Here is a 44,786-nt window from a genome sequence, read left to right as displayed (position 1 = left end):
AGTGCCTTCTCAGTTGATAAGAGATGAAGCGATAGCCTTTTTGAGTGTCATGGAAGATAGCTGTAATCTTTTGAGCTAAGTTCGCATCAAACTGTTTATAGACTGGTCTCCCCTTGCTCAACCAAAGATAATAGGAAGACCTGGGGAAGCCAAAATAGGAACATAAAGAGGAGACTGAGTAACGATCTTTCAACTGCTCCACGACTTGATAGAGGTGGACTCTTCTCACGGATTGAGGAGAGTCCTTAAGGTCTTTAAAATTGCATTCTCCATTCGTAGATAAGTATTCTGCTCCTCTAAGGTCATCTCCTCTAGATTCCTTGTTTTGGGACGACCAGTGGACTTCCTACCTCGTAGATCTTGGGCGAGTAAAGTAGGGTCTTCTCGGTATTTTCTTGTCCAATTCAAAACTTGGTTGTCTGATTTTAACCCATATTTTTTGACAATAGAAGGCATCCCTCCGCTCTTTCCGCTGAGGTAGTCTTCAACTACCTGTAGTTTGAACTCGGGTGAATATTTGGTGAACTTACTTCCTTTTTTAGCCATGAGAAAAGAACCTCCTTATATGAACAGTATATAACTTTTTTAACTGTCCATTATAAGCGGTTCTTTTCAATTTTTCTTACTCTTTTTAGTTATCTTCGGATTTTTTAGAAGATTTAATCATAATATGCCCATTGCTGGTCATCACGGCTTTAAGTTGTCTTTCACTCGGATTTTCAAGGTAGAAGTCAGTGATAGCATCTTCAATATGATCCTGAATGGTACGACGGAGTGGTCTTGCTCCCATTTTAGGATCATAGCCGAGATCAACTAGCTTTTCTTTTACTTTATCGGTTACCTCAAGATGAATATCATTAGCTGATAAGCGCTCATTGACATTAGCTAGCATAAGATCAACAATTTGCAGTAAATTGTTTTTGCTGAGAGGTTGGAATTCAATAATCCCATCAAAGCGGTTCATAAATTCTGGACTAAAGAAATCACCGAGTTGGTTCATCACAGAGCTAGTTCGTCCTTCGCGTGCAGCTCCAAAGCCAACAGATGCTTCAACTTTGCCTGTTCCAGCGTTTGAGGTCATAATAATAATGGTATCCTTGAAACTTACTGTTCGTCCTTGACCGTCTGTTAAACGGCCATCATCCAAGACTTGTAAAAACATGTGCATCACATCAGGATGTGCTTTTTCAACCTCGTCAAGTAGGATGAGAGAGTAAGGATTGCGGCGAACTTTTTCAGTTAATTGTCCTGCCTCATCATATCCAACATAACCAGGAGGAGCTCCAACCAGTTTGGCAACGGCATGTTTTTCCATATATTCACTCATATCAAAACGAATCATGCTATCAGCAGAACCAAATAGCTCAATTGCGAGCTGTTTGGAAAGCTCAGTTTTTCCAACTCCAGTTGGTCCTACAAAAAGGAAACTACCAATAGGACGATTAGGAGAACCTAGTCCAACACGATTACGACGGATGGCTTTTGCAATTTTATCAACGGCGGTATCTTGACCGATGACGTGAGCTTTTAAATCTTCTGCCAGATTGACCAACTGGGTTTGTTCTTTTTCTTTAAGATCACCAACAGGGATATTCGTTTTTTGCTCTACAATGGCTTCGATAGTTTTTTCTGTAATAATAGGAACATCTTGTTCGTCAATTTTAGCATTTTGTAGTTCTTTATACTTGGCAATTTGATCACGGAAGTAAGCTGCGCGCTCATAATCTTCATCACGTGTTGCTTGAGCTTTGAGATTTTCAGCTTCAATTAAACGTTGATCGATTTCTTTAGGGTCCACAAAATTAAGGGTCAAGTTTAATTTTGAGCCAGCTTCATCTAATAGGTCGATGGCTTTATCTGGTAAGAAGCGGTCTTGAATATAGCGATTTGAAAGGATAGCAGCAGCTTGAATGGCCTCGTCAGTATATTTAACATGATGATAATCTTCGTATTTTTTTTGAATGCCTTTTAAAATTGTAATAGTTTCTTCAACACTTGGTTCATCTACTTTTACAGGCTGCATACGTCGTTCCAGTGCAGCGTCTTTTTCAATGATGCGGTATTCATTGAGAGTAGTTGCTCCCACCATTTGAAGCTCACCACGAGCTAAAGCAGGTTTTAAAATGTTACCGGCATCCATATTACCTTCGCTTGTACCCCCTGCTCCAACAATTTCATGGATTTCATCAATAAAGAGGATAACATCTTGACGGCGACGAATCTCATCCATTAATTTTTGCATGCGCTCTTCAAATTGTCCACGAATACCTGTTCCTTGAACTAAACTAACGACATCCAAACGAATCACTTTTTTAGCTTGAAGTTTTTGAGGAACATCACCATCGATAATCTTTTGAGCTAATCCTTCAACAACAGCCGTCTTCCCAACACCAGGTTCTCCAATGAGAACGGGGTTATTTTTAGTCCGACGGTTTAAAATTTCAATGACACGAATAATCTCCTCGTCACGTCCGATAACAGGATCAATATTACCTTTACGAGCAATCTCTGTGACATCAATTCCAAATTCGTCTAGCAGGCCTTTTTCTTGAGGTTGTGAGTTAGAGCGGGGACCATTGGTAAAACCGCCATTCCCACCACCAGGTCCTCTTTGACCAGCTTGCGTGTCGGGAGTTTTAGGGCGATTAGGAGTATTAAAGGCTCTAAAATTATTTAAATCTCCAAAGAAATCATCAAAAAATGGATCCATACTATCTTGGGTTGTTTGTCCATTTAGTCCGCCTAAAATTGTTTGGCTAGGATCAGTCTTCATAATTTGATAACAATTTTGACAGAGGTCAATTTGTTTTTGTTGTCCGTTAATATTTGTATAGAGGTGAATGGTAGAATCATTCATTTTGCAATTTTGACACAGCATATCTTTTCCTCGGTTTCTATCTAGATTTCAGACCAGATGACTTTTTTGGTCAAACTTGGTCAAATATAAGTTCATTATAGCACTAAAGCTGTTAAAAGACAATTTTTGAGCATGATTTTATAAAATTATAAAAATAAAGTTTACATTTATGAATAAATATACTAAAATAGTATAAAAATACAAAAAGAGGTAAACCAATGGCACAGTCATTTTTAAAAGAGATTGATTTTACAAAAGAAGAATTATTGCATTTCATCAAAAAGTCTGAGGAATTTAAACAACTCAAAAAAAATAAGGTTCCTCATCGTTACCATGAGGGCTTGAACATTGCTTTGATTTTTGAAAAGGCTTCAACCCGTACACGCTCTGCCTTTACGGTGGCAGGTCAGGATTTGGGAATGGCTGTCACTTATTTAGGAGCAGGGGAGATTCAATTGGGGCAAAAGGAGTCTGTTGAAGATACGGCTAAGGTTTTAGGGTCTATGTTTGATGGGATTGAATATCGTGGGTTTAAACAAGAGGATGTTGAAACGCTGGCTCAATACTCAGGTGTACCTGTTTGGAATGGTCTGACAGATGAGTGGCATCCTACACAGATGATTGCTGATTTTTTAACCATTAAAGAAGTCTTTGGGCATTTGGAAGGTTTGCATTTGGCTTATTTGGGAGATGGACGTAATAATATGGCTAATTCGCTTTTGGTCACTGCAGCCAAGCTAGGTCTAGATATTTCTATCATTGCCCCTAAGAGTCTGCAGCCTGATAAGGAAGTTCTCGCTATTGCCAAACAACACCAAACAGGGGGACAGATCACGGTTACAGATGATGTTGAAGCGGTTAAGGGAGCTGATATTCTCTATACTGATGTCTGGGTATCCATGGGAGAAGAGGTGGACTTTAAGGAGCGTATTGATTTGCTGATGCCTTACCAGATCAACGCGGAGCTTTTAGAAAAAGTAGAGAATAAAGACGCCATTGTTTTACATTGTTTACCAGCTTTTCATGATACTAAGACGCAGATCGGTCAAGAACTTTATGACAAATATGGCTATGAGGCTTTAGAGATAACGGATGACGTTTTTAAAACTTACAGTCCATATATCTTCCAAGAAGCAGAAAATCGCATGCACTCAATTAAGGCTATTATGCATGAGACACTAAAAAATAGCTAAAAATAAGGGCTTTGCTTGTTAGAATCCCTAGTTTTATGATAAAATAGAGTTGTCTATAAAACGATTAGAGGAGAAAAGATAAGATGGAATCACATTTAGTGAGAATTATTAACCGCCTTGAATTAATGGCGACAGATGGCGGAAACTTGAAACGCAATTTTGAGCGTGATGGTGTTGTTGTCGCAGAGGTTGCATTTAACAATGATCCAGAAAATGGACCAGTGTTTACCCTTCGTGATATGGAAGCGCGTGAATCTTACACATTTGATAGCATTGATTTAATTGCTATGGAAATTTATGACCTACTTTATTAAGATATAGAAAAAGTCCCAGAGCTAGCTCTGGGACTTTTTCTATATCTTAATAGGATAAAGGCTTGGAAAATTCCAAGCCTTATGATTTTATTTAACAGAACCGCCTGTAATGCCTTCAACGTAGTATTTTTGCATGAACATAAATAGCAAGGTGATTGGAATAGCGATAAGAACAGATCCTGCAGTAAAGGACATAAACCAGTCATTGATGGTATCTTGTTGCAACATAGAGAAGAGTCCAATAGCAACGGTGTATTTATTAGTGGCGTCACCAAGAATAACTTTAGCAAAAATGAAGTCCATCCAAGGTGCGATAAAGGCCATCAAAGCAGTGTAAACAATAATTGGTTTTGAGAGTGGCAGTGTAATCTTGAAGAAAATGTCAAGACGTGTTGCCCCATCGATCATTGCTGACTCATCCAGTGAGTAGGGGATGGTGTCAAAGAAACCTTTTGCAATATAGAAGCCTAAAGCTGCTCCTGAAGAGTAAACAAGAACTAAGGCTGTTAAAGTTTGGTCAAGGTTAAGAGCTTTTAAAATATAATAAACAGCAATCATACTCATAAAGCCAGGGAACATATTAAGTACAAGAGCTAGCTTTAAAAAGCCATTTCTGTGTTTAAATTTGATTCGGCTAAGAGAGTAGGCCATAGCAACAGTAATAAATGTTGAAATAACACAACTAGCTAAGGCAACGATAAAGGTATTTAAGAACCAACGTCCAAAAGGAAAAGAGCTATTTGTAAAGAGTTGAACGTAATTATCTAAAGTAAAGGTTTTAGGGATGAAGTAAGGGACATAGGCTGTTCCTTCACCACGAAAACTGGTCAAAACTACCCATACAATCGGAAAAAGCCAAATGATGGATAAGACTGTTAGAAGTGTATAAACAAAAGCTAAATTTAATCGTTTTTTATTTTGCATTATTTGGCTACTCCTTCTTTGTAAGATGCTGTTCTAGTATAAGCTAAAAGACTGAAGATAGCAGATAGAACAAAGATGAGGATTCCGACAACTGAGGCGATGTTGTAATCAGCAGCAGTGACGGTCAGGTTATACAACCAAGTTACCAAAAGATCAGTTGAACCTGCTTGGTAGTATTCAGAGTTAGTTGGTCCACCTTGTGTAAGAAGGTAGATGACGTTGAAGTTGTTGATGTTTCCGATAAATTGTTGGATAAGGGTTGGTGTCATGATCAACAGAATTTGAGGGAAAGTGATGGATTTAAAGATTTGGAATTTGCTTGCCCCATCAATTTCAGCAGCTTCAATTTGTTCGCTAGGAAGGTTCATGATGATCCCCGTAGCAACTAACATAGTGACTGGGATTCCGACCCACATATTGACAAAAATTATAGAGAATTTAGCCCAGATTGGGTCTGAGAGAAACGGAAGCGCGTGTTTAATCAAGCCCATATTCATCAACAGTGCATTAAGTGGTCCTTCATCGTTAAGAAGGTGACGCATGATTAATAGTGAGATGAATTGGGGCACTGCCATGGTGATGACAAAAATGGTTCGCCATACTTTTTTCCCTTTGAGTCCCTTAGTGTTAATAAGGAGAGCTAAAACGATACCAAAAAAGAAGTTCGTAACGGTAGCAAATACTGCCCAAATTAAAGTCCAAGATAAAACTGGGAAGAAGGTTCCAGCCATACGACCAGTAAAGATATTTCCGAAATTGGTTAATCCGACCCAATCAAAAAGTGATTTAGGTGGGAGGTGATTGTGGTCATAATTGGTAAAGGCAAGAGTGACCATATAAATAAGAGGGAGGATGGTAAAGAGCAAGACCCCTAAAAGAGGAATAGCCATTAAGGTCATATGGAAACGTCCATTGGCTAACGTTTTAAAATCCTCTTTGAAGCTTGGTGCAGGCTCTCCTTCGCGTTTTAAAACATAGAGATTGCGCGCACTCTTTAAGTTACACCAGTAAATGTAAGCAAATACTGCACAAAAGATGAGTGATGCCAGTCCAAAAATGAGAAGGAGCATGGAGTTGTCACCTTCTACGGCAACTTGCATTTTAATCCCATCGATTTCTTTTGTGACCATTCCTTGAGATTTTGTACCAAGGGTGATCAGATCTTTGATACTTGGAATAATTTGGCTAAAGAAAGCGATAAGAAACAAGATTTGGCTAGATAAGAATAAACTTCCTTTCACAATTTGCTTATTAGCAAAGTTAGCAAATCCCATCACAAGAAAAGATAACTTGGTTTCTAGTCCACCTTTTTGAAAGGCTTCTTTGACAGAAACAGAATCAAATAGATAATTATTATTCATTTATGCCTCCAAATGATAATTAGTAGTTAATGTCTTCTAAAATCATCAAATAGTGAGAATCTTAGAAGACATTGGCTACTAACCAATAAATAAAATCGGTGAGGAGATCACTCCCCTCACCAACTTACAAGATTATTTTGTATTAGCAATATCTTCATCGAATTGTTTAAGTTTATCGAGGTAGTTGCTTTCTTTAATTTTACCATTGTAAGTATCGCTTAGGATAGCTGCACTTTCTGTCCAGAATGTTGACATTTGACTAAGTTTAGGCATAACAACTGTGTAGTCTGAAGATGATGCCATTTGTGTGACAGCTTGAGCTAGGATATTGTTTTGAACGTCACTTGATTCTTGTACTTCTTTGTTTGAAGGGACAATGTTACGTGTTTCAAACTGATTTTTTTGGCTTTCTGCATTTGTTAAGGCTGCGGCAAGTTTATAGCTAGCTGCGATACGTTTTGTGTCTGTTCCAGCAGGCGCTTGGTTAACGGCGTAGAGTTTCACACCAAGGAAGGCTTTTTGTTGGACTTCTTTATCACCGATAGTAACTTTTGGATAAACAGCAACACCGAGGTTTTCAGCGCCAACGGCTTTGACAGCAGCATCATAATCCCATGGACCTGATTCGATAGCAGCAACAGATCCATCGCCAAATTTAGACATCACGTTGTTAGCATCAAGGTTAACAAAACCAGAGTTGTCTTTTTGAGCAGCAATCCATTTGAGAACAGAAACACCTGCTTCATTACCCCAGTTTGTTCCTTTTGGATCTTCACCAGATTCACCAAATAGAGTGTCGCCTACAGACATGAAGAGTGGCCCTGTGGCATAGGCATTCATTTGTTTAAAGGTTGCACCAAATGTTGCTTTAGATGTAATGGTTTCGTATGACTTCACATCTTCTTCAGAAAGTTTTGTTTTGTTGTAGAAGAGAACTTGTGATTCAACACCAAATGGGAACGCATAAGTTTTTCCTTTGTATTGCGCACCAAGAAGGGCTTGTTCTGTATCATTTTTCTCGATAGCTTCAGCGTATTGTTCTGGGATTTCTTGGATAACACCAGATTCAACGAGTTGTCCAAGTTGATCGTGTGGTAGTGAGAAAACATCAGCAGCTTTAGAAGGATCTTTTTTCACGTTTTCTTGTGCTTTGGAATCATTTGATTCGATAATCTTAACTTTGATTCCTTTATTTTCTTTTTCAAACTGCTTAACAGTATCTTGATAAGATTTTTTAGCTCCAGTTGGAACCCAAAGTTTGATAGTAGTTGTATCTGCAGCCTCAGCTTTAGGAGCATTAGCAACAAGAGCTGCACCAGCAGCAAGTGAAAGAACAGCTGTGCTTACAAGCACTTTTTTCCAAGATTTCATACTTTTCTCCTCCAAAATGGGATATAATTTATTTACAAGACTATTATGCAACCGTTTGCAAAAAAAGTCAAGTACTTTTGCAATATTTTTTTATTTTTTTTTAAAATAGGGTTAATTCACCACTAAAATGTCTTACATAGTATGCAAACGAAGAACAAACGTTTGCATAAAATTCTTGATTTTTCATAAAAAAGGTGTAGAATGAAAAATGAATTGAAAGAATAAAGGAGAGATTTATGCAAAAGAAATGGTGGCATCAAGCTGTAATTTATCAAATCTATCCTAAGAGTTTTAGAGATACCAATGGCGATGGTATCGGAGATCTTCAAGGGATTATTAGTAAGTTAGATTATTTGGACTATTTAGGGATTACTGCTATCTGGTTATCCCCAGTTTATCAGAGTCCAATGGATGATAACGGCTATGATATTTCTGACTATGAAGCTATTGCACACGAATTTGGTTCTATGGCCGACATGGAGATGCTACTAACAGAAGCAAGACGTCGCGGTATTCGTATTATTATGGATTTAGTGGTCAACCATACCTCAGATGAGCATGCTTGGTTTATAGAAGCTAAGGCTAATCCGTCTAGTCCAGAAAGAGAATATTATATTTGGAGAGATGAGCCTAATGCTTTGGATTCTATCTTTGGAGGCTCTGCTTGGGAATATGATGATGCTTCGGGCCAATACTATCTTCATTTTTTTGGTAAAAAACAGCCTGATTTAAATTGGGAAAATCCAGTTCTTCGTCAAAAAATATATGATATGATGAATTTTTGGATTGATAAGGGAATTGCAGGTTTTCGGATGGATGTGATTGATATGATCGGTAAAATCCCTGACCGGTTGATAGCTAATAATGGTCCAAAACTTCATGATTACCTAAAGGAGATGCATTCACAGACGCTTTGTGGGAAAGATTTGTTAACTGTTGGTGAAACCTGGGGAGCGACACCTGATATCGCAAAACAATATTCTAGACAAGAAAATCATGAGTTGTCAATGGTCTTTCAATTTGAACATATTGGCTTACAACATGAAGAAGGCAAAGACAAGTGGTCGTACACAGATCTTGATGTTCCTCGTCTAAAATCTATTTTAAGCAAGTGGCAGACGGATTTAGGTGTGACAGAGGGTTGGAATTCACTTTTTTGGAATAACCATGATTTGCCTAGGGTGTTGTCTATTTGGGGCAATAGTGGCGTTTACCGAGAAAAGTCTGCGAAAGCCTTGGCTATCTTGTTACACTTGATGAGAGGGACGCCTTATATTTATCAAGGAGAAGAAATAGGGATGACCAATTATCCCTTTGAAAACTTAGATCAAATAAATGATTTAGAATCTCTTCATTTTGCCAAGGAAGCGAGCACAAAGGGAGTTAGCCAAGAAGCTATTTTGGATGCTATTCGAGTTGTAGGGCGAGACAATGCAAGGACCCCGATGCAGTGGGATAATACTGAGAATGCTGGTTTTTCAAATGGAAAACCTTGGTTAGCCGTTAACCCTAATTATAAAACTATCAATGTCGCCAAAGCTCTAGCGGATAAATCATCTATTTTTTATACCTATAAAGCTTTGGTTAATTTGAGAAAAACACAAGATTGGTTGGTAGAAGCAGATTATGAGATTCTGACAACAGCAGATAAAGTTTTTGCTTATTTAAGAAAAAATGAGGAGAAGACTTATTTGGTTGTGGTCAATCTATCAGATGAAAGCCAAAGCTTCTCATCTAGATATGATATGGTGTCAGAGGTGATTGCTAATAGACCTTACCCTAAAACCTTAAAAAAAGTTGATTTAGAACCTTGGGGTGCTTTTTGTGTAGAGGTAGAGTAGATGAAACAGGATTGGTACCAATCAGCAGTTGGATATGAAATTTATCCAAGAAGTTTTTGTGATAGTAATGGTGATGGAATCGGTGATATCAAGGGTATCATTTCAAAGCTAGCTTACTTAAAAGATCTAGGGATTGATTTTATATGGATAACACCGATGTATGCCTCCCCCAATGTCGATAATGGTTATGATATCTCGGATTACTATGCTATCAATCCTGAGTATGGAACTTTAGAAGATGTCAAGGACTTGATTCAACAAGCTCATGAAATGGGGATAAAGGTATTGTTTGATTTAGTGGTCAATCATACATCAGATCAACATCCTTGGTTTCGGGATGCTAAATCCTCAAAAACCAGTCCTTACCGAGATTTTTACCATTGGAAAAAGGGAAAAGACAATCGTCCTCCTAATGATTGGATAGGATTTTCAGGTTTATCGACTTGGACCTACGATGCGTTAACTGATGAATATTATTTTCATTTATTTGATCAGAAACAACCTGATTTGAATTGGAAAAATCCCAAACTAAGACAAGCAATTTATGATATGATACGATTTTGGTTGGAGTTAGGGATTGATGGCTTTAGAATAGATGCTATTAGCCATATTCAAAAGGCAGATTGGGATGTAAAACTTCAAGATTCAAAGGGAGATGGAGCTTATCAACCCTTTATGAATGTTTCAGGGATTGAAGCCTATCTCTCTGATATGAAGGCGATTTATGAAGAGTATGATGCCTTGACAGTTGGTGAGGCAAGTGGTGTCTCTAGTCAAGAGGCTCCTAAATGGACTGGTCGTAATGGTTATATGACCATGCTGTTTGAATGGGAGCATAATTACCGTTTTGAAACAGGTAAAGGAGATGTTGTCAAATTTATTGAGATTTTAGACCGTTGGCAAGTAGATATGCAAGAGCAGAGGTGGTTGGGCTTATACTTAGAAAATCATGATCTCCCTAGAATTATTGATACCTTTGGTGACGGGAGTGATTCTTCTGCAAAAGCCTTTGCGGTAGCTTACTTTTGTTTAAGGGGGACACCTTTTATCTACCAAGGACAAGAAATTGGCATGACAAATGGTGATTTTAAAACCTTGGAAGAGTTCAATGAACCTAAAATGAAGCGACGTTATGAAAGTTATCGTCAGCTTTTAGCAGATAAAGAGGCTTTTGAGCGAGCTAAAGCTTGGAGTAAGGACAATGCTAGAACACCGATGCAATGGGATGCTAGTTGCTATGCTGGTTTTTCTACAGTAAAACCGTGGCTAAGAGTGAATAGTCAATATAGAGAAAAAAATATCGCTTTAGCCCAAAAGGATGAGCAATCTGTATTTTATCTCTATAAGAATTTGATCAACCTACGTCATCATTCTCAGGCAATAGCAGTCGGAAACTATCAGCGTATCCTAGTAGGACATGAGGCTGTATTTGTCTATCAGCGGCAAAGTCAAACAGAATCATGTTTAATCTTAGTGAATTTAACAGCTGAGAAAGTCTCAATTTCTATGCCTAAAGTGATAAGAGATAAAAATTGGCGACTAGTATTGTCGTCTGAAAAAGAGGGGCTGAAACTTAAAAAAAGCCTGTCATTACCAGCATATTTTTATGCTGTTTATCAAATATGAAAAAATAAAGAGGTGAGTTATGGAACAATTGGAGAGATTAGACGAAATTATAGCAAATATCAAATCTATCAAGGGTGCACAAGCCCTTATTGGAATTGGAACCACAGGCAGTGATAGAGAGAGAATGGATGATTATTCCGATCTTGATTTTTTTGTCATAGCTGAGAAAGATGAAAAACCAGACTTGTTAGATCAGCTGGATTGGTTGGAGACCCCAACGGCTAGCTTGGTTTTTTCATTTAAAAATACGCCAGATGGCTATAAAGTTCTTTATTCAGATGGCATCTATGTTGAGTTTGCTATTTTTACTGAAAAAGAGTATCAGGAGGTTCCTCTGGCTTGTGATAAGGTCTTATGGAGTCGAGAAGAGATTAGTTTAAAAGGTAAGCATGACCCTGTGCGAACGAATCCTGACTGGTATTTTAATGAAGCAATTACCAATTTATATGTTGCAAAAATGCGTGTTCTTCGTGGTGAGGTGATTTCAGCTCACTATTACTTGGATCATGCTGTAGATGATATTATGACAGGGATTACCCTTAGTCAAGAAAGTCTGCATAAAGAGTCCATTGACTGGGCAAATCCTGCTCGTCGATTTGAAAAGCATTTTCCTGCAGAAGCTGCTGTGGTTGATGAGATTTTTGCCAATTCTACTAAAGTAGGCATTAAGTTAGCCTTCAAGCTTCTTGAAAATTATATTGAGATTAATAAAGAGTTGGAAAGTCTTATTAATGATTTTTAATAGAGTTTATCCTTGAACTTCTTAACTTGATATGTCAAAATATAACGAGATAAAATGAAAGGAGGATAGAAATGGTTACGATAAAAGATGTAGCAGAAAGAGCAGGAGTGAACCCCTCGACTGTCAGTCGTGCTTTAAAGGATAGCTCTGCCATCTCTCAAAAAACCAAAGATAGAGTGAAAAAAGCCATGGATGAACTTGGCTATGTTCCAAACGTGGCAGCCAAGATGTTAGCATCAGGCTTGACGCGCTCTGTTGGTGTGATTTTGCCTCCTCTAACAAAAGACCGTGTTGCTCAGCCTTTTTTCATGGAGATTTTAACGGTCATCAATAATGAAGCTAAAAAACGCTCCTTTACTGTTTCTATTGCCACTGCCAGCACAGTGGAAGAATTAACTGAGCATGTTGAGTTAATGTACAAGCAACGACGTGTTGATGGCTTCATTGTTTTATACTCTCAAAAAGATGATCCTGTTCGCGAGTATCTGACAGCGCAGAATATTCCGTTTGTTGTGGTGGGTGAGCCAGAAGAGCTGGGAAATGAAATCACTTATATTGATAATGATAACCAGTTAATGGGGAGAACAGCTGTTGATGTTTTGATAGAAAATGGACATGATAAGATTTTATTTGTCACAGATGATTTAAATAGTCAAGTCTTTTCAGAGCGTTATTTAGGTTATCAGATTGAAATGACTAAAAGAGGACTGGTAGCAGAATATCCGATCTTATTTGATAAGGAAGATGCTCTTAGCTTAGATGCCTTTAAGTCTCTATTAGATAAGACTGAGGCAACTGCTTTGGTGGTTGTCGATGATATGTTGTCTGTCCGTGTGATTCAATTTTTATCTTTTTATGATATTAACGTCCCACATGATGTGTCGATTGTTTCTTTTAACAATTCATCTTATGCAAAAATTATTCATCCTTACTTAACCACTTTTGATATCAATATTCCTCAACTGGGTAAGGCGAGTTTAGCACGTTTATTAGATAAACTAGATGTGAGTAAAGATGAGAATGAAAAGGTTATTGTTCCTTTTACACTGAAAAAAAGAGAGAGTGTTAGAAACTTAAAAAAATAGCAAAAACCTTGATTTTTCGGGGGGGGGGGTGCTATAATACTCCTATATCGGACGTGAGGGTATTCATCGTCTGATAGTACTTTGGGCTCCTTTTTCTGACAAGGTATTGCCCCTAAATAGTTTAATTTCCCATTGCAATACTTCTATTCCCCATAGTGAAAAAGGAATTCAAAAGGTTGAACAGGCTGTTCAGCCTTTTTATTTTAAGGGTTTTAGTTAGCTTGGGTTGTATTTTTATGCATTTTTTATTATAATAGATTCACACATTTTTAGAGGAGTTAGTAATTTAAATGGATTTTTCATTTTTGCCTAAGTATTGGGCTTATTTTAACTACGGCGTTGTCGTGACTATCTTGATTTCTGCCTTTGTGGTTTTCTTTGGAACCATCATTGGTGTCTTGGTGGCCCTTGCTAAACGTAGTAATATTAAAGTATTGGACTGGTTAGTGAGTTTTTATGTTTGGGTTTTTCGTGGCACACCGATGGTGGTCCAAATTATGATTTCTTTTGCTTGGATGAAATTTCATAATTTACCCACTATTCCGTTTGGTGTTTTAGATATGGATTTTTCTCGCTTATTACCTGGGATGATTATTTTATCACTCAATAGTGGAGCTTATATTTCAGAAACAGTTCGTGCGGGGATTGATGCTGTGCCCAAAGGACAGCTTGAAGCAGCTTATTCTTTGGGGATTCGCCCTAAAAATGCTATGCGCTATGTTATCTTGCCACAAGCTCTTAAAAATATCCTCCCAGCACTTGGTAATGAATTTGTGACAATTATTAAAGATAGTTCGCTTCTTCAAACCATTGGGGTCATGGAATTGTGGAATGGTGCTCAATCTGTTGTAACAGCAACCTATCTACCGATTGAACCGTTATTATTTGCAGCCTTCTACTATTTGATTGTAACGACTGTTATGTCTGCAATGATCAAGCGTTTTGAAAACCGTTTAGGGCAAGGAGAGAAAAAATAATGTCAGAAGCAATTATTAGCATCAAAGACCTTCATAAGTATTTTGGAAACAATGAAGTGTTAAAGGGAATTGACCTTGATATTTCAAAAGGGGAGGTTGTCGTCATCATCGGTCCGTCAGGATCTGGTAAATCTACTTTTCTGCGTACCATGAACCTTCTTGAAGTACCAACAAAAGGAACAGTAACCTTTGAAGGAGTTGATATCACTGACAAGTCAAATGATATCTTTAAGATGCGTGAAAAGATGGGAATGGTTTTCCAACAGTTTAACCTTTTCCCTAACATGACAGTACTTGACAACATCACCTTATCACCGATTAAAACGAAAGGCACATCAAAAGCTGAGGCAGAAGCTAAGGCTTATGAGTTGCTTGAAAAAGTTGGGCTAAGGGAAAAAGCTCAAGCCTATCCAGCGAGTCTATCAGGAGGGCAACAGCAGCGTATTGCGATTGCCCGTGGTCTAGCGATGGATCCAGATGTACTTTTGTTTGATGAGCCAACATCAGCTCTTGATCCTGAAATGGTAGGAGAAGTGTTGGGTGTCATGCAAGACTTGGCTAAGTCAGGGATGACGATGGTAATTGTCACTCACGAGATGGGCTTTGCGCGTGAAGTGGCAGATCGTGTGATCTTTATGGATGGCGGTTATATTGTTGAAGATGGGACACCAAAAGAAATCTTTGATGCTACTAAGGAAGCACGAACTAAGGATTTCCTAAGTAAAGTACTATAAATCAATAATAATTCCAATATGAAAAATATGACAGATAAGGATGTTTATCTGTCTTTTTATGTGCTATAATGATGAAAAATTACTACAAAGGAAGGGTGAAAGATAGTTGTTATTAATAGATGCCAAAGTTGATGTGGATTATCAAGTTCAGCATATTGATTTAAACGAGGAAAGTTGCAGGCATTTGGCGACTATGGGTTTAAAGCAGGGGACTCACTTGAAATTAGTCGCCAAAACCAAATCAAATGCTATTGTCATGGTTAAAGGAGCTAGGCTTGCTTTTGATAATGCTATCTTGGAGCGAGTAAGTGTTGTGCTTTACGAGGGAGAAGGGCAGCTGATATCGTTAGCTGACTTACCTGTTGGTCACTTTGCCTATGTCAAAGAGATCAATACTGTTGGAGAAGCGAAACGACGGTTGATGGATATGGGCTTGACCAAGCATACGAAGATCTGTCTTAGAAAGGTTGCCCCTTTAGGTGATCCGATTGAAATTAGTCTGCGAGGTTATGAATTAACGCTTCGTAAATCAGAAGCTCAGTTGATTACAGTGGTTGAGGAGGAATAAGAAAAATGGAAATCGCCTTGATTGGAAATCCGAACTGTGGGAAGACCTCTTTGTTTAACCTCATGACAGGAAATCGGCAGCGTGTGGGAAACTGGCCTGGTGTGACGGTTGAAAGAAAATCTGGTACTTACAAATCTGATAAGAGCTTAGCCATTCAAGATTTACCAGGAATCTATTCGATGTCGCCCTACTCACCAGAGGAATTAGTAGCTAGAGATTATCTGTTGAGCCATGAGGCAGACGCTATTTTAAATATTGTTGATAGCACAAACTTGGAGCGTAATCTTTATTTGACCACCCAGCTGTTGGAGGCGGGGCTACCTGTGACGATTGCTCTTAATATGAGCGATGTTTTAAAAAGTCAAGGGAAAACTATCGACGAAGAAAAGCTGAGCTATCATATGGGTGTGCCTGTAGTGTCAACCAGTGCCACTAAAAATATAGGTATTGAGAAAGCCATCAAGTTGGCTAAAAAATCAGCTCAAGTTGACAGTACTTTTGCCTATCCGACTTATGATAAAAGATTTGAGGTGGCTTTAGCTGAAATCATAGATGTTTTAGGGACAGCAGTTTTAGCAAGTGACGCACGATTTTATGCCATCAAGCTATTTGAAGGAGATCAGCAAGTTTGGGAACAGCTTTCCTTGTCTGATTTTCAGAAAAAAGAAATCAAAGATATCATCAAGATCACCGAGGAAATCTATACTGAAGATGCGGAATCCATTTTAATCAATGAGCGCTATGCTTTCATTGAAAAGGTGGCCAAGCTGGCACAGACCAAGGAAGATGATTTTGCCTTGACCTTGTCAGATAAGATTGACCAGATTGTGACCAATCGCTTTTTAGCCCTTCCGATTTTTGCTATGGTGATGTGGTTGGTTTACTACCTATCTATTCAAACGGTTGGGATTATGGGAACGGATTGGGCTAATGATGTTCTTTTTGGTGAATGGGTTCCAAATGCAGTAGGATCTGTTTTAGAAAGCTTAAAGGTTGATGCTTGGATGCAGGGCTTGATCCTAGATGGGATTGTAGCGGGCTGTGGGGCAGTTCTTGGTTTTGTTCCTCAAATTTTTGTCCTCTTTCTGTGTTTGGGGATTTTAGAAGATGTTGGTTATATGAGTCGTGTCGCCTTTGTGATGGATCGTATTTTTAGACGTTTTGGCATGTCGGGTAAGACCTTTATTCCTATGTTGATTGCGACAGGTTGTGGGGTTCCTGGTGTCATGGCTAGTCGGACCATTGAAAACGAACGAGATCGCAGAATCACCGTGATGACCACTACCTTTATGCCGTGTTCGGCTAAATTACCCATCATCGCCTTAGTAGCAGGTGCCTTTTTCCCTAAAAATCCTTGGATTGCCCCAAGTGCTTATTTTGTAGGAATTGGTGCCATTGTCCTATCTGGTATTGCTCTTAAGAAAATACGGCTACTTGGTGGGATGGCCAGTCCGTTTATCATGGAGTTGCCAAGTTATCACCTTCCAAAAACAAGTTCGGTTTTGCGTTATGCCTTTAATAAGGCCATGAGTTTTATTAAACGTGCCGGCTCTGTGATTTTTGTCATGAACATCTTGATTTGGTTCATGAGTACTTATAGCTTTACTTTAGAAGCTGTCGATACAGAAAATAGTATTTTGGTAAGTATTGGGCGGGCTTTCTCTGTTTTATTTGCTCCACTAGGTTTTGGCAACTGGCGTGCTACTGTTGCAACAGTAACAGGTTTGGTGGCTAAGGAAACCGTGGTTGCTACCTTTGGTATTCTTTATAATGTCAAGGATGCTTCAGAAAGCAGTCACGGCTTATGGTCTAATCTACAACTGGATTACACGGCCTTATCAGCTTATTCTTTCTTAGTCTTTAATCTTTTATGTGCACCTTGCTTTGCGGCGGTAGGAGCAATTAAGCGAGAGATGAATAGTTTAGGATGGACTTGGTTGGCGATTGCTTTTCAGACGGGACTAGCTTATAGCGTGAGCTTGATTATTTATCAACTTGGTTTATTGCTAACAGGGCATGCTGTGACTATTTGGACAGGCATAGCGGTGCTTCTTGTCTTGGTCTTTGCTTACTTAATTATGAGAAAACCAAAGTCTCAGGAAGTTAGGGTAATCAGTTTAGAAAACCTTGTTGGTCAAGGTTCTTAGGAGGTTATGATGTCATTAGCAACCTTAATTATTTTAATTGTTTTAGTTATCTTGTCAGTCTGGATTATTAAAAGTACCCTACAAAAAAAAGGAGCTTGTAGCGACTGTGACTGCTCTTGTGCTATTAAAGATGAGATAAAAAAGAATAATAATACTGAAATCAATAAATCATGATAATCATCTAACTTATCAAAAAATTCTGAAAAAAGGTGGGTCAAGGCCTACCTTTTTTGTTATAATAGTCTCAATACAATGTTCAAGGAGAGATTATGGCTCAGATAATTGATGGAAAAGCATTAGCTCAAAAAATGCAGAAAAAGTTAGCAGAAAAGGTCGCTCGTTTAAAGGCGGAAAAAGGTATCGTACCAGGGTTAGTGGTGATTTTAGTAGGGGAAAATCCAGCTAGCCAGGTCTATGTTCGTAATAAAGAGCATTCTGCCTTGGCTGCTGGTTTTAAAAGTCAGGTTGTTCGCCTGCCTGAATCAACTTCACAAGAGGAGTTGTTGGATGTGATTGCAATCTATAATGCGGATACTTCATTTCATGGGATTTTGGTACAATTACCCTTGCCTGATCATATCAATGAAGAAGCTGTGTTATTAGCGATTGATCCTAATAAAGATGTAGATGGTTTTCATCCGATGAATATGGGTCGTTTATGGAGTGGACATCCTGTTATGGTGCCTTGTACACCAGCTGGGATTATGGAGATGTTTAAAGACTATCATATCGATCTGGAAGGTAAACATGCCGTGGTGATTGGGCGTAGTAATATCGTCGGAAAACCAATGGCTCAACTCTTACTTAATAAAAATGCAACGGTGACCCTCACGCATTCTAGAACGCATCATTTAGCAGAGGTCGCTAAAAAGGCTGATATCTTAGTTGTGGCAATTGGCCGTGGGCATTTTGTGACAAAGAATTTTGTTAAAGAGGGCGCGGTAGTGATTGATGTCGGCATGAACCGTGATGAAAATGGAAAGCTGATTGGAGATGTTAAGTATGATGAGGTAGCTGAACTTGCCAGTTACATCACCCCTGTACCAGGTGGTGTAGGCCCTATGACCATTACCATGCTGATGGAACAAACCTATGAGTCAGCCCTTAGAAGTGTGAACAGATGAGAATAGAGGAAAGTTTAGCTAAAAAGGTTGTGGTAAAGCGTGAGCCAAATGCTTACAAATGGGCTTTTGGACGTGTTCTCTTAGTAGGTGGTCAAGCTCCTTTTGGTGGTGCTATTATTATATCAGCCCTAGCCTGTGTGAAAAGCGGAGCAGGCTTAGTGAGTGTGGCAACTGATAGGGAAAATCTGACTGCCCTTCACACTCACTTACCAGAAGCTATGGGATTTGATATGCGCGATCAAGATTTGTTGGCGCGTGAAGTGGATGCAGCAACTGTTATTTTGATTGGTCCAGGCTTAGCTGAAAATAGGCTGTCTGAAACTATTTTTAACCAAGTCTTAGAAAGAGTTAGAGCAGATCAAGTCTTAGTGATGGATGCCTCAGCCCTAAATTTATTGGCCAAAAAAGAACGTTCCATCTTACCTCATTCATCGCTTGTCTTAACACCTCATCAAAAAGAGTGGGAACGCTTGAGTGGCTTATCGCCTGATGCACAGGATGATCTCACCAATTTTAAAGCTTTGAAAGACTTTCCAGATCAGACAATTTTAGTACATAAACGCCATCAAACACGTGTCTATCAAGGAGATAAAGTGGGTCACATTACTGTTGGAGGTCCCTATCAAGCAACAGGTGGTATGGGAGATACTTTAGCAGGGATGATTGCAGGCTTTCTAGCCCAATTTAGGCAAGATCTTTGGGAAAGTGTTGCTGCTGCAGTTTATCTTCACTCAGCTATTGCAGACCACCTTTCACAAGATGCTTACATCGTCCTCCCAACGCAGATCAGCCAATACTTGCCAATAGCCATGCGGCAATTGTTAGAATAATGTTAAAGATTCTAGTCTGAACCGCACCCCAAAAGTTAGAATGAAAAAATCTAACTTATGGGGTGCTATTTTTATGAAATTAAGTTATGAAGACAAAGTCCAAATTTATGAGTTACGGCAAAATGGTAATTCCCTCAATTCCTTGTCAAAACAGTTCGGTATTGCTCAATCCGGCATTAAATATATGATTCGATTGATTGAGAGATATGGCTTAAGTATTGTTAAAAAAGAGAAAAATAACTACTATTCCCCAGAATTAAAGCAAGAAATGATTGACAAAGTACTTCTTAATAAGCAGTCAGCCTCTCCGTCTCACTTAACTATTCCTTGCCAAATCGAGGAACTCTCCCAAACTGGATAGCACAATACAAGAAAAACGGGGATATTATTGTTGAGAAAACAAGAGGGAGGCCACCAAAGATGGGGCGTAAACCAAAGAAAACCTGGGAAGAGATGACCGAGTTAAAGCGACTTCAGGAGGAAAATGAACGGCTTAGAACGGAGAATGCCTATCTAAAAAAGTTGAGAGCGCTTCGTTTAAGGGACGAAGCCAGAGAACAAGAAAGGCTCAAACAGTTAGAGAGATGGTCGCAGAAGGATTCCGACTAAATCTACTGCTGACGATTGCTCAATTAGTTCCTTCTACTTATCATTATCAAGTCAAACAACTGGACAAACCAGATAAAGATAAGGACTTAAAAGCTGAAATTCAAGCCATTTATGATGAACATAAGGGAAACTATGGCTACCGTCGCATTCACCTTGAGCTAAAAAATCGTGGATTTTCTGTCAACCACAAGAAAGTACAAGGGCTGATGAAAGAGTTAGGTTTGACTGCTCGTATTCGTCGACGCAAGAGATACAAGTCTTACAAGGGTGATGTGGCAAGAAAGCTCCTAATCTCATTGAGAGAGCCTTTGAAGGGGCTAAGCCTTTTGAGAAGTGCTATACAGATGTGACGGAGTTCGCTCTGCCAAATTGTGCTGAAAAACTCTATCTTTCTCCTGTTCTGGATGGCTATAATAGCGAAATTATTGATTTTACCTTGTCCCATTCTCCCAACCTCGTACAAGTCAAGACCATGCTTGAGAAGGTCTTCCCTGAGGAAACTTACCCAAATACCATTCTCCATAGTGACCAAGGTTGGCAATACCAACATGAAGTCTATCACCGTTTTCTTGCAAGTAAAGGCATACGTCCTTCCATGTCTCGCAAGGGAACCAGCACGGATAATGGTATGATGGAATCCTTCTTTGGCATCTTGAAAACAGAAATGTTTTACGGATTTGAGAAAAATTTCAAATCTCTGGATCAACTAGAGCAAGCTATCACTGATTATATTTTTTACTACAACAATAAACGCATTAAAGCAAAACTAAAAGGACTTAGTCCTGTTCAGTACAGAACTAAATCCTTTCACTAATATTTTTTGTCTAACTTTTTGGGGTCAGTACACTCTTAGGAGTTTTTATAGTGTTTCTATAATCTCAAAGAGACAACGAAAAACTAAGTAAGAATAAAATAATTGAATATATTAGAAAAGCACCATTATTTCTAGTTGTATATAGAGAATAAAAGAAACTACCTATCAAAAAAGTAACTATCCCTGATATAGAGAATTTAAAACTAAATACATTTATAATCTGGCATAAATAACCTAAAGCAATATACAAAAACAATGCGCATAGAACAGGTTTTATATTAAATTGTAGATTTTTCATAAAATATTCCTAAGGTACATTCACATTATAAGACAATGAAAAACCAGGGATTTGAGACCCAATTGGAACAGTTCTAACCCCATTTTCAACAGCCCATTTTACGGTGGCAGCTGCAGACGCCGTTATTAAGGCAGCTGCTCCAGCTCCCCAAGGTCCAGCTGCCGCCAATTGCTTAGCATACCAACCAACATAGCCACCTGCAAAAGCACCAGCAGCCCATCCATTCATCGCTCTTACTTTAGGTCCTAAATGAACATATACTCCTACAAATCCTCTATATTCCGTTGTCCTTACTCCTGATTCAGAAATACTCAACAAATCAAGTGCTTGACTTTCTGTAATATTTAAATCGGCAATTAATTGTTCTTTAGTTGCATTTAAAACAACATTTCCGTTTTTATCATACCCAAAATACTTTTGTAATTTTAAAGCATCTTCTGTTGTTTTTTCATCATAAGAATATTGACCATTTTCTGTGATAATATCAATTTCTTCTGCAGAAAAATTCAATCCATCTTGATTAATACTTTTTTCTGAAACATTATGTTGATATTCTTCTCCTAAAACATTACACACAGGAATAAAACTGCTACCAATACTCAAAGATAACATAACCACAGCAATAGGTTTTAAAATCTTTTTCATGATTACCTCCTTGTTTGATTCCAAAGATACAAAACAGTTTAATTGTTATATAAACCTTTGAGTAATATAGTTTCCGTTTTTTCCTTTCCAACCCAAGGATATATCTCATTTATAATGTAACACTTATATATAAAAAAACAAGACTGTTTTTACCCTCTCATTTGTGGTATAATGAAAGGGTTGAGACATAAATTATTAAAAGAATGGTTCAGAGTAATTAATCATATCGTTTTTGATAAAAAGAGATTAACTGAAGGTTATGAAGGCGTTTATCGCCAAGCTCTACAAGAATTAGTTGATAAAGATCTAGTGACTATAAAAGGAGATGTTCTAATTTTTATCAATAGGGATAAAAGATAGTAGAAGGAAAAAGATAGTTATTAATAGCATAAAGTACATACCCCATTGAAGTGCTAGAAGTCGCACCTCAAAAGTTAGAATTTTTCTGTCTAACTTTTGGGGTGTGTTTTATGTTGTTTCGCTCTTTTTATTTTCTTAGAGTGATTGCTGTTTTTCCTGTCTTTTGTCCCACCATTTTTAAGGGAAAAATGCTATAATGGGAGTAATTATGCATAAATGAAGGAGGGAGCATGTCGGATTATTTATCAGTGTCGAGTTTGACCAAGTATTTAAAATTAAAATTTGACCGCGACCCTTATTTAGAGCGGGTTTATTTGACAGGGCAGGTTTCTAACTTTAGAAAGCGTCCCAAGCATCAATATTTTTCGCTCAAAGATGAAAAGGCTGTCATACAGGCAACCATGTGGGCAGGAGCTTTTAAAAATCTAGGATTTGAATTAGAAGAGGGGATGAAGATCAATGTGATTGGTCGGATTCAACTTTATGAGCCTAGTGGGGCTTATTCCATTGTGATTGAAAAAGCAGAGCCGGATGGGATTGGTGCCTTAGCTATTCAGTTTGAGCAACTCAAAAAAAAGCTAACGGAAGCAGGTTATTTTGACTCTCGTCACAAGCAAGCTCTTCCTCGTTTTGTAAAAAAAATAGGAGTCATCACCAGCCCCAGTGGTGCGGTAATTCGTGACATTATCACAACGGTTTCAAGGCGTTTTCCAGGAGTTGATATTCTCTTGTTTCCTACCAAGGTTCAAGGAGATGGAGCCAGTCAAGAGATTGTAGAGAATATTCGTTTAGCTAATCAACGAAAAGATTTAGATCTTCTGATTGTAGGGAGAGGAGGAGGCTCTATTGAGGATCTCTGGGCATTTAATGAAGAAAATGTGGTTGAAGCCATCTTTGAATCCCACCTTCCAATTATCTCTAGTGTGGGGCATGAAACGGATACGACCTTGGCAGATTTTGTTGCTGATCAAAGAGCTGCAACACCAACAGCTGCAGCGGAATTGGCTACTCCAATCACTAAAAGTGATGTTCTTGCAAGCCTTCAAGATCGTCAAAATCGTCTCTACCAAGCAAGTAGGCAGTTGATTATCAGACGTCAAGAGCGGTTAGATAAGTTGATGTCATCGGTGATATTTAGGCAGCCCGAACGGCTCTATGATGGGCATTTACAAAAGTTAGATCGACTTAGTCAACGTTTAGAGCAATTGACAAGAGAGCGACTGACACAAAAGAAACAGGCAGAGCAACTCGTGTTTCAACGTCTCAAGTCATTTGATTTAAAAGGACAAGTCAGTTATTTTAAAGAGAAAGTAAGGCAACAAGAGCGCTTACTTCTTAGTCATATGTCTAATCACTATGACAATAAATTAGCGCGTTTTGAAAAAGCACAAGATGCCTTGTTATCACTTGATACGACGCGAATTGTGGCAAGAGGATATGCTATTGTTCGACAAGAAGATACGATTTTGGAAAGTGTTCAAACACTTACTAAAGGAGACCAGATTAGTATTCAGCTAAGAGATGGTCAAATAGATGCAGAGGTAAAAGATGTCAGAAAGTAAAAAAACATTTGAGGAAAATTTACAAGAATTGGAAATGATTGTCAGCAAGTTAGAAACTGGCGATGTGGCTCTTGAAGAAGCGATTACAGAATTTCAAAAAGGAATGCTCTTGTCTAAGGATCTCCAAAAGACCTTACAAGATGCTGAAAAGACCTTAGTCAAAGTGATGAAAGCTGATGGAACAGAAGAGGAAATGGACTAAGTGGTGGATAAAATCAAGAGCATTGACCAAGCAATGAGGTCTTATTATCAAGAGGCCTTGATTTCAAGTGATTTGGTAGAAAGTATTTTATATTCTATTGAGGCAGGCGGTAAGCGTATCCGCCCCTTAATTTTTTTAGATCTTTTAGAAGGATTTGGCGTGTCTTTGACAAGGGCGCATTTTCAAGTAGCTGCTGCACTTGAGATGATTCACACAGGAAGTCTTATTCATGACGATCTTCCAGCTATGGATGATGACGATTACCGTCGTGGGCGCTTAACCAACCATAAAAAATTTGATGAAGCCACTGCTATTTTAGCAGGAGATAGCCTTTTTTTAGATCCATTTGGTCTTTTGGCAAAGGCTGAGCTAAAAGCAGAAGTCGCACTAGCTTTGGTGCGAGAGTTGTCAGAGGCTTCAGGCAGTCATGGGATGGTTGCAGGACAGATGTTAGACATCAAGGGAGAAGAAAAAAGACTACCATTAGAGGAGCTGCAAAAAATCCATGCTCATAAAACAGGAAAGCTTTTGGCCTATCCTTTTGTTGCAGCAGGGATTCTTGCAGAAGTTGATGCCCATAATCTAGATCTTTTACGTCAAGCAGGAGAATTAGTTGGTCTAGCATTTCAGGTGAGAGATGATATTTTAGATGTTACCGCTGATTTTGACGAACTTGGTAAGACCCCCAAAAAAGATCTTCTGTCAGAAAAATCAACTTATCCTAGTCTGTTGGGTTTAGATGCCTCAAGAGCTATTTTAAATCAGTCTTTAGACGATGTGTTAGTCATTTTTAAAGAATTAGAAGCTAAACAAGGCTTTAACAAAGATGAAATTACGAAGATAATAGAGAGGTTACGACTACATGGCTAAGGAAAGAGTGGACGTTCTAGCTTATAAACAAGGTTTATTTGATACCAGAGAACAGGCTAAACGTGGTGTTATGGCAGGTCTTGTCGTAGCGGTAGTAAATGGTGAGCGTTTTGATAAGCCTGGTGAGAAGATTGATGATGCAACAGAGTTAAAGTTAAAAGGGGAAAAACTCAAGTATGTTAGCCGTGGAGGCCTGAAACTTGAAAAAGCTTTATCGAGCTTTGGGATTGTATTGACCGATCAAATCACTCTTGACATCGGTGCTTCAACAGGAGGTTTTACTGATGTGATGTTGCAAAATGGTGCGAGATTAGTTTATGCAGTTGATGTTGGGACTAATCAATTGGCTTGGAAACTGCGTCAAGATGAGCGTGTCGTTAGCATGGAACAATACAATTTTCGCCATGCTAAGCCAGAAGATTTTGATCAAGGGCAACCAAGTTTTGCTTCTATTGATGTTAGTTTTATTTCGCTTCGTCTGATTTTACCCGCCTTATATCAGATACTGGCTCAAGACGGTCAAGTAGTGGCTCTCATTAAGCCACAGTTTGAAGCTGGTCGGGAGCAGATTGGAAAAAATGGGATTATCAAAGATCCTAAAGTGCATGCCATGGTGTTAGAAAAAGTGATTGGCTTTGCTCAAGAGTTTGGTTTTTCAATCTTGGGATTAGATTTTTCTCCTATCCAAGGTGGGCATGGGAATACAGAATTTCTTTTACACCTCAAAAAAGGAAATCAGGTGGAAAATGCAGTTTTAGATCGTGTTAACCTAGTTTTAGAAGCAGCGCAAAAGGAGTTTAAGTCAGATGAAAAAGAGTGAGCGTTTAGATCTGATTAGAAAAATTGTAACAGAAAATGCCATCGAAACACAAAATGATCTTGTTTCCCTTTTAAAAGAAGAAGGGTTGACGGCGACACAAGCCACAATTTCACGAGATATTAATGAAATTGGTATTGTTAAGATACCGACGGATCACGGCAAATATATTTACGGTCTTTCTAAAGAAAAACCTAAAAAAGTGGCCCCAACGATCAATGTGATTAATGGCAGTTTAAAAGCTATCTCAGAAGAGACACCTGGACTTCTCAATTTTATCAATATTGATCTTGTTCCAGGAAACACCCGTTTGATAAAACGGGTGCTTTTGGAGCAGTTTGGATCAGATGTCTTTTCATGTATTGCTGATGACGATAGTATTTTGTTGGTTGCTAAAAGTCAATTAGCTGCAAAGCGTATTCGAGAAAGTTTAGAAATGTGGATGGAGAAGGGCTAAATGTTACTTGAAATTTCCATAAAGAATTTTGCCATTATTGAAGAGATAGCTCTTAGTTTTGATAACGGGATGACCATTTTAACAGGGGAGACAGGAGCAGGAAAATCTATCATCATTGACGCTATGAATATGATGCTAGGAAGTAGAGCAAATATGGAAGTTGTCCGTCATGGTGCGAAAAAAGCTGAAATTGAGGGATTTTTTTCCATTACTAGACAACCTCAGTTAGTGGCCATTTTAGAGGAAAATGGCATCGAAGTGGGTGATGAGCTGATTATTCGACGTGAGATTTTTCAAAATGGGCGCTCGGTCAGCCGTGTCAATGGACAAATGGTGAATTTATCTGTTTTAAAAAGTATTGGTTATTTTTTAGTTGATATCCATGGGCAACATGACCAAGAAGAGCTGATGAAACCACAATACCACATCCATATGTTAGATGCCTTTGGTGACGAACATTTTTGGAGCGAGAAAAAAGCCTACCAGGAGATTTTTGATAGGTATCGACAGTTACGACAAAAAGTTCTCCAAAAGCAAAAAAATGAGCAGGAGCACAAGGCAAGAATTGAAATGTTAGAATTTCAAATAGCGGAACTAGAAACAGCTGCCTTAGTTTCTGGAGAAGATGAAAAGTTACAGCATCAGCGTGACAAACTCCTTAATCATAAACAGATTGCAGACACTCTCACTAATGCCCATGCAATGTTGGATAATGAAGATTTTTCAAGTCTCGCCAATATTCGCTCAGCCATGAATGATATGCAGAGTTTGGAAGAGTTTGATCTGGAATATAAGGAAATGTCTGACAGTTTATCTGAGAGTTATTATATCTTAGAAGATATCACAAAGCGTCTGGGAGATATTTTAGATGGCTTAGATTTTGATGCAGGTCTTCTTTCTCAGATTGAATCTCGACTAGATGTGATCAATAGTATTACACGAAAATATGGTGGGACAGTGGATGATGTTTTAGAGTATTTTGAGAATATCTCTAAAGAATATCAGCTATTAACAGGAAGTGAGAATGGTTCTGATGATATGGAAGGGCAACTCAAAAAATTGGAGAAGGAGCTTGTTGTTGCAGCTAATCATCTTAAAGAAGCTAGACAAAACCTAGCTTATCAGCTGGAGCAGGATATTAAGCATGAGCTAAATGACCTTTACATGGAAAAAGCAAACTTCAAGGTACAATTTTCGAAAGGAAAATTTAACCGCGAGGGAAATGAACAGATAGAGTTTTATATTTCAACAAACCCAGGCGAAGGCTTCAAACCCTTAGTCAAAGTGGCATCAGGTGGTGAACTCTCTCGTTTAATGCTAGCGCTGAAATCTGTTTTTTCCCGTCGTGAGGATAAAACGAGTATTGTATTTGACGAGGTGGATACAGGTGTTTCTGGCCGTGTTGCTCAAGCTATTGCACAAAAAATCCATCGTATTGGAAGTAACGGTCAAGTTTTGGCTATTTCCCATTCACCACAAGTTATTGCGATTGCAGACTATCAGTTTTTTATTGAGAAAAAAAGTGATGAAACATCAACTGTATCGACAGTTCGTTTATTAAGTCATGAGGAGCGCGTTGAAGAAATTGCTAAAATGTTAGCTGGTCAAAATCTAACAGAAGCAGCTCGTATTCAAGCAAGAGAGCTCTTAAAGAAAGGTTAATATGGCTGAGGAATTACGTCTAAAGTACAACCAAACATTTCTAGAAGAATTCGTAAAGGCTATTCAAAGTCATTATTCTGACTTTGTTTCAGAGTCTTTTTATCAAGCTGTTTTACAGGATGACTGGGATGATTTAGCATTGATGGACCGTTTTAAACGTATGGCGGATGCCACTTATCACACGCTTGATCTTCCTTATGCAGATGTGGTGGACTTGTTGATAAAACTGAACTCAACCTGCCAAGGATTTGATTATTTATTTCTTAATGACATCATTTGGAAATATGGCTTAGAGGACTTGGATCATTCGTTTCGAGGGATGGCAGTGTTAACCACTGGCTCTTCATCTGAATTTGCTATCCGCTATTTTTTAAACCACAACTTTGATGCCAGCTTTGCTTTTTTAAAAGAGCTGAGCTTATCAGATAATGAACATCATCGTAGATTGGCCAGTGAGGGGACACGCCTACGTTTGCCTTGGGGCCAGGCAGTTCCTGATTTGAAGATACATAGATCAGAGATTTTTGAGCTATTAGAGAGGTTAAAGGCAGATCCGTCTCTTTATGTTAGAAAAAGTGTGGCTAATAACCTTAATGATCTGACCAGATTTTATCCAGATGAAGTCATCGATCATTTAAAGACTTGGAAAAATCAAGATCCCAAAACAGATTGGATCATCAAAACAGCCTTAAGAACATTGATTAAAACTGGCTATCCACCTGCACTGGCTTTTATGGGATATACTCAGGATTTTGAGATAAAGCAGGCTCAGCTGGCTTTAGATTCTCTTGAGGTACATGATGGCGATACCAGCCAAATTTCATATGCTGTAAGAATTCATTCTCCTGTACCAAGTAAGTTTCGTTTAAGTTTGGCATTTGGATTTCAAAAAGCTAATGGTCAGATTGGTGAGAAGATTTTTTATCTTAAGGATACTGATTTTGTAAACGATGTTACTATCTCTGGACAAAAAGATTACCGATGGAAAGATTTATCAACACGTCGGCATTATTCTGGGAAACATTATATTAGGCTTCTTCTTAATCATATTGAGATAAAAAAAGTGGATTTTTCATTAAATAAAGACCATTAATCTTTTTTTAAACTGCTCTTTTTTGCTATAATGAGACATAAGATAATTTTTTAGAAAAGACGAATAGGATAATTGTATGACACAAATCAAAATTGTTACCGATTCCTCTATCACAATTGAACCAGAGTTGGTCCAAGATTTAGGAATCACTATTGTTCCTTTATCTGTTATGGTAGATGGTAAACTTTATAATGACAACGATTTAAAAGAGGGAGAATTTCTTTCGTTAATGACCTCAAGTAAAGAATTACCTAAAACAAGTCAGCCACCAGTGGGATTATTTGCAGAGACCTATGATACTTTATCTAAGGATGGAAGTGATTTGATTTCTATTCACCTCTCAAAATCGTTATCAGGAACCGTTGAAGCGGCAAGACAAGGGGCTAACCTGTCAGAAGCAGATGTTGTAGTTGTTGATTCTAATTTCACTGATCAAGCCATGAAATTCCAAGTTGTGGAAGCTGCTAAGATGGCTAAAGCAGGAGCGAGTCGTGATGAGATTTTAGAAAAAATAACAGAAATTCAAGCGAAGACACAATTGTTTATTGGTGTTTCTACTTTAGAAAATCTTGTCAAAGGGGGACGTATTGGGCGCGTGACAGGGCTCTTGAGCTCTCTTTTGAATATTAAGGTTGTCATGGAAATGAAAAACCATGAGCTCGTACCTGTTGTAAAAGGAAGAGGGAATAAAACCTTTACCAAATGGTTAGAAGAATTCAAAGAAAGTCTAGAAGGCAAAGAAGTAGCAGAACTTGGGATTTCTTATGCTGGCACATCAGATTTTGCAAAGAGTTTGGCAGAAGAATTGCAAGATATGGTCCGTCAAAAAATCTCAGTTTTAGAAACTGGCTCTATCATTCAAACACATACTGGAGAGAATGCCTGGGCTATCTTAGTGCGTTATGTTTAAAAAATCATTTTGGACAGGGTTAATCTTCTTTAGCTCTGTTCTCTTCTTATCTGCCATCCTCTGGAATTTTATGATTCCAAAGGAAGATTCCAAACTGACCAAAGAAGACTTTCTCTCAAAGACAGTTTCTAAGCTGAATTACGTTGCTATTGGAGATTCCTTGACAGAAGGTGTTGGTGATACCACCAATCAGGGTGGCTTTGTTCCCTTGTTAGCAGATTCTTTATCAAGTGCTTATGGCTATCAAGTGGCGACCTCTAATTATGGTGTTTCTGGGAATACCAGCCAACAAATCTTAAAGCGTATGACAGAGAAAAAAGCCATTCAGGATGATTTAAAAAAAGCTAATCTGATGACCTTGACAGTAGGTGGAAATGATGTGATGGCGGTTATTCGGAAAAATTTAACCACACTAAAGGTTTCTAGTTTTACCCAGCCAGCTAAGGCTTACCAAAAACGTCTCCGTCAGATTATTGAAGTGGCACGATCTGAAAATCCCAATCTCCCGATCTATATTTTGGGGATTTATAATCCATTTTATCTTAATTTTCCAGAGATGACTGAGATGCAAGAGGTAATTGATAATTGGAATAATCAGACGGAGGCTGTCACAGCGGAGTATGAAGGCGTTTATTTTGTTCCCATCAATGAGCTCTTATACAAAGGCTTAGATGGTGAGGAGGGAATTGTGGAAAGCTCTGGTCAGCAAACCCAGATTATCAATGATGTCCTTTTTACAGGGGACCATTTTCATCCCAATAATACGGGTTATCGTATTATGAGTACAGCAGTTATGGAGAAGATCAGTGAAACAAAATCAACTTGGCGTAAAGACTAATTGGTGGAAGTGGGCTTGTTTAGCTTTACTAGCTCTTAACCTTGCTTTTTTGGGCGTTTTAGCTAGCCGTATTATCACTATTCGTGAACCTAATGCCAGTAAGATTACCGAAACCAAAACAGATGCTATTTCAGTTGGTACCTTTACCACGGATAAAGAAAAGTTAAACCAGACCATTCTTTCTTATCTAGAACCTTACCAATCAAACAAAATGACTTATAAACTCTATGCTTCAAATGATACCATTATGTTTGAGGGAAGTTACAGTTTATTAGGATATGACCTTCCTTTATATGTGTATTTTGAACCTTATAAGCTAGAGAATGGTGCGGTACAATTAAAGGTGACTTCTTTTTCAGTAGGGACTCTTCCTCTGCCAGAAAAAGAAGTCTTGCAATACATTAAATCAAGTTATGATTTACCGGATATCGTGGCAGTCAAACCTAGCCAGTCAGCGATTATTATTAATTTGCAAAATATGAAAAATACTAATGGAATTTTCATCAAAGCTAATAAAATTGATTTGGTTAATGACGAGATAACCTTTGATATTTATAAGAAAAATCTATCAAACTAGCCCTAAATACTTGACCTACTAGCTTTTTTTAGATATGATATAACTTGTTAAGCGTTATCGCTAAGAAATATATTGGAGGATTTACTCAAATGGCAAACAAACAAGATTTGATTGCAAAAGTAGCAGAAGCTACTGAGCTTACTAAAAAAGATTCAGCTAAGGCTGTAGATGCTGTTTTCGCAGCTATTGAAAACTACCTTTCAGAAGGTGAAAAAGTACAACTTATCGGTTTTGGTAACTTTGAAGTTCGTGAACGCGCAGCTCGTAAAGGTCGCAACCCACAAACTGGTAAAGAAATCGAAATCGCAGCTTCTAAAGTACCAGCTTTCAAAGCAGGTAAAGCCCTTAAAGACGCTGTAAAATAATTGAACGTGAAAAGCCCATTGTATAAACGTTTCTACGTTGTGCAGTAGGCTTTTTTCTTGTTTAAGGGGCAAATAAGGGGCAAAACTGTAGTAGTTTTCCATGATTTCAGCTACATTTGCCTTGAGTTTCTTAGTGATGCGAGGTTAGATTTTATTGATATTTTTCAAACAAGGAAATAGAAAGTTTTCTAAAAATAGTGTATAATGTCAGTAGCCCTAAGAAAAGGAGAAAAAAGGATGGCGCTTCATTCACATCTTCACCAAGGCAGTCAAGATGATTTTGACCATGTGATCAGTCATCTGAAAGAAAAGCGTATTCGTATTACAGAGACACGAAAAGCTATTATTACTTATCTTATTGCTGCTCATCATCATCCAAGTGCTGAGCAAATTTATAAAGATTTATTGCCAGAGCACCCAAGTATGAGTTTAGCAACGGTATATAATAATCTTAAAGTTCTTATTGAGGAGGGCTTTGTCACTGAAATTAAGTTAAGTAATGATAATACGACTTATTTTGATTTTATGGGACACCAGCATCTTCATGTTGTTTGTGAGCGTTGTGGTAATATCACAGATTTCATGGATGTTGATATCCCTCTCATAAAACAAGAAGCAGCAGAGCAAACAGGTTATGCTATTACAAAAGCCCAGCTAACAACTTACGGGATTTGTCCAGACTGCCTTGCCAAAGAAAAAACCGAGAAATAGTCTTGGTTTTTTTATTTTATTTAGAATTATTCTAAATAAGTTTGACTTATTTATTTAGAACGATTATAATTAAAGTATAAATAATAATCATTCTAAATAAAGAGGTGTTGGTGATGTTTGATAAAGTAAAAAAATATTCAGGAGTATTACAAACCCTTAGTTGTTTACTTCTCATTGTAATGGGATTTAGTTCTCAAGCTTTTATCGGAGCAGAATTTGCGACAGTCTGTTTTGTTCTAGCATTTTTAGTTGGAGGTTATGCTTCGGCTAAAGGAGGGATAGAGGAGTTGGTTTATGAAAGACACTTATCGGTAGATGTTTTGATGATTTTAGCTGCAGTTGGTGCAGGTCTAATTGGCTACTGGATGGAGGGCTCTTTACTGATTTTTATTTTCTCCTTATCTTCAACACTAGAAGAATTAGCAATGGAAAAAAGTAAAAATGCTATTTCTAGTTTGATGAATCTCACTCCTGATACAGCACGGTTAATGGATGACAATGGAAATATTAAAGAAGTTTTAACAGCAGACCTTAAGGTGGGTGATCGTATTCAGGTTAGAAAAGGTGAAGCTGTTCCAATTGATGGAGTGATTTTATCTGGCTTATCTTATTTTGATGAGGCTATGGTGACAGGTGAGCCAATTCCTGCAAGAAAAGAAGAAGGAGATTTTCTTATTGGAGGAACTTTAAATCAAGGCTCTAGTATTGAAATGGTTGTTACGGTTGAAAATGGAGATACCCTTTTTGATAAGATTATCAGTATGGTAGAGACAGCACAGAAGTCAAAAAGTAAGACAGCTACTTTTATTGAAAATCTCGAGGACCATTATGTTAAAGCTGTTCTTATTTTAGTGCCGAGCTTTATCCTCTTTACGGCTTTAATACTGGGTTGGGATTGGAAAGATGCTTTTTATAGAGGGATGATTCTTCTAACGGTGGCTTCACCTTGTGCCTTAATTGCAAGTTCAACTCCAGCCACTTTGTCCGCAATTTCTCGAGCAGCTAAAAAGGGAATGATTGTCAAAGGTGGCGACATTATGGATAAGCTGGGTGATGTCAAAGCCATTGTGATGGATAAGACAGGTACCTTAACACAAGGACACCCAGAAGTTGTTGATGCTTATTTTACACAAGAAGAGAGCTTGGTTCGACAAATTGTAGCCGCAGCTGAAAAAACCTCAACCCATCCAATCGCAACAGCTTTAGTAGAATTTACCAAAACAAGCCCTAATCTAACACTAGAGAATCTGGAGGATTTAACAGGTCAAGGTTTAGTAGCAACATTTGCTCAAAAACGTTGGAAAATTGGAAAAAAAGGCTTTGTTTTAGATGCAGAGATAAAAAAAATAAGTGATCGAGAAAAAGCTTTAATCGACACTTGGGAAAATGAAGGAAAAACCTTGGTGTATGTATCAGCGGATCAAGAGTTAATGGGAATTATTGCGCTGGAAGATCAATTAAAACCAGACAGTCTAGTAGCGGTAAAAGCTCTACAAAATATGGGAATTAAAACCATTATGCTAACAGGAGATCAGGAAAAGACAGCCTGTCATATTGCAACAGAATTGGGGCTTGATGATGTTGTGGCAAACTGTATGCCACAGGATAAATCAGATCGTATTAAAGAGTTGCAAGAAAAATATGGCTCTGTTGCCATGGTGGGAGATGGTATTAATGATGCGCCGGCCCTTGTCACAGCCGATGTCAGTTTTGCAGTCGGATCAGGGACTGATATTGCTATTGAAAGTGCTGATGTGGTCTTATTAGAGGATCTCACTCGTATTCCATTTGCGATTTCTTTATCTCAGAAGATGAAGCATATTGTATTAGAAAATATTATTTTTGCTTTAGCCATTATCATTAGTTTAATTGCTGCTAATGTTGTTCAAGTTATTAATCTTCCACTGGGAGTGGTTGGTCATGAAGGTTCTACAATTTTAGTTATTTTAAATGGTCTTCGCCTCCTAGCTTTTGACCAAAAGTTTGAAAAAAGCTATAATAAAGGAAAAACATGCATGAAAGAGAATCCTAATGACACTTGTCCAAAAAATTGCACTTACCCTGATTGTCTTCACCCTCTTGGTTAAACTCCCCCTTTTTGTATTTTTGTATTTTAAAACCAAAAAAAATCCTTTTCTACCAGAGCAAGAAGGTGATTCAGGAAATGATGGTGAACTTAAAAAATAGTCGGAGTTAGACCCTTGCTAAGAAAGTAATCGTAGAAATAGAAAAAAGAGAAGATAGCTAGTTAAGCCATCTTCTCTTTTTAGTTGATATAGTTTAATTTTCCACGGAAGTCATCTAAGCTTTGATAGCCTTTTTCTGTCATGATGTCTTTTAATTCATTGGTAATGCGTTCAAAAATTTCAGGTCCTTCTTGATGGAGGGCAGTTCCGATTTGAACCATGCTTGCACCACAAAGGATATGTTCAAAAGCATCACGTCCTGTTTTGACACCCCCTGTTCCAATAATTTTGATTTCTGGCTTAAGGCGTTGGTAAAAGGCATGGACGTTAGCTAGAGCTGTAGGTTTAATATAATCGCCACCGATACCGCCAAAACCATTTTTAGGCTTAATAACCACTGTCTCATCTTGGATAACTAGACCATTTCCGACGGAATTGACACAGTTGACAAAAGCTAGTGGGTATTGGTTAAAAATCTCAGCAGCCTGATCAAAATGAACAATATCAAAATATGGAGGTAGCTTAATACCTAGTGGTTTAGTGTAATAACGAAAGACTTCACTTAAAATCTGATTGGTTGTTTCAAAGTCATAGGCAATCTGTGGTTTTCCAGGAACATTAGGGCAAGACAGATTAAGCTCTACTAAACCATTATAGTCACTATCCATGACTTTTTTTAAGATAGTGTGTGTTTCATCTGGTGACATTCCTACTAGAGAAAGGAAGTGAGGTTTGGTATTTTCTTTGTATTGTAATTCAGTAACATAATCTAGATAATAGTCAACTCCAAGGTTAGGTAATCCCATCGAGTTGATAGAACCTAGCTCTGTGTCAACATAGCGGGGTTCAGGATTACCTTGACGAGCAGCCAAAGTACCTGTCTTGGTGACGAAAGATCCAGCAGCTGACTGTTCAACTGCTTCAAGCTCTTCTTTGGTCATACAGAAGACCCCAGCAGCATTCATCAAGCAATTGGTAAAAGTAAAACCTGCAATAGTTGTTTGCGTTGAAACCATAGAAACCTCCAAAAGGATAAATTTTCTCTATTTTAACACGCTTATCATGTAAATTCAATCTTATATGTTATTTGAATTTTTGGTTTGTGAAGAAGATTGACAATCTATCTGATTGAGAATACATTCCCCATCTTCCCCGGAAGGTGGACTAGGATAACGAGGCTATTTTGTAGGGATATCTCTAACGAGATAAAGAAGTAGTCTGGTTATCCTTTTATAGTTTAGGAGGAAAAAGATGACGTGGTTTTATTTGACCTTTGCAGGTTTATTGGAAGTCGTTTGGGCAACAACTATGAAATTGAGTGATGGTTTTACCAAAATTGGTTACAGTTTGATAACTTTACTGGGTATGCTTTTGAGCTTTTATCTGCTCTCAAAAGCTTTACGAGATTTACCTATGGGCTTAGCCTATCCTATCTGGACGGGGATTGGCGCTATTGGGACGATCATAGTTGGCCTTGTCTTTTTGGGAGACCGCTTATCACCTCTCTCTTATCTATTTTTAGCTTTATTAGTAATTGGTATCATTGGTTTAAAAGTGACAAGTGGGCACTGAGGCTTTTCAAGAAAATTAAGGATTTGACTAGATTTTTTCTTATTTTTTTTGTAAAATGGAAAGAGTAAATGGCGTAAAGCCTAAATAAAAAGGAGACACAACTAATGGTAAAATTGGTTTTCGCTCGCCACGGTGAGTCAGAATGGAACAAAGCTAACCTTTTCACTGGTTGGGCTGATGTTGATCTTTCAGAAAAAGGAACACAACAAGCTAAAGATGCTGGTGCTTTGATTAAGGAAGCTGGAATCGAGTTTGACCTTGCTTTCACATCTGTATTGAAACGTGCTATCAAAACAACTAACCTTGCTCTTGAGTATTCTGATCAACTTTGGGTACCAGTTGAAAAATCATGGCGCTTAAACGAACGTCACTACGGTGGTTTGACTGGTAAAGATAAAGCTGAAGCAGCTGCTGAATTTGGTGATGAGCAAGTTCACATCTGGCGTCGTTCATACGATACATTGCCACCACTTATGGCTAAAGACGATGCACACTCAGCACACACTGACCGTCGTTATGCACACCTTGATGACTCTGTTATTCCAGATGCAGAAAACTTGAAAGTAACGCTTGAGCGTGCCCTTCCATTCTGGGAAGATAAAATTGCTCCAGCTCTTAAAGATGGTAAAAATGTTTTCGTTGGTGCACATGGTAACTCAATCCGTGCCCTTGTAAAACACATCAAACAATTGTCTGATGATGAAATTATGGATGTTGAAATCCCTAACTTCCCACCACTTGTATTTGAATTTGACGAAAAATTAAACGTTACTGCAGAATACTATCTAGGAAAATAATCCTGATGAGAATATCCTTAGCTTGCCTAAGGGTATTTTTCTTTTTATCCTTCTCTTATTTTAAGAACAAATGGTTTAAAATATGCTAAAATAGAATTCAGCAAGTTTTGTAAAGTGAGGGAAAGTATGGCAAGGTTTAAGCGTCCAAATTTTGGGCGGCAATTTAAGATGAATAAGGTGGCTCAGAGGCTCCACCTTCTTTTTATGATTATTGTCCTTTTGTTTGTTATTTTGCTTTTTCGGCTAGCCTATATGCAAGTTGTTAATCAAGACTTTTATACAGAAAAACTAACAACTTCCACAGTTTATAAGGTTAGAAATGCAACGCCAAGGGGTGAAATTTATGATGCTACAGGGAGCTTATTGGTTGCAAATGAAGCCAAAGAAGTGGTAGCCTTTACGCGAAGCAATACCATTACAGCACAGGAGATTAAAGAAATTGCCACAGCACTGTCAAAGTTGGTAACCTTGACAGAGACTGAGGTGACGACACGAGAAAAAAAAGATTATTACTTGGCAGATACCTCAACTTATCGTAAGGTCGTAGAGTCCTTACCTGATGATAAAAAATATGACAATTTCGGGAACACCCTGTCGGAAGCAACGGTTTATAAAAATGCAGTTGATGCGGTTTCTAAGGATGACATCAATTATTCTGAGGATGAGCTAAAAATCATTGCTATTTTTAGCCAAATGAATGCTGCGCAAGCCTTTAACACGGTTAGTCTGACAACTGGCGAGCTAAATGATCAGCAAATTGCGGTTATCACAGCTAAAAGTAAAGAATTATCAGGTATTTCTGTCAGAACAGATTGGACTAGAAAAACAGCCAGTAACTCTCTCAGCTCAGTTATTGGAACCGTCTCTAGTGAAAAAACAGGGCTTCCTGCAGAAGAAGTTGATACTTACTTAAAAAAAGGTTATTCGTTAAATGATCGTGTAGGAACGTCTTATTTAGAAAAGCAGTATGAAGACGTTCTTCAAGGAAATCCGACGCTTCAAGAAATTACCCTAGATAAAGATGGATCTGTTAAGGAAACGAAGGAAGTTTCAAAAGGCACCAAGGGGCAGAATTTGAAATTAACCATTGATCTTAAATTTCAAGAAGGTGTAGAAGATATTCTTGAAAAATATTTTAAACAAGAATTAGAAAATGGCGGAACAGTCTACTCAGAAGGTATATATGCCACAGCGTTAGATCCTAATACTGGAGCAGTCTTAGCTCTTGGCGGGATTAGCCATGATCTTGAAACAGGTGAGTTATCGAAAAACTCTTTGGGAAATATTACCCAAGTTTTTACCCCAGGGTCAGTTGTTAAAGGTGCCACACTTGCTGCAGGATGGGAAAACGGTGTACTATCAGGGAATGAGACACTTTATGACCAACCGATTGTCTTTTCAGGTGATTCAAATACGATTAATTCCTGGTTTACTTCAGGGTCCCTCCCTATCACGGCAACACAAGCACTAGAATATTCTTCCAATCCTTATATGGTTCAGATCGCCCTACGTTTAATGGGCATGGAATACCATACAGGTCTATCTCTAGCAACAGATCAATATAAAGAGGCTATGGAAAAATTACGTGCCACTTATGCACAGTTTGGTTTGGGGGTCAAAACAGGTATCGACCTTCCAGGTGAGTCTGTGGGGATTTTGCCAACAGAGTTTGTGGCAGGTAATGTTTTGACAGAGAGTTTTGGGCAATATGATAACTATACCACACTCCAATTAGCTCAGTATGTTGCCACCATAGCTAATGGTGGAACGCGAATTGCACCGCATATTGTAGATGGAATTTATACACCAAATAAAGAAGATGGCATTGGTGATTTGAGCCAAACAGTAGAAGGTCAGAAATTAGGGACAGTCAATATTTCCTCAGAGGAAATGAGCTTGATCCAACAAGGATTTTATCAAGTTGCCAATGGTAGTGGCAGCTATACGACAGGAACAAAGATTGGAAATGGTGCAGCTGTTTCGATTTCAGCTAAAACAGGGACAGCTGAAGCCTATGTCAAAACGGCTGATGGTAACTCGATTTACACTTCTAACTTAAACCAAGTAGCTTATGCGCCAAGTGATCAACCTAAAATTGCCGTGGCAGTTGTTCTGCCTCATGAAACAGAATTAAGAGGAGATGTTAGTGAATATGTTATTCGTGACATCATCAACCTCTATCACTCAATGTATCCCATGAATTAGAAAGGAGTTCTTGTGTTATATCCAACACCTATTGCAAAACTTATTGATAGTTTTACAAAGTTACCTGGTATCGGAATAAAAACGGCAACACGCCTTGCTTTTTATACCATTGCCATGTCTGATGAAGAGGTTAATACCTTTGCTAAAAATTTATTAGCTGCTAAGCGGGAATTGACCTATTGCTCGACTTGTGGTAATCTAACAGACGATGATCCTTGCAGTATTTGTACAGATGAAACACGTGATCGCTCGACTATCTTAGTTGTAGAAGAGAGTAAGGACGTTTCAGCTATGGAGAAAATCCAAGAGTATCATGGACTTTATCATGTTTTACATGGTCTAATTTCTCCAATGAATGGCATTAGTCCAGATGATATCAACTTAAAAAGCTTAATTACCCGCTTGATGGATAGTCAAGTTAGTGAGGTTATCATTGCTACAAATGCGACAGCAGATGGTGAAGCAACATCTATGTATATTTCTCGCGTCCTCAAACCAGCTGGCATTAAAGTGACACGTTTAGCGCGTGGGTTGGCTGTTGGAAGCGATATTGAATATGCTGATGAGGTAACCTTACTTCGAGCAATTGAAAATCGAACAGAATTATAAGGAAGTAGATGTTATCAAACACTACTAAATAACCAAGAGAAAAGGAAATATTATGTCTAAAGAAACGTTAGTGTTATTATATGGAGGGCGTTCAGCAGAGCGTGAGGTTTCAGTTTTATCTGCTGAAAGTGTGATGCGTGCAGTCAATTATGATAAATTTTCAGTCAAGACTTATTTCATCACAAAAAAAGGAGAATTCATCAAAACTCAAGAGTTTACAGCAACTCCAGCAGAAGATGAAAAGCTCATGACCAATGAAACGGTTGTGTCTGAACAACAGATTAAACCTTCTGATATTTATGAGGAAGGTGCCGTCGTTTTTCCGGTCCTTCATGGCCCTATGGGAGAAGATGGCTCTATCCAAGGCTTTTTAGAAGTCTTAAAGATGCCTTATGTAGGCACAACAGTCCTTTCTTCGAGTGTTGCTATGGATAAGATTACAACTAAGCGTGTTCTGGAATCAGCAGGAGTACCTCAAGTTGCCTATACTGTTTATATTGAAGGAGAGGATTTGGAAAAAGTGATCGCTGAGACTTTAGACAAATTATCATTCCCAATATTTGTCAAACCAGCTAATATGGGATCCTCTGTTGGTATCAGTAAGGCTGATGATGAGCTTAGTCTTCGCTCTGCTATTGACCTAGCTCTAAAATACGATAGTCGTATCCTTATCGAACAAGGTGTCACTGCTCGGGAAATTGAAGTTGGTATTCTTGGAAATACTCATGTCAAGACAACAGAGGCTGGAGAAGTGGTTAAGGATGTAGCCTTTTACGATTACCAAGCCAAGTATATTGACAATAAAATCACGATGGTGATTCCAGCGGAAATTGATGATCAGGTCATGTCTCAGATGCGTGACTATGCTAGCCGTGCTTTTCGTGCTATTGGAGGTTGTGGCTTATCACGTTGTGATTTCTTCCTGACAGAAGACGGCTCTATCTACCTTAATGAGCTTAATACCATGCCTGGATTTACCCAGTGGTCGATGTATCCTCTTTTATGGGAAAATATGGGCTTAGCCTACCCAGATTTGATTGAGGAGCTAGTTATTTTAGCTAAAGAGATGTTTACAAAACGTGAAAGCCATTTAATCTAAAACATGATATAATAAAAGAGCGAAAGCTCTTTTTTATGATATATTTGGAGAAAAAATGAAATTAAGTGTGTATGAAGTAGCCCAAGTTTTGGGTGCTAAAAATGATGTTAATCTTTATCCCAATCAAGAGCTCAACAAAGTTGAGTTTGATAGCCGTTTGATTGAAGAAAATGACCTCTTTATCCCTTTAAAAGGTGCGCGTGATGGTCATGACTTTATTCCTGTGGCTTTTGAAAATGGCTGCGCAGTAACCCTATCCGAGGTCAGCCTTGATGTTCCTCACATTCTAGTAGATGATTGCTTGGCTGCGCTACAAAGATTAGCGTCCTATTATCTAGAAAAAACTGCTGTAGAGGTCATTGCAGTGACAGGGTCAAATGGTAAAACAACGACCAAAGATATGATTCATGATATCTTAGTAACCACTTACAAGACCTACAAAACACAAGGAAACTATAACAATGAAATTGGTCTCCCTTACACTGTCCTTCATATGCCAGACGAGACTGAGAAACTGGTTTTAGAGATGGGACAAGACCACTTAGGTGACATTCATCTCTTATCAGAGATTGCGAAACCAAGCCTGTCTGTCATCACTCTATTTGGCGAAGCCCATCTGGAATTTTTCGGTTCACGAGAAGAGATTGCCAAAGGAAAATTACAGATTGCGGACGGAATGACAGCTGGTAGTAAGCTTCTGATCCCAGCAGATCCGATTGCGGATAAGCTCTTGCCGAGCCATGTAGAACTTATTCGCTTCGGTGAGCAGGCTGATTTGCAGGTGACCAGTCTGGTCGAGTCAAAAGATAGCCTGACCTTCACCGTAAACTTTATGGACGGCGACATTTTCCTACCTGTAACGGGCAAGTACAATGCCACCAATGCCATGGTAGCAAGCTATGTTGGTCAGACCTTGGGAGTGTCTGATGAGGCTATCAAGTCTGCTTTGGCTAGTCTTAATCTGACACGAAATCGTACCGAGTGGAAAAAAGCAGCTAACGGTGCTGATATTCTCAGTGATGTCTATAATGCCAATCCAACAGCCATGCGCTTGATTTTAGAAACCTTCTCTAGCATCCCAGCTAATGAAGGCGGCAAGAAAATTGCTGTTTTAGCAGATATGAAAGAACTCGGGGAGCAGTCGGTTGACCTTCATAATCAGATGATTTTGAGCCTGTCGCCTGATGTTCTAGATACCGTTATTTTTTATGGTCAAGATATTGAAGGTTTGGCTCAGCTAGCTAGTCAGATGTTCCCACTTGGTAAAGTCTATTTCTTTAAGAAAACAGAAGATGAGGACCAATTTGAAGACTTGGTGAAACAGGTTAAAGAAAGTCTAGAGAAAGATGACCAATTGCTACTCAAAGGCTCTAACTCGATGAAATTATCTAAGCTTGTGGAGATTTTAGAAGAGGGTTAGATTAGATGCTAGAGAAACTGTTTACACCACAGCCTTCTTTTCCTCCGCAACTGACCTTTTTGCATCAAGTAGGACTACTGATGATACTCGCTTTAGGCTTGCTTACCTCTTTTTACTGCTATCAGAGTAGGGTTTTTCGTAGCTGTTTGTGGTTACTGCAGCTGGTTCAGGTTATCAGTCTATATATGTGGTATTTGCTGATGGATATGCCTTTGTCTGAAAGTTTACCTTTTTATCATTGCCGCCTTGCAATATTGGTTATGCTTTTTTCAAAACAAAGTTCGATGAAAACCTACTTTGCTTATCTAGGTTTATTTGGGGCTAGCGTCGCTTTACTTCATCCTATCTTTGATCCTTACCCTTTTCCCCATATCACGAGTTTGAGTTATGTGATGGGCCATCTAGCATTGGCTATAAATTGTAGTAACTATTTGCTACTGGAAAAAGTAGAGAGCCATCTGACACTTTCTCAGGTGATCAGATGGTCCTTGCTGATGAATGCCCTCATCTTACTGGCTTGTTTAGTAACAGGTGGAAACTATGGCTTTATGCTGAAAACACCTTTGATTAATAGTCACTACCTACCATTAAATGTTGTATTGGTAACGGCGGTGGTTATTGGGGCTATAGTACTACTTCAGGCTCTTGTGACTGGCTTTACCATCTTTTTAAAAGCAAAAGAAGAGCTTGAAGCCTAGCGGTTTTTTGGTTATAATAAAAGAGTTGCACAGGCAGCTCTTTTTGTCTGTCTAGATAATGTTTAGCATTGATGATTACAAAAAATAAAAGGAAGAAACATGTCGATTCAAGAAGAAATTAAAAAACGCCGCACCTTTGCCATCATCTCTCACCCAGATGCTGGTAAAACGACTATTACAGAACAATTGCTTTACTTTGGTGGTGAGATTCGTGAGGCTGGTACGGTCAAAGGGAAAAAAACTGGGAACTTTGCCAAGTCTGACTGGATGGATATCGAGAAGCAACGTGGTATCTCGGTAACCTCATCTGTCATGCAGTTTGACTATGCAGGAAAACGGGTTAACATTTTAGATACACCAGGACACGAGGATTTCTCAGAAGATACCTACCGTACCTTGATGGCCGTGGATGCTGCGGTGATGGTGATTGATTCTGCCAAGGGGATTGAGGCACAGACGAAAAAACTGTTTGAGGTTGTCAAACATCGCAATATTCCAGTCTTTACTTTTATTAATAAGTTGGACCGTGATGGGCGTGAGCCTTTGGATTTGTTAGAAGAACTAGAAGAAATCCTTGGTATCGCTTCTTACCCAATGAACTGGCCAATCGGTATGGGAAAAGCCTTTGAGGGCCTTTATGATCTTCATAATCAACGCTTAGAGCTTTACAAAGGTGATGAGCGTTTTGCCAGTTTCGAGGAAGGGGCTAATCTCTTTAGTAATAACCCGTTTTATGAGCAAGTGTTAGAGGATGTTGAGCTATTAGAAGAGGCTGGAAATGAATTTTCAGAAGAAGCGATTCTTGCGGGGGATTTAACACCTGTTTTCTTTGGATCTGCCCTGACAAACTTTGGTGTTCAAACCTTCCTTGATACTTTCTTGGAATTTGCGCCAGAACCACATGGTCATAAAACCACTGAAGGTGAGATGATTGATCCGCTTAATAAGGATTTTTCAGGATTTGTCTTTAAAATTCAAGCTAACATGGATCCTCGTCATCGTGACCGTATTGCCTTTGTGCGCGTGGTTTCAGGTGAGTTTGAGCGTGGCATGTCTGTAAACCTACCACGCACAGGCAAATCTGCTAAACTATCTAATGTGACGCAGTTTATGGCTGAATCTCGTGAAAATGTCGAAAATGCTGTGGCAGGAGATATTATCGGGGTTTATGATACTGGGACTTATCAGGTCGGTGATACTATGACGGTTGGAAAAAATAAGTTTGAGTTTGAACCTCTGCCAACCTTTACTCCAGAAATTTTCATGAAGGTTTCTGCTAAAAATGTTATGAAACAAAAATCCTTCCATAAGGGGATTGAGCAGCTGGTACAAGAAGGAGCCATTCAGCTTTACAAAAACTATCAAACAGGTGAGTACATGCTAGGTGCTGTTGGGCAACTTCAGTTTGAAGTTTTCAAACATCGCATGGAAGGTGAGTACAATGCTGAAGTGGTCATGACACCTATGGGTAAAAAGACAGTGCGTTGGATCAAGCCAGAAGATTTGGATGAGCGCATGTCCTCTAGCCGAAATATCTTAGCTAAAGATCGCTTTGACCAACCTGTTTTCCTTTTTGAAAACGACTTTGCCCTCCGCTGGTTTGCGGACAAGTATCCAGATGTGGAGTTGGAAGAGAAGATGTGAGAGTAGTGCAGAAATCGGTAGTTTGCTTTGCAAACTCGATTTCGTCGCACTACCTCCGCAAGGGTCTCCCAA

At 38.5% G+C, this 44,786-nt stretch carries 41 protein-coding genes and 3 pseudogenes; 36 read left to right on the top strand and 8 right to left on the bottom strand.

Annotation, left to right across the window (positions count from 1 at the left end):
• The 3 genes and pseudogenes from ACVRWY_RS01630 to ACVRWY_RS01620 form a co-directional block, all read right to left on the bottom strand.
• Positions 1 to 229, bottom strand: a pseudogene (locus tag ACVRWY_RS01630) (hypothetical protein); the annotation flags it as partial.
• Positions 226 to 546, bottom strand: a complete 321-nt coding sequence (locus ACVRWY_RS01625) for a transposase (protein ID WP_354367477.1) — start codon at positions 544 to 546, stop codon at positions 226 to 228. The pseudogene ACVRWY_RS01630 and the gene ACVRWY_RS01625, both read right to left, overlap by 4 nt.
• An 85-nt stretch (positions 547 to 631) precedes the next feature.
• Positions 632 to 2,878: an ATP-dependent Clp protease ATP-binding subunit gene (locus ACVRWY_RS01620; RefSeq protein ID WP_354367475.1), complete on the bottom strand. Its 2,247-nt coding sequence runs from the start codon at positions 2,876 to 2,878 to the stop codon at positions 632 to 634.
• Between the two features lie 197 nt (positions 2,879 to 3,075).
• Between ACVRWY_RS01620 and argF the strand changes: the two genes are divergently transcribed.
• The gene (gene argF / locus ACVRWY_RS01615; protein WP_354367473.1) at positions 3,076 to 4,050 is read left to right on the top strand and encodes an ornithine carbamoyltransferase; all 975 of its coding nucleotides are present in this window, start codon (positions 3,076 to 3,078) and stop codon (positions 4,048 to 4,050) included.
• Between the two features lie 83 nt (positions 4,051 to 4,133).
• The gene (locus ACVRWY_RS01610) at positions 4,134 to 4,364 is read left to right on the top strand and encodes a DUF1797 family protein (protein WP_354367471.1); all 231 of its coding nucleotides are present in this window, start codon (positions 4,134 to 4,136) and stop codon (positions 4,362 to 4,364) included.
• Between the two features lie 87 nt (positions 4,365 to 4,451).
• On the opposite strand, the gene ACVRWY_RS01605 is transcribed toward ACVRWY_RS01610, so the two are convergent.
• From ACVRWY_RS01605 to ACVRWY_RS01595, 3 genes are all read right to left on the bottom strand, one after another.
• The gene (locus tag ACVRWY_RS01605) at positions 4,452 to 5,288 is read right to left on the bottom strand and encodes a sugar ABC transporter permease (RefSeq protein ID WP_354367469.1); all 837 of its coding nucleotides are present in this window, start codon (positions 5,286 to 5,288) and stop codon (positions 4,452 to 4,454) included.
• Complete coding sequence (locus tag ACVRWY_RS01600; RefSeq protein ID WP_354367467.1) at positions 5,288 to 6,649, bottom strand: carbohydrate ABC transporter permease; 1,362 nt, start codon at positions 6,647 to 6,649, stop codon at positions 5,288 to 5,290. Before ACVRWY_RS01600 ends, ACVRWY_RS01605 begins: the two co-directional genes overlap by 1 nt.
• A 132-nt stretch (positions 6,650 to 6,781) precedes the next feature.
• Positions 6,782 to 8,020, bottom strand: coding sequence for an extracellular solute-binding protein (locus ACVRWY_RS01595; protein WP_354367465.1), 1,239 nt, complete (start codon positions 8,018 to 8,020; stop codon positions 6,782 to 6,784).
• Positions 8,021 to 8,256: 236 nt separating this feature from the next.
• On the opposite strand from ACVRWY_RS01595, the gene ACVRWY_RS01590 reads away from it, so the two are divergent.
• The 12 genes and pseudogenes from ACVRWY_RS01590 (at position 8,257) to ACVRWY_RS01535 (ending at position 21,117) form a co-directional block, all read left to right on the top strand.
• Positions 8,257 to 9,861 carry a glycoside hydrolase family 13 protein gene (locus ACVRWY_RS01590; RefSeq protein ID WP_354367463.1) on the top strand — a complete coding sequence of 535 codons (1,605 nt, stop codon included), beginning with the start codon at positions 8,257 to 8,259 and terminating at the stop codon, positions 9,859 to 9,861.
• A complete protein-coding gene (locus ACVRWY_RS01585) occupies positions 9,862 to 11,487 on the top strand; it encodes an alpha-glucosidase (RefSeq protein ID WP_354367461.1) in 1,626 nt (541 codons plus the stop codon).
• Positions 11,488 to 11,506: 19 nt separating this feature from the next.
• The gene (locus ACVRWY_RS01580) at positions 11,507 to 12,229 is read left to right on the top strand and encodes a hypothetical protein (RefSeq protein ID WP_354367459.1); all 723 of its coding nucleotides are present in this window, start codon (positions 11,507 to 11,509) and stop codon (positions 12,227 to 12,229) included.
• A 71-nt stretch (positions 12,230 to 12,300) separates the two neighbouring features.
• On the top strand, positions 12,301 to 13,314 hold the full coding sequence (locus ACVRWY_RS01575; RefSeq protein ID WP_354367457.1) for a LacI family DNA-binding transcriptional regulator: 1,014 nt from the start codon (positions 12,301 to 12,303) through the stop codon (positions 13,312 to 13,314).
• 290 nt (positions 13,315 to 13,604) lie between these two features.
• Positions 13,605 to 14,291: an amino acid ABC transporter permease gene (locus tag ACVRWY_RS01570; RefSeq protein ID WP_354367455.1), complete on the top strand. Its 687-nt coding sequence runs from the start codon at positions 13,605 to 13,607 to the stop codon at positions 14,289 to 14,291.
• Positions 14,291 to 15,025 (top strand): amino acid ABC transporter ATP-binding protein, encoded by a 735-nt coding sequence (locus ACVRWY_RS01565; protein ID WP_354367453.1) that lies wholly within the window; start codon positions 14,291 to 14,293, stop codon positions 15,023 to 15,025. The genes ACVRWY_RS01570 and ACVRWY_RS01565 overlap by 1 nt, the downstream gene beginning before the upstream one ends.
• Before the next feature lie 106 nt (positions 15,026 to 15,131).
• A complete protein-coding gene (locus tag ACVRWY_RS01560; RefSeq protein ID WP_354367451.1) occupies positions 15,132 to 15,593 on the top strand; it encodes a FeoA family protein in 462 nt (153 codons plus the stop codon).
• 5 nt (positions 15,594 to 15,598) lie between these two features.
• Positions 15,599 to 17,740 (top strand): ferrous iron transport protein B, encoded by a 2,142-nt coding sequence (gene feoB / locus ACVRWY_RS01555; RefSeq protein WP_354367449.1) that lies wholly within the window; start codon positions 15,599 to 15,601, stop codon positions 17,738 to 17,740.
• A 9-nt stretch (positions 17,741 to 17,749) separates the two neighbouring features.
• On the top strand, positions 17,750 to 17,914 hold the full coding sequence (locus ACVRWY_RS01550; RefSeq protein ID WP_354367447.1) for a FeoB-associated Cys-rich membrane protein: 165 nt from the start codon (positions 17,750 to 17,752) through the stop codon (positions 17,912 to 17,914).
• A gap of 95 nt (positions 17,915 to 18,009) precedes the next feature.
• A complete protein-coding gene (locus ACVRWY_RS01545; protein WP_354367445.1) occupies positions 18,010 to 18,864 on the top strand; it encodes a bifunctional methylenetetrahydrofolate dehydrogenase/methenyltetrahydrofolate cyclohydrolase in 855 nt (284 codons plus the stop codon).
• On the top strand, positions 18,861 to 19,694 hold the full coding sequence (locus ACVRWY_RS01540) for an NAD(P)H-hydrate dehydratase (RefSeq protein WP_354367443.1): 834 nt from the start codon (positions 18,861 to 18,863) through the stop codon (positions 19,692 to 19,694). The genes ACVRWY_RS01545 and ACVRWY_RS01540 overlap by 4 nt, the downstream gene beginning before the upstream one ends.
• 73 nt (positions 19,695 to 19,767) lie before the next feature.
• A pseudogene (locus ACVRWY_RS01535) lies at positions 19,768 to 21,117 on the top strand (IS3 family transposase).
• 307 nt (positions 21,118 to 21,424) lie between these two features.
• Here the strand turns inward: ACVRWY_RS01535 and ACVRWY_RS01530 are convergent.
• Positions 21,425 to 22,060 (bottom strand): hypothetical protein, encoded by a 636-nt coding sequence (locus ACVRWY_RS01530; protein ID WP_354367441.1) that lies wholly within the window; start codon positions 22,058 to 22,060, stop codon positions 21,425 to 21,427.
• Positions 22,061 to 22,231: 171 nt separating this feature from the next.
• Between ACVRWY_RS01530 and ACVRWY_RS01525 the strand changes: the two genes are divergently transcribed.
• The 14 genes and pseudogenes from ACVRWY_RS01525 to ACVRWY_RS01460 form a co-directional block, all read left to right on the top strand.
• Positions 22,232 to 22,420: a hypothetical protein gene (locus ACVRWY_RS01525; protein ID WP_354367439.1), complete on the top strand. Its 189-nt coding sequence runs from the start codon at positions 22,232 to 22,234 to the stop codon at positions 22,418 to 22,420.
• A 230-nt stretch (positions 22,421 to 22,650) separates the two neighbouring features.
• Positions 22,651 to 23,982: an exodeoxyribonuclease VII large subunit gene (xseA, locus tag ACVRWY_RS01520; protein WP_354367437.1), complete on the top strand. Its 1,332-nt coding sequence runs from the start codon at positions 22,651 to 22,653 to the stop codon at positions 23,980 to 23,982.
• Complete coding sequence (locus ACVRWY_RS01515; RefSeq protein ID WP_354367435.1) at positions 23,969 to 24,184, top strand: exodeoxyribonuclease VII small subunit; 216 nt, start codon at positions 23,969 to 23,971, stop codon at positions 24,182 to 24,184. The genes xseA and ACVRWY_RS01515 overlap by 14 nt, the downstream gene beginning before the upstream one ends.
• Positions 24,185 to 25,054: a polyprenyl synthetase family protein gene (locus ACVRWY_RS01510; RefSeq protein ID WP_354367433.1), complete on the top strand. Its 870-nt coding sequence runs from the start codon at positions 24,185 to 24,187 to the stop codon at positions 25,052 to 25,054.
• A complete protein-coding gene (locus tag ACVRWY_RS01505) occupies positions 25,047 to 25,874 on the top strand; it encodes a TlyA family RNA methyltransferase (RefSeq protein ID WP_354367431.1) in 828 nt (275 codons plus the stop codon). Before ACVRWY_RS01510 ends, ACVRWY_RS01505 begins: the two co-directional genes overlap by 8 nt.
• Complete coding sequence (locus ACVRWY_RS01500) at positions 25,861 to 26,328, top strand: arginine repressor (RefSeq protein ID WP_354367429.1); 468 nt, start codon at positions 25,861 to 25,863, stop codon at positions 26,326 to 26,328. The genes ACVRWY_RS01505 and ACVRWY_RS01500 overlap by 14 nt, the downstream gene beginning before the upstream one ends.
• Entirely contained in the window at positions 26,329 to 27,990 is a 1,662-nt protein-coding gene (gene recN, locus ACVRWY_RS01495; protein ID WP_354367427.1) for a DNA repair protein RecN, read from the top strand.
• Position 27,991: 1 nt separating this feature from the next.
• Positions 27,992 to 29,083 (top strand): YhaZ family DNA alkylation repair protein, encoded by a 1,092-nt coding sequence (locus ACVRWY_RS01490; protein ID WP_354367425.1) that lies wholly within the window; start codon positions 27,992 to 27,994, stop codon positions 29,081 to 29,083.
• A 76-nt stretch (positions 29,084 to 29,159) separates the two neighbouring features.
• Positions 29,160 to 29,993, top strand: a complete 834-nt coding sequence (gene fakB, locus ACVRWY_RS01485; RefSeq protein WP_354367423.1) for a fatty acid kinase binding subunit FakB — start codon at positions 29,160 to 29,162, stop codon at positions 29,991 to 29,993.
• Positions 29,986 to 30,831, top strand: coding sequence for an SGNH/GDSL hydrolase family protein (locus ACVRWY_RS01480; protein ID WP_354367421.1), 846 nt, complete (start codon positions 29,986 to 29,988; stop codon positions 30,829 to 30,831). Before fakB ends, ACVRWY_RS01480 begins: the two co-directional genes overlap by 8 nt.
• Positions 30,800 to 31,408: a YpmS family protein gene (locus ACVRWY_RS01475; protein WP_354367419.1), complete on the top strand. Its 609-nt coding sequence runs from the start codon at positions 30,800 to 30,802 to the stop codon at positions 31,406 to 31,408. The genes ACVRWY_RS01480 and ACVRWY_RS01475 overlap by 32 nt, the downstream gene beginning before the upstream one ends.
• 89 nt (positions 31,409 to 31,497) lie before the next feature.
• Positions 31,498 to 31,773, top strand: a complete 276-nt coding sequence (gene hbs / locus ACVRWY_RS01470; protein WP_354367417.1) for a non-specific DNA-binding protein Hbs — start codon at positions 31,498 to 31,500, stop codon at positions 31,771 to 31,773.
• A gap of 237 nt (positions 31,774 to 32,010) precedes the next feature.
• Positions 32,011 to 32,484: a Fur family transcriptional regulator gene (locus tag ACVRWY_RS01465; protein WP_354367415.1), complete on the top strand. Its 474-nt coding sequence runs from the start codon at positions 32,011 to 32,013 to the stop codon at positions 32,482 to 32,484.
• Between the two features lie 113 nt (positions 32,485 to 32,597).
• Positions 32,598 to 34,457 (top strand): annotated as a pseudogene (locus ACVRWY_RS01460) (heavy metal translocating P-type ATPase); the annotation flags it as partial.
• Positions 34,458 to 34,750: 293 nt separating this feature from the next.
• On the opposite strand, the gene ACVRWY_RS01455 reads toward ACVRWY_RS01460, so the two are convergent.
• On the bottom strand, positions 34,751 to 35,686 hold the full coding sequence (locus ACVRWY_RS01455; RefSeq protein WP_354367413.1) for a dihydroorotate oxidase: 936 nt from the start codon (positions 35,684 to 35,686) through the stop codon (positions 34,751 to 34,753).
• A gap of 235 nt (positions 35,687 to 35,921) precedes the next feature.
• On the opposite strand from ACVRWY_RS01455, the gene ACVRWY_RS01450 reads away from it, so the two are divergent.
• The 8 genes from ACVRWY_RS01450 to ACVRWY_RS01415 all read left to right on the top strand — a co-directional run bounded on the left by ACVRWY_RS01450 (position 35,922) and on the right by ACVRWY_RS01415 (position 44,714).
• Positions 35,922 to 36,242 carry a DMT family transporter gene (locus tag ACVRWY_RS01450; RefSeq protein WP_354367411.1) on the top strand — a complete coding sequence of 107 codons (321 nt, stop codon included), beginning with the start codon at positions 35,922 to 35,924 and terminating at the stop codon, positions 36,240 to 36,242.
• 104 nt (positions 36,243 to 36,346) lie between these two features.
• The gene (locus ACVRWY_RS01445; protein WP_354367409.1) at positions 36,347 to 37,039 is read left to right on the top strand and encodes a phosphoglycerate mutase; all 693 of its coding nucleotides are present in this window, start codon (positions 36,347 to 36,349) and stop codon (positions 37,037 to 37,039) included.
• Positions 37,040 to 37,165: 126 nt separating this feature from the next.
• Entirely contained in the window at positions 37,166 to 39,244 is a 2,079-nt protein-coding gene (gene pbp2b, locus ACVRWY_RS01440; RefSeq protein WP_354367407.1) for a penicillin-binding protein PBP2B, read from the top strand.
• 12 nt (positions 39,245 to 39,256) lie between these two features.
• A complete protein-coding gene (gene recR, locus ACVRWY_RS01435; RefSeq protein WP_354367405.1) occupies positions 39,257 to 39,853 on the top strand; it encodes a recombination mediator RecR in 597 nt (198 codons plus the stop codon).
• Between the two features lie 52 nt (positions 39,854 to 39,905).
• Complete coding sequence (locus ACVRWY_RS01430; RefSeq protein ID WP_354367403.1) at positions 39,906 to 40,952, top strand: D-alanine--D-alanine ligase; 1,047 nt, start codon at positions 39,906 to 39,908, stop codon at positions 40,950 to 40,952.
• Between the two features lie 55 nt (positions 40,953 to 41,007).
• On the top strand, positions 41,008 to 42,372 hold the full coding sequence (locus tag ACVRWY_RS01425) for a UDP-N-acetylmuramoyl-tripeptide--D-alanyl-D-alanine ligase (protein WP_354367401.1): 1,365 nt from the start codon (positions 41,008 to 41,010) through the stop codon (positions 42,370 to 42,372).
• Positions 42,373 to 42,377: 5 nt separating this feature from the next.
• Positions 42,378 to 43,070, top strand: a complete 693-nt coding sequence (locus ACVRWY_RS01420) for a YwaF family protein (RefSeq protein WP_354367399.1) — start codon at positions 42,378 to 42,380, stop codon at positions 43,068 to 43,070.
• Between the two features lie 99 nt (positions 43,071 to 43,169).
• Entirely contained in the window at positions 43,170 to 44,714 is a 1,545-nt protein-coding gene (locus ACVRWY_RS01415; protein ID WP_354367397.1) for a peptide chain release factor 3, read from the top strand.
• The last annotated feature ends 72 nt before the right edge of the window (positions 44,715 to 44,786 follow it).

Source organism: Streptococcus porcorum (genome assembly GCF_053203725.1).
Note: the sequence above shows the minus strand (reverse complement) of the source record. Positions and strands in the feature narration are given on the sequence as shown.

Excerpts from the sequence above, each read along its gene's own strand:
- ACVRWY_RS01625 (WP_354367477.1), bottom strand. The coding sequence starts at position 546 with ATGGCTAAAAAAGGAAGTAAGTTCACCAAATATTCACCCGAGTTCAAA.
- ACVRWY_RS01620 (WP_354367475.1), bottom strand. The coding sequence starts at position 2,878 with ATGCTGTGTCAAAATTGCAAAATGAATGATTCTACCATTCACCTCTAT.
- argF (WP_354367473.1), top strand. The coding sequence starts at position 3,076 with ATGGCACAGTCATTTTTAAAAGAGATTGATTTTACAAAAGAAGAATTA.
- ACVRWY_RS01610 (WP_354367471.1), top strand. The coding sequence starts at position 4,134 with ATGGAATCACATTTAGTGAGAATTATTAACCGCCTTGAATTAATGGCG.
- ACVRWY_RS01605 (WP_354367469.1), bottom strand. The coding sequence starts at position 5,288 with ATGCAAAATAAAAAACGATTAAATTTAGCTTTTGTTTATACACTTCTA.
- ACVRWY_RS01600 (WP_354367467.1), bottom strand. The coding sequence starts at position 6,649 with ATGAATAATAATTATCTATTTGATTCTGTTTCTGTCAAAGAAGCCTTT.
- ACVRWY_RS01595 (WP_354367465.1), bottom strand. The coding sequence starts at position 8,020 with ATGAAATCTTGGAAAAAAGTGCTTGTAAGCACAGCTGTTCTTTCACTT.
- ACVRWY_RS01590 (WP_354367463.1), top strand. The coding sequence starts at position 8,257 with ATGCAAAAGAAATGGTGGCATCAAGCTGTAATTTATCAAATCTATCCT.
- ACVRWY_RS01585 (WP_354367461.1), top strand. The coding sequence starts at position 9,862 with ATGAAACAGGATTGGTACCAATCAGCAGTTGGATATGAAATTTATCCA.
- ACVRWY_RS01580 (WP_354367459.1), top strand. The coding sequence starts at position 11,507 with ATGGAACAATTGGAGAGATTAGACGAAATTATAGCAAATATCAAATCT.
- ACVRWY_RS01575 (WP_354367457.1), top strand. The coding sequence starts at position 12,301 with ATGGTTACGATAAAAGATGTAGCAGAAAGAGCAGGAGTGAACCCCTCG.
- ACVRWY_RS01570 (WP_354367455.1), top strand. The coding sequence starts at position 13,605 with ATGGATTTTTCATTTTTGCCTAAGTATTGGGCTTATTTTAACTACGGC.
- ACVRWY_RS01565 (WP_354367453.1), top strand. The coding sequence starts at position 14,291 with ATGTCAGAAGCAATTATTAGCATCAAAGACCTTCATAAGTATTTTGGA.
- feoB (WP_354367449.1), top strand. The coding sequence starts at position 15,599 with ATGGAAATCGCCTTGATTGGAAATCCGAACTGTGGGAAGACCTCTTTG.
- ACVRWY_RS01550 (WP_354367447.1), top strand. The coding sequence starts at position 17,750 with ATGTCATTAGCAACCTTAATTATTTTAATTGTTTTAGTTATCTTGTCA.
- ACVRWY_RS01545 (WP_354367445.1), top strand. The coding sequence starts at position 18,010 with ATGGCTCAGATAATTGATGGAAAAGCATTAGCTCAAAAAATGCAGAAA.
- ACVRWY_RS01540 (WP_354367443.1), top strand. The coding sequence starts at position 18,861 with ATGAGAATAGAGGAAAGTTTAGCTAAAAAGGTTGTGGTAAAGCGTGAG.
- ACVRWY_RS01530 (WP_354367441.1), bottom strand. The coding sequence starts at position 22,060 with ATGAAAAAGATTTTAAAACCTATTGCTGTGGTTATGTTATCTTTGAGT.
- ACVRWY_RS01525 (WP_354367439.1), top strand. The coding sequence starts at position 22,232 with ATGAAAGGGTTGAGACATAAATTATTAAAAGAATGGTTCAGAGTAATT.
- xseA (WP_354367437.1), top strand. The coding sequence starts at position 22,651 with ATGTCGGATTATTTATCAGTGTCGAGTTTGACCAAGTATTTAAAATTA.
- ACVRWY_RS01515 (WP_354367435.1), top strand. The coding sequence starts at position 23,969 with ATGTCAGAAAGTAAAAAAACATTTGAGGAAAATTTACAAGAATTGGAA.
- ACVRWY_RS01505 (WP_354367431.1), top strand. The coding sequence starts at position 25,047 with ATGGCTAAGGAAAGAGTGGACGTTCTAGCTTATAAACAAGGTTTATTT.
- ACVRWY_RS01500 (WP_354367429.1), top strand. The coding sequence starts at position 25,861 with ATGAAAAAGAGTGAGCGTTTAGATCTGATTAGAAAAATTGTAACAGAA.
- recN (WP_354367427.1), top strand. The coding sequence starts at position 26,329 with ATGTTACTTGAAATTTCCATAAAGAATTTTGCCATTATTGAAGAGATA.
- ACVRWY_RS01490 (WP_354367425.1), top strand. The coding sequence starts at position 27,992 with ATGGCTGAGGAATTACGTCTAAAGTACAACCAAACATTTCTAGAAGAA.
- fakB (WP_354367423.1), top strand. The coding sequence starts at position 29,160 with ATGACACAAATCAAAATTGTTACCGATTCCTCTATCACAATTGAACCA.
- ACVRWY_RS01480 (WP_354367421.1), top strand. The coding sequence starts at position 29,986 with ATGTTTAAAAAATCATTTTGGACAGGGTTAATCTTCTTTAGCTCTGTT.
- hbs (WP_354367417.1), top strand. The coding sequence starts at position 31,498 with ATGGCAAACAAACAAGATTTGATTGCAAAAGTAGCAGAAGCTACTGAG.
- ACVRWY_RS01465 (WP_354367415.1), top strand. The coding sequence starts at position 32,011 with ATGGCGCTTCATTCACATCTTCACCAAGGCAGTCAAGATGATTTTGAC.
- ACVRWY_RS01455 (WP_354367413.1), bottom strand. The coding sequence starts at position 35,686 with ATGGTTTCAACGCAAACAACTATTGCAGGTTTTACTTTTACCAATTGC.
- ACVRWY_RS01450 (WP_354367411.1), top strand. The coding sequence starts at position 35,922 with ATGACGTGGTTTTATTTGACCTTTGCAGGTTTATTGGAAGTCGTTTGG.
- ACVRWY_RS01445 (WP_354367409.1), top strand. The coding sequence starts at position 36,347 with ATGGTAAAATTGGTTTTCGCTCGCCACGGTGAGTCAGAATGGAACAAA.
- pbp2b (WP_354367407.1), top strand. The coding sequence starts at position 37,166 with ATGGCAAGGTTTAAGCGTCCAAATTTTGGGCGGCAATTTAAGATGAAT.
- ACVRWY_RS01430 (WP_354367403.1), top strand. The coding sequence starts at position 39,906 with ATGTCTAAAGAAACGTTAGTGTTATTATATGGAGGGCGTTCAGCAGAG.
- ACVRWY_RS01425 (WP_354367401.1), top strand. The coding sequence starts at position 41,008 with ATGAAATTAAGTGTGTATGAAGTAGCCCAAGTTTTGGGTGCTAAAAAT.
- ACVRWY_RS01420 (WP_354367399.1), top strand. The coding sequence starts at position 42,378 with ATGCTAGAGAAACTGTTTACACCACAGCCTTCTTTTCCTCCGCAACTG.
- ACVRWY_RS01415 (WP_354367397.1), top strand. The coding sequence starts at position 43,170 with ATGTCGATTCAAGAAGAAATTAAAAAACGCCGCACCTTTGCCATCATC.